We start from the raw sequence: 57,671 nt of genomic DNA on the forward strand, positions 1-57,671 counted from the left end.
GACCAACCCCCGCAAACCCCAGCCCCTACTGCCCCATACCTACTCCACCAACACTTTATCCACAGCCACACCCACAGCAATTGTGGGCAACCCTTGTGGAAAACTTCCGCCCAGCGCCCTTCAATCCACAGCGTGCAATAGATCAAAAAGTGATCAAACCTCTGTAAGCCTTTGAATACGTGCCCCCCAGCACTGCACGAACACCTTATCCACAAAGCCGCCAACAGACTTTGTGTGCAAGTATCCCTCTTTGCAAAACCCATGTGGATAAACCGCCGAAACCCCCGATTTTCGCTGCCGCGTGAGTATTTCGCGGTGGATTGACGAGGTTTTGTGCGTTTTTTGATCAAATAGCTGAACACCTTTAACCACGTGGCCTGCAGCCATGTCCGAACAGATTATCCACAGAGCCGCCAACAAGGATTGTGAGCAAAACTGCCGTCTCGCTGAACGACGGGCATGAAAAAACCGCGAAAAATTCGCGGCGTGTATTGATCACTATTTGAACAATAGCCTGCAGGCCACGTATTACGTGGCCTGCAGCCATAGGCAAACACTTTATCCACAGAACCGCCAACAGACTTTGTGCACAACCCTTCAGCGCAGCACACCCTCCTCCACCAACAGCTTCAGGATCGCCTCGGCGCCTTCGCTCGGGGTCACGCCCTTGAGTACCTGTCCACCGCCGCCACTGGCCTTCGCCGTGGCGGCTTTCATGCGGTCGGCACCGCTCTTGGCCTTGATTACCTTGAGGCGTTTGGGCCGGGGTCTGGCCGGCTGCAATACAGCATCTGTGAATAACTCGTCCTCCACCACCGCCACCTCATGGGCCGCCAACAGCCCGCGTTGCGCCGGCCCATAGGCGCTCTGGCGCGGCACCGGCGCGGCGTTATCCACAGTGGCGAGCATCGGCAGGCGCACGCTCAGGCGACGCCGCTGCCCCCGTGGCAGGGCCTGCAGCACCTGGGCCACGCCATTGTGGATGGATTCCACCTGCGCTAGCCCCACCACCAGCGGCCAACCCAGGCGCTCGGCCAGCAGAAACGGCAGCATGCCCGAGCCTTCGCCGGTTTCGGCCTGGCTGCCGCTCAGCACCAACTGCGCCCCCGCCTCGCGCAGGTAGTCACCGAGCACGCCCAGCACATCGGCGCCTGCGGGCTGCTGCAACACGTCCAGCTGCGCCAGCCCCATGCCCAGGTACGCGCGCAGCGCAGGCTCGTGCGGGTCGCCGGCATGCAGCACCTGCAGGTTATCCCCAGCCAGTTGCAACCCCAGTTCCACAGCCCGCGCATCCTGTTCGGCGCGGCGCATGCGCCCCGAGGTGGGGTGGGCGCCGATCGAGACCAGGCTGATGACCTTGGTGTTCATGAATGCCCCCTCAGGCCGCATCGCGCCGGGCGCTGTTGCGATAGTTGTCCACAGCCTCGATCAGCGCCTGCAAAATCGCCGCGCTGTCGCCGATGACCGCCAGGTCGGCACGCTTGATCATGTCGCAGCCGGGGTCCAGGTTGATCGCCACCACCTTGTCGCAGGCACCGATGCCCTGCAGATGCTGGATCGCCCCGGAGATACCCACAGCCACATACACCCGCGCCGTGACCCAGGTACCGGTGGCCCCCACCTGGCGATTGCGCGGCATGAAGCCATCGTCCACCGCCACCCGCGAGGCCCCTTCGGTGGCCCCCAGCGCGGCGGTGGCCCTGTGGAAAAGTGCCCAGTCCTTGACCCCGTTGCCGCCCGACAGGATGAATTCGGCCTCGGCCATGGCGATGGTGGCCGGGTCCACCGGCACCGGGCCGAGGTCTTCGATACGCGCCAGGCTGCGCGCCGCGCCTGTGGACAACTCCACCGGCAGGGCTTCATGGCGGGTTTCGCTGACCGGCTCCGCACATTCGGCCGCCGCCAGGATCAGGCGCGCCAGCCCGCGTACCAGGTCCTGCTGGCCAGCCCCGGCGCGCCCGCTGCACAGCCCGTCCTTGACCTGCCACACTCGCGTGGCCGGGCGCTCGCCCAGCGCCGCGGCAAGGCGCCGGCCCAGCTCGCCGCCACCGCTGCGGCTGTCGGGCAGCAGCCAGTGGCGCGGGTTGAACTGGTTATCCACAGCCCGCAGGCCTTGCACCCGCTGCTCCGGTGCATAACCTGCGAACGCGTCACCGTCGATCTGCAGCAGGCGGTCGACGCCGAACGTGCCGAAGGCGGTTTCCTTGTGCTCGCCAAACACCACTGCCAGCACCGCGCCGTCGCTGCCGGCCAGGCCGTGGGCCAGCCCGAGCACATCCCGGTCGTGGCTGCTCAGGCGCCCGCCGACCATGTCCGGCACCACCACGATGTAGAACGCCGGCAACGGCACCTGATGCAGCGGCACCAGCACCTCGGCGGCGGCGCTGCGCTTGCTCGTAGCGCCCTGGCTGGCGCCGCTGCGATCGATGCGCTTGATCCCATTGGGGCCGATGAAACCCACCGCATGCGGGTTCTTGCGCAGCACGCCATTGGGCCCCATCCACTGCGTCTGTTGGGCCTGCATGGCTGCGTGCAGCGGGTGCAGACGGTTGCGTGCAATCCACTCGGCACGCGGGTCACGCCGGATGATGTCGCTCATGGGTCCACCTGCGCAGGTTCTGGTTGGCTTGCTACCGGCGTGCTGGCAACCGTCGCTTCACGCAGCGCGTCGGCCACCAGCTCGGCCAGGTCCTTGATCTGCGGGCGTGGTTCGACCACGCCTTCGAGCATCGCGGTGCACTGCGGGCAGCCCACGGCCACCACCTCGGCGGCGGTCTCGCGGATGTCCTGCATGCGCATGTCGGGAATGCGCTGCTTGCCCGGAATGTCGGTGATCGGCGCACCGCCGCCGCCGCCGCAGCAACGCGAGCGAAAGCCGGAGCGCGCCATCTCGCGCACCTCGATGCCCAGCGCGCGCAGCACCTGGCGCGGCGCCTCGTACTCGCCGTTGTAGCGGCCCAGGTAGCACGGGTCGTGATAGGTCACGCTGGCGCCCTTGTGCGGCGCCAGGTCAAGGCGGCCGGCGGCGATCAACTCGGCGATGAAGCTGCTGTGATGCTGCACCTGGTAGTGCCCGCCCAGCCCGCCGTATTCGTTCTTCAGTACATGGAAGCTGTGCGGGTCGCAGGTGACGATGCGCGTGAAGCGGTACTGCGCCAGGGTCCGGATATTGCGCCGGGCCAGTTGCTGGAAGGTGGCCTCGTCGCCCAGCCGGCGGGCCACGTCACCGCTGTCGCGTTCCTCCAGGCCAAGCACGGCAAAGCCTACATTGGCCGCCCTGAGCACCTTGACGAAGGCGCGCAGGGTGCGCTGGTTGCGCATGTCGAAGGCGCCGTCACCCACCCACAACAGCACGTCGGTGCCGTGCACCTCGCCCAGCACCTCGAGGTCGAGGTCGGCGGCCCAGTTCATGCGCCCGCCCGGGGCGAAGCCGCCGGGGTTGTCGGTGGCGATCAGGTTGTCCAGCACCTCGGCGCCCTTGTTCGGCGTGGCGCCTTTTTCCAGGGTCAGGTGGCGACGCATGTCGACGATCGCATCCACGTGCTCGATCATCATCGGGCACTCTTCCACGCACGCCCGACAGGTGGTGCACGACCACAGCGTGTCGGCATCCACCAGGCCGTCGACGATCGGCTGGTGCGGGTTGCCGCCGTGCTCGCCGAGCGGTTTGCCGGGGTACGGGCTGCCGGCAAACTTCGCATCGGTGCCACCCGCCAGGCCCACCACCATGTCCTGGATGAGTTTTTTCGGGTTCAGTGGCTGGCCGGCGGCGAACGCCGGGCACGCGGCCTCGCATTTGCCGCATTGCACGCAGGCGTCGAAGCCAAGCAACTGGTTCCAGGTGAAGTCCCTGGGTTTTTCCACACCCAGCGGTGCGCTCGGGTCTTGCAGATCCAGCGGCTTGAGCCCGGTGGAGCGCCCGCCGCCGAAGCGTTCGGCGCGCCGGTGCCAGGCCAGGTGCAGGGCACCGGCGAAGGCGTGCTTCATCGGCCCGCCCCAGGTCATGCCGAAGAACAGCTCGCTCACACCCCACAGCACGCCCAGCCCGAGCAAGGCCACCAGCACCCATCCACCGGTACCTTCGGGCAGGATGCCGGCTACCGGCAGGGTGGCGATGAAGAAGCTGGCGGAAAACACCAGCAGGCTTTTCGGCAGGCGCATCCACGGGCCTCTGGACAGGCGCGCGGGCGGGTTCAGCCGGCGCCTGTAGACGAACAGCGCACCGCCGAACATCAAGGCGGTGGCCACCAGCAGGGCGTAGCCGAGGAGGCGGTTGTGCAGGCCGAAACCGTGCACCAGGATCGCCAGTACGGCGGCCAGCACGAAGCCGCCGGCGGTGGCGACGTGGGTGTTGGCCATGTACCTGTCGCGGGCGACCACGTGGTGCAGGTCGACCATGTACCGGCGTGGCATGGCCAGCAGGCCCTTGAGCAGCTCGACCCGCGATGGCCGGCCTTGGCGCCACATCCGCACGCGCCGCAGCGCGCCGAGCACGGCCAGGCCGAGGGCGGCGAACAGCAGCAGGGGTAGCAGGGTGTTCAACATGGGAAGCTCCCGACTGGGCACATCGCACATCTGCCTGTAGGAGCCGGCGTTGCCGGCGAATGCAACGACACAGTGTCATGTCGATTGCGCGGTGGCCGCTTCGCCAGCAAGGCTGGCTCCTACAGAAAGAAAGGGCAGTGAACGATCAGAAATCCTTGCACAGGCGCAAGGCGTCGTAGATCGCCGCATGGGTGTTGCGCTGCGCCACGCAATCGCCGATCCGGTACAGCAGGTACCCCTCCCCCGGCTGGCTCAATATCGGCTGCGGCTCAATCGCGAACAGCGCCTCCACATCGATCTGGCCCTTGTTGCGCGAGCCCTCCTTGAGTGCGTAGTACAGGGTCTCGTCGGGGCGCACACCGTTCTCGATCACCACCTGGTCGACCACCCGCTCCTCCCGTGCCCCGGTGTATTCGTTCTCCAGCACTGCCACCAACTTGTCGCCCTCGCGGTAGACCTTCTCCAGCATCAGGTCGCCGGTCATGATCACTTCCTTGGGGTACATGCTGCGGTAGTAGGTGGGGAACGAGGTGCCGCCAATCGCCACCCCCGGCTTGATGTCGTCGGTGACGATCTCCACCTGGCTGCCCTTGTCGGCCAGAAAATCCGCCACCGACATGCCGGTGAATTCGCAGATGGTGTCGTACACCAGCGCGGTCTTGCCCGGCGCCACCGTGCCGTCGAGCACGTCCCAGCTGCTGACCACCAGGCCCTCGGCCGCGCCCCAGTGCTCGTTCTGCTCGATGAACGGGTGCCCGCCCACCGCCAGCACCACCACGTCGGGGCGCAGGTCCATGAGGGTGTCGACGTCCGCCGCCGTACCCAGGCGCAGGTCGACCTTCAGCCGCGCCAGCTCCAGCTGGTACCAGCGCGTGATGCCGGCGATCTGGTCGCGTTGCGGAGCCTTGGCGGCGATGCTGATCTGCCCGCCGATCGCCTCCTTCTTCTCGAACAGGGTCACGTCATGCCCGCGCTCGGCCGCCACCCGCGCCGCCTCCATGCCGGCCGGGCCGGCACCGACCACCACCACCTTGCGTCTGGGGCCGGTGGATTTCTCGATGATGTGCGGCACGCCCATGTATTCCCGCGAAGTGGCGGCGTTCTGGATGCACAGCACGTCCAGGCCCTGGTACTGGCGGTCGATGCAGTAGTTGGCGCCCACGCACTGCTTGATCTGGTCGATCTGGCCCATCTTGATCTTGGCGATCAGGTGCGGGTCGGCGATGTGCGCGCGAGTCATGCCGACCATGTCCACGTAGCCGCCCTCCAGAATGCGCGTGGCCTGGTTGGGGTCCTTGATGTTCTGCGCGTGCATCACCGGCACGCTCACCACCTCCTTGATGCCCGCCGCCAGGTGCAGGAACGGCTCGGGCGGGAAGCTCATGTTGGGGATCACGTTGGCCAGGGTGTTGTGGGTGTCGCAGCCCGAGCCGATCACGCCGAAGAAGTCCAGCATGCCGGTGGCGTCGTAGTACCTGGCGATCTCCTTCATGTCCTCGTGGCTGAGGCCGTCGGGGTGGAACTCGTCGCCGCAGATGCGCATGCCCACGCAGAAGTCGGGGCCGACTTCCTCGCGCACCGCCTTGAGCACTTCCAGGCCGAAGCGCATGCGGTTCTCGAAGCTGCCGCCCCATTCATCGGTGCGCTTGTTGACCCGCGGGCTCCAGAACTGGTCGATCATGTGCTGGTGCACTGCCGACAGTTCCACCCCGTCCAGCCCGCCTTCCTTGGCGCGGCGCGCGGCCTGCGCGTAGTTGCCGATCACGCGCCAGATCTCCTCCGGCTCGATGGTCTTGCAGGTGGCGCGGTGCACCGGTTCGCGGATGCCCGAGGGCGACATCAGGGTCGGCCAGTGATAGCCGTCCCAGCGCGAGCGCCGGCCCATGTGGGTAATCTGGATCATGATCTTGGCGCCGTGCTTGTGCATGGCGTCGGCCAGGTTCTTGAAGTGCGGGATGATGCGGTCGGTGGCCAGGTTGACCGAGGCCCACCACTGCTGCGGGCTGTCGATGGCCACTACCGACGAACCACCGCAGATGGCCAGGCCGATACCGCCTTTGGCCTTCTCTTCGTAGTACTTCACGTAGCGCTCGGTGGTCATGCCGCCGTCGGTGGCGTACACCTCGGCGTGTGCGGTGCTCAGTACCCGGTTGCGGATGGTCAGCTTGCCGATCTGCAGCGGCTGGAACATTGCTTCGAAAGCCATGGCGGGTTCCTCGACTTACAGGGGCTTGACGATGAACAGGCCGTCGTCGTGGCCGTGTTCCGAACCGCCGTAGACCTGCTCGGCGACCGTGCGAAGGGGGCTGCCGCGGGCCGCCAGGATCTGGTCCATGGCGCCGGCGAACCAGCCGGTGAACATGTAGTCGACCTTGCGCCCGACCTTGCCGTACACATAGACGAAGGCCGAGTGTTCGAGCCTGACGCTGGCGGTACCCCTGTCGAGGTCGATGTCCTGGATCGTGAACAGCCCCCAGCCGCGTTGCGACAGGCGCTTCATGTAGTGCTCGAACACCGCCACGCCTTGCAGGCCGTGGCATTCGGCCTCCTTCTCGCACCAGTGCCAGGCCGACTTGTAGCCGGCCTTGTACAGAATCTCGGCGTAGGCGTCGGCGCCCAGCACCTCTTCGATGCCCATGTGGTTGTTGACGAAGAAATGCCGCGGCACGTACAGCATCGGCAGCGCGTCGCTGGTCCACACACCGGTTTCGCTGTCGACTTCGATGGGCAATTGCGGGGCGATCTTGGCCATGGAAACTGAACTCCATAAAAGAAAAAGGATGCGGCTGGGTGAGGCGTGGGGTTACTCGCCCCAGACGTCTTTCAGGACATTGACCCAGTTCTCGCCCATGATCTTGCGCACCACCCGCTCGGGGTGGCCGCGCTTGAGCAGGGTTTCGGTGAGGTTGGGAAATTCACCAACGGTGCGGATGCCCAGCGGGTTGATGATCTTGCCGAAGCTGGTGAGGCGGCGCGCATAGCCCTTGTCGTGGGTCAGGTACTCGAAGAAGTCCTGGCCGTGGCCCTGGGTGAAGTCGGTGCCGATGCCGATGGCGTCTTCACCCACCAGGTTCATGGTGTATTCGATGGCCTCGGCGTAGTCGTCGATGGTCGCGTCGATACCCTTGGCCAGAAACGGCGCGAACATGGTCACGCCGACAAAGCCGCCATGGTCGGCGATGAACTTCAACTCGGCATCGGACTTGTTGCGCGGGTGCTCCTTGAGCCCGGAGGGCAGGCAGTGGGAATAGCACACCGGTTTTTTCGATTCGAGGATGACTTCCTCGCTGGTTCGGGAGCCGACGTGGGACAGGTCGCACATGACCCCCACGCGGTTCATCTCGGCGACGATTTCGCGACCGAAGCCGGACAACCCGCCGTCGCGCTCATAGCAGCCGGTACCCACCAGGTTCTGGGTGTTGTAGCACATCTGCACGATGCCCACGCCCAGCTGCTTGAAGATCTCCACGTAGCCGAGCTGGTCCTCGAAGGCATGGGCGTTCTGAAAGCCGAAGAGGATGCCGGTCTTGCCCTGCTCCTTGGCCTTGCGGATGTCGGCGGTGGTGCGTACCGGCAGTACCAGGTCGCTGTTTTCGCGAATCAGCTTCTGGCTGGCGACGATGCTGTTGATGGTGGCCTGAAAGCCCTCCCACACCGAGACAGTGCAGTTGGCGGCGGTGAGGCCGCCCTTGCGCATGTCCTCGAACAGCTCGCGGTTCCACTTGGCGATGATCAGCCCGTCGATAACGATGCTGTCTGCGTGCAATTCGGCCGGGCTCATCAGGCTGTCCCCTTGTATGACGTTGCGGCGCCGAATCGTCTGCCGGCGCTTTGGGGCCAGCATATGCCTAGGCGCCAGGTCGCCAGGATGCAAAAACGACAGGGGAATTGCCGAAAACGTCAAGGTGCGACAAAGGCCGGCATGGCCATTGGCCGTTGGCCGCTTTCGCGACGCGCAAGAATCGGCTCAAATAGCGGTTTGCCCGACGCCCGCCCGGCGTCGTGTTCAGACAAGGAATGCCAGACCATGCTGACGTCGATCGAACAGGACGGCCACGTCCTTCACCTGCGCACGCGGGAAAGCTTCAACCTGTTCGACATTGATTCGGTGTCGCTGATCATCGGGCCCAACGGGTCGGGCAAGAGCCGCTTTCTGCAGCGCACGGTAGAGCAGTTCGCCAGCCGCAGGCTGCCGGATTTCGGCAGTGACTGCCAACTGGTGTTCAACTATGTCGATCAGCGCAAGCCTCAGGACTGGGGCGTTGTGTATTACACGCCGGTGCAGAACCGGATCGCCTTTCGCGCGCAGAAGCACTTTGTGGATGCATCACAGCGTCGGGAGCAGGATCTGCTTCAACTGTATGAACACCGCGAAATCATCGAGAGCTTCGGGCTGAAGATAAACCTGCTGGTCAAATTGCGTGCAGATGAAAAAAAGGTCGGTGATTTTCTGGCCTTGGCACTGGTGGAGGATGAAAAGGGCCGCTATGCCAGCAAGCGCCACCAGCCGCAGCTGCGATCGATACGCGATCTGAAGGCGCGCCTGGAGCGGTTTTCCGACTTCAACGGCGATCAGCGCGAGCTGACGTACCTGCAGAATCAGTACAAGCGTGAACTTAGCCTTCTGAGTGGCTATGTGCTGGACGACCTGCGCACGAGGGAGCCCGCGGCATCAAACGTCCTGACGGCACTCTGCGCCACGTTCCACCACATGCAGAAACAGAACTACGACATTCTGAGCTACATCGCGCTGATCGACGAACACTTGCCCTCAAGCTACTTCCAGCACATTGACCCTGGCACCTTGCAACAAAAGAAACACGTGGGAAGCCGCCGCCTGTTCAGGTACATCCTCGAACGCCTGGACAACTTCGCATTCGAAAAAGGCCCACGTGGCGTGTACCAGTACGCCTTGACCAATGAGCAGGAGCGCCTGCATTTTGCCTCGGATCGGGAAGGACCGTTCGAAATGGTCCTGCCTGGCATGAGCTCCGGCCAATGGGCGATCTTCAACCAGATCATTTCCCTGTACGAAGCGATCAAGCGCCTGGCCGCGCCGCCAGCCGGCAACCGCGCCTCCCCGCGCGAGCCGATCACCAAACTGCTGGTGCTGATCGATGAAGGCGACGCCTTTTTGCACCTGGCGTGGCAACGCAAGTACATCTGGCAAATGAACAAATTTCTCAGCGAGTGCAAGCACACCTTCGGACTGACCCTCCTGCAATTGATCATCGCCTCCCATTCCCCGCTGCTGGCTTCCGATGTGCCCGGCGAATTTGTGTGCCAGTTGAACCTGGAGGACCACGCGCAAAACAAAGGCCGGGCCGCGAGCAACGATGACTTCATCGAGCCCGACACCACCTCGCCCTCCTTTGCCGCACCGCTGCACGCCATCCTCAACCGCTCCTTCGGCGCTGTCACTATCGGCGAATTCGCCGTGCGCCGGATCAATGCCGCGATTGCCGCGCTGAAAGCCGGCACATATGGCCCTCAGGAGAAGTACCTGATATCGGTGGTGGACGACCCGATCATCCAGCGCGAACTGCAGCGCCTGGTGCCGCACACAGAGCACCAAAGCCAATGATCATTTCCATGCCCGACAACTGGCGTGCGGCAAGGCCGCGGCATACGCAGTACCTGCAGGAACGGATTACGGCGTTCGTCAACAACGATCGTCCCAAGGCAAAGAACTGGTACAGCCGCACCTTTGTGGCTGATGTCGAAAAGGCCATCCTCTCGGACAGCCGCGCGCAAATGGAATGGTCCATTCATGAGTTGCTGGACTGTCGGCAGTTCATGACGGATGAGGTCTACGCCGATCTGCTCAGCGACCTCACGCGCGTGTTCAATTACGACACGTTCAGTGCCAAACCCCGAAAGCCCATGCCTGACCACTGGGACGCCTACGCCTTGTGTGCCAGCTCGCAACTCGCCACCTGCCCGTACTGCAACTACAACTATGCGCACACCCTGTTCAGGGACGGCAAGGGGGCGATGCGTCCAACGCTCGACCACTTTTATCCCAAGGCGCTTTACCCGCACCTGGGCCTGACCCTCGCCAATCTCATCCCCAGTTGCTACGCGTGCAACTCGTCGCTCAAAGGCGAAGCGGACTTCTTCCTCCACAAGCACTTGCACCCTTATTTCGACCAGGAGTCCGTCAACTTCGAGTGCTACCACCCGGAACACGACTTTGTTTCGGTGCTCATGGCGTTTGATGCCATCCAGGGCTCGCTGTGCGTAGAACTGCAGCCCCGTGCCGATTGTGACCTGACCCGCAACAGCGTCTCGCTGTTTGCCCTGCGCCAGCGTTATGCCCGGTTCAGCAAGGAAGGCATCAATTTCATCGCCGCCCAATTCGCTATCGAGGCCCTGTTGAGCAACCTGAACACGGCCAGCCGCTGGGACCCGGGCGAACACCTGGACCTGGAGCAGGTAACGCTGCGTACCCGCCTGTTGCGTTTCGAGCGCTCGGAGTACAGGGAGTACCCCTTGGGCAAGATGTACGCCGATCTTTTCGACCAGTTTCATCGAGGCTGGGAGGACCTGAATGAAACCGCTTAGCGTCGGGCGACGGGTCTCTGTCATTTAGCCTGGCACTGAGCGAGAATCGACCCCCACCTTCCACACACCGGTTGCGAGGATGTCGCTGATGAAATCGATGGTATGGCTGCTGCTGGCGCCGTTGGCCTTTGCCGTGCACGCCGAGGAAAGTGACGCTCCCACCCCGTGCGACAACGTCGAGACGGCCCAGCAGAACTACGCCTGCGCCGCCTACAGCCGTACGGTCGCCGAACGCGAGCTGAACGCCGCCTTCGGCGACCTGCTCGAACGCATCAAGGAACAGTATGCCGGCCAGGGTGCGAAGATCACCGAACTGAGCAACCGCCTGAACGCCGCCCAGAACCTGTGGAAGCAAGTACGCGACGCCGACTGCAAGGTCGAGACCTTCGACAGCACACCGGGCAAGGAGTACGACGCCGCACTGAACACCTGCCTGGCGCAACGCAGCGACGACCGCTCCGAATACCTGCAGTCCCTTGGCCTGCAAAACTCCGATTGAGGCACCCCATGAAAATCTGCGGCATCGAAATCAAGGGCAGCGAAGCCCTGCTGGCCGTGGCCAGCCTGGACGCCGGCCAGCCCGTGCACGTTGGCGTGGCCACCAAGAAGATCGGCCTGGAGGATGACGAGGATGCCGCCCAGGTAAAGGCATTCGCCACACAGGTCAGAGCCTTTGTCAGCGAGCATGGCATCGGGCAACTGGCGATCAAGAAGCGCAGCAAGAAAGGCGACTTTGCCGGCGGCCCGACCACCTTCAAGATCGAGGGCGTGCTGCAGTTGCTGGACAACTGCACGGTGGAGCTGGTGTCGCCGCAGACCGTCAGCGCCCAGGCCAAGAAGCACAATCTCGAGTTGCCGGGAACGCTGAACAAGTATCAGCATGAGGCCTACAAGAGCGCCTGTGCGGCGCTGCTCAAGCGCGGCTGAGGGCGCCTGCGCACGTCACTGATCTAGCCAAAAACGACCTGTTCATAGGTATGCCGGCCATGCCCCTTGTCGCCACCGCGCAGCGCTCCCAGAATCGGGGCACCCTTCGCCTCGAACAAGGACAACCGCCATGATGCACGCCGATTTGATCGATCAGGACGACCTGCTGGGCCAACTGCGCGCCCTGGGCTTCGAGATGCCTGCCGGCGCTAGCGCCGAGCAGGCCTGCGAATGTGCGGTACGCGGCTTGAGCGCAGAACGCGCCCGGGCCCTGCGCGGCCTGGTGGAGCAGTTGTACACCGGCAGCGCGACGATCCTCCCGGCGGTGCGCCAGGCGATCGACAAGCAGTTGCTGCCGGCGCTGCCGAACCACAAAAGCCTTCACGGTTGACCGTATCGCGGGCCAAGCCCGCTCCCACAGGCGCTTCACTGCCCTTCAGAGCAGCGATGTACCGGTGGGAGCGGGCTTGACCCGCGATGCGGTCGGCCTGGTCTACAGCCTCACACTGGCAAACGTCGACTCATTGCGCGCCTGACTCAGCGCCGACATCGGCCCGGCCAGCGGCGACAGCACCAGCGCCTGCGGCAGCGGCATCATCGCCACCTGCTGGGCCGTGTTCGAGCCTACCCGCTCATCACGCGGCGGTATCCCGAAGTATTCCCGGTAGCACTTGGAAAAGTGCGGCGTGGACACGAACCCGCACACCGATGCCACCTCGATGATCGACATCGGCGTCTGCTTGAGCAGCTGGCGCGCACGAATCAGCCGCAGCTTCAGGTAGTAGCGCGACGGCGAACAATGCAGGTACTTCTGGAACAACCGCTCCAGCTGGCGCCGCGACACCGCCACGTACACCGCCAGTTCGTCCAGGTCGATCGGCTCTTCGAGGTTGGCCTCCATCAGCGCCACGATTTCCTGCAGCTTGGGCTGGTTGGTACCGAGCATGTGCTTGAGCGGCACGCGCTGGTGGTCCTGCTCGTTGCGGATACGCTCGTACACGAACATCTCCGAGATCGCCGCCGACAGCTCGCGGCCATGATCGCGGCTGATCAGGTGCAGCATCATGTCCAGCGGCGCGGTGCCGCCCGAGCTGGTGAAGCGGTTGCGGTCCAGGGTAAACAGGCGCGTGCTCATGCTCACCCGCGGGAAGGCCTCCTGCATCGCGGCCAGGCACTCCCAGTGCACGCTGCAATCGAAGCCATCGAGCAGCCCCGCACAGGCCAGCGCCCAGCTGCCGGTACACACCGCCCCCAGCCGACGCGACGGGCGGGCCTGGCTCTGCAGCCAGGTCACGTGTTCACGGGTCACGGTGCGCTGGATGCCGATGCCGCCACACACGATCACGGTGTCCATCGCCGGCGCCGCGTGCATCGCCGAATCAGGAGTGATCTGCAGGCCGTCGCTGGCCCACACCTGACCGCCATCCACGCTCAGGGTGCTCCAGCGATACAGCTCGCGACCCGACAACTGGTTGGCCATGCGCAGCGGCTCGACCGCAGAGGCCAGGGAGATCAGCGTGAAGTTGTCCAGCAGCAGGAAACCGATGGATTGGGGGGTGCGGTTCTGGTTTGGGGTTGCGGAGTTGTACGACGTCATCGCGATCTCTCCTCACACAATGCAGGGTGTGCCTCAGGCTCGGGCTTTTTGTCATGGCCCCGGTTCGATTGCAGGGGCTTTGCCAAACCCAACGCAAATGCCATGCCCAAACTTGAATACGCATTCAACAACACCTGAAAACGACATCGCGATGTGTCTAGTTCGCCCACCCCCGCAGGGTCGCTTTTAAACGCAAAAGGCCGGGCCAAAGCCTGTCTGTAGTCCCGTTGTGAAATTGGGTAGCACTTGTGGGAAGGATGCCCAGAAACGACAACGCGCGGTGTCACCGCGCGTGCTGGAAGGGGTGGCGTGGCCAGTGAATCGCCATCGGCCGGGGCGCGCCAAAACGCAGCGCACGCTCAAAGCGATGGTCCAAAACGGCGCAGCCACGCCTCAGCATTCGATGGCGTTCACCGCCAGCCCGCCGCGAGAGGTTTCCTTGTACTTGTCGTGCATGTCGGCGCCGGTGTCGCGCATGGTGCGGATCACCCGGTCGAGGGAGATGAAGTGCTCGCCGTCACCGCGCAAGGCCATCTGCGCGGCGTTGATCGCCTTGACCGCGGCAATCGCGTTGCGCTCGATGCACGGCACCTGCACCAGCCCGCCAACCGGATCGCAGGTCAGCCCCAGGTTGTGTTCCAGACCGATCTCGGCGGCGTTCTCCAGTTGCGCCGGGGTGGCCCCGAGCACTTCGGCCAGGCCCGCCGCCGCCATTGCGCAGGCCGAGCCGACCTCGCCCTGGCAGCCGACTTCGGCGCCGGAGATCGACGCGTTCTTCTTGCACAGGATGCCCACCGCCGCCGCGCCCAGAAAGAAGTCCACCACGCTGGCTTCGCTGACCTCGTCGCTGAAGCGCATGTAGTAGTGCAGCACCGCCGGGATGATGCCTGCCGCGCCGTTGGTGGGGGCGGTGACCATGCGCCCGCCTGCGGCGTTTTCCTCGTTGACCGCCAGCGCATACAGGTTGACCCACTCCATGGCACTGAGGGTGGAGCCGATCACGTTGGGCTTGCCCAGCTCCTGCAGGCTGCGGTGCAGGCGTGCCGCGCGGCGGCGCACATTGAGCCCGCCCGGCAGGATGCCCTCGTGGCGCAGGCCGTTTTCGACACAGGCCTGCATGGCCCGCCACAGGGTCATGAGCCCGGCACGGATTTCAGCCTCGCTGCGCCACACCTTTTCGTTCTCCAGCATCAGTTGCGACACGCGCAGGTCGTGCTGCCGGCACAAATCCAGCAGTTCCACGGCACTGTTGAAGTCGTAGGGCAGCACGGTGGTGTCGGCGTCCAGCACACCGCTGGCCGCCTGCGCCGCGTCCACCACGAAGCCGCCGCCCACCGAGTAGTAGGTATCGCGGTGCAGCTCGCCCTGCTCGCCCTCGGCGATCAGGGTCAGGGCATTGGGGTGGTACGGCAGGTTCTCGTCCAGCAGGCGCATGTCGCGGGCCCAGACGAAGCCGACCGGCCAGCGTCCGTCCAGCAGCAGGCTGTCGGTTTCGCGCAGCGTGGCGATGCGCGGGGCGATCTGCGCCGGGTCGATGGCGTCCGGCCATTCGCCCATCAGGCCCATGATCACCGCGTTGTCACTGCCGTGACCGATGCCGGTGGCCGACAGCGAGCCGTACAGGCGCACCTCGATACGCCGCACTCGGGCCAGCAGGTTGCGCTCGCGCAGCCCCTGCACGAACAGCGCTGCGGCGCGCATCGGGCCGACGGTGTGCGAGCTTGAAGGGCCGACACCGATCTTGAACAGGTCGAACACACTGATGGCCATGCCGCGTACCTCTGGCTGCTACGCTGAAAAGGCGGCAATCCGCCGGTTTCGCGCATCATCAGGCTTTTGTCAGCGACCACGACGTCTGCAACCGACGCGCTCTTGTCCAGCAGCGCCGCCCGTTGCCAGGGCAGGACCTGCGCCGTTTTTTTGCGGTGCACATGCGCCAGAACCGCGTTTTTCGAGGCCGACGACACTGTAAGCGACCTCATTGGCACTGGATGCGACCCTGCCTGTACTGGATACGACGCACCCGGTAGGCGTTTGATTTTCGCTGTTAGATGATCGGTACCGACTCGATTGCACGGCCCCTGTCCCGTGGGACATCCGAAAAAAACCAGGAGTCCACCATGAAAGGTTCACCCCCGCTGTTGCTGGCCGCGCTGCTGAGCCTGCCGGCGCTGGCCCAGGCCGTGGAGCCCGAGCAGTGCCACACCGTCAACTTCTCCGACGTCGGCTGGACCGACATCACCGTGACCACTGCAGTCACCAGTGCGGTGCTCCAAGCGCTTGGCTACAAGACCCGCACCACCATGATCTCGGTACCGGTGACCTACAAGTCGCTGGCCGACGGCAAGAACATGGACGTGTTCCTCGGCAACTGGATGCCGACCATGGAAAACGACATCAAGCCGTACCGCGATGCCGGCACCGTCGAGACCGTGCGTGCCAACCTGGAGAATGCCAAGTACACCCTGGCCGTGCCCCAGGCGCTGTATGACAAGGGCCTGAAGAACTTCGCCGACATCGCGAAATTCAAGAAGGAGCTGGACGGCAAGATCTACGGCATCGAGCCGGGCAACGATGGCAACCGCACCATCCAGAGCATGATCGACAAGAATGCCTTCGGCTTGAAGGACGCCGGCTTCAAGGTGGTGGAGTCGAGCGAGGCCGGCATGCTCGCGCAAGTCGACCGTGCCCAGCGCCGTGGCACCGACGTGGTGTTCCTCGGCTGGGAACCGCACCCGATGAACACGCGCTTCAAGATGAAGTACCTCGAAGGCGGCGACGACTTCTTCGGCCCCGACTACGGCAAGGCCACCGTGCTCACCAACACGCGCAAGGGCTACAGCCAGGAGTGCAGCAACGTCGGCCAGTTGCTCAAGAACCTCTCCTTCACCCTGGACATGGAAAGCACCCTGATGGGCAAGGTGCTCGACGACAAGGTCAAGCCCGACGCCGCCGCCAAGGCCTGGCTCAAGCAGAACCCGCAGGTGCTCGACACCTGGCTGGCCGGCGTGACCACCGTGGATGGCAAACCGGGCCTGGAGGCGGCCAAGACCAAGCTGACGCAGTAAGCACGCCCCGCGCCGGGGGGCGATTGCCCGGCGCGGGTTGTTTCCAATCCCTTGCAGGTGGACGCTCGCTATCATGCTGATCGATCAAAAAATACCCCTGGGCCAGCACATCGCGGCCTTCGTCGAGTGGTTGACGCAACACGGCGCCAACTACTTCGACGCCTTCGCCGAGGCGCTGGAGTTCATGATTCACGGGGTGACCGGGGCGCTGACCTGGTTCAACCCATTCGTCCTGATTGCCCTGGTGGCCCTGATCGCTCACCTGATCCAGCGCAAATGGGCGCTCACCGTGTTCTGCGCGCTGTCGTTCCTGCTGATTCTCAACCTCGGCTACTGGCAGGAAACCATGGAAACCCTGGCCCAGGTGCTGTTCGCCACCTTCGTGTGCGTGGCCATCGGCGTGCCGCTGGGCATCCTGGCGGCGCACAAGCCGATGTTCTACACCGCCATGCGCCCGGTACTCGACCTGATGCAGACGGTGCCCACGTTCGTGTACCTGATCCCGACCCTGACCCTGTTCGGCCTGGGCGTGGTGCCGGGGCTGATCTCGACGGTGGTGTTCGCGATTGCCGCGCCCATCCGCCTGACCTACCTGGGCATCCGCGACGTGCCGCAGGAACTGCTGGATGCCGGCAAGGCGTTCGGCTGCTCGCGGCGCCAGCTGCTCTCGCGCATCGAGCTGCCGCATGCCATGCCCAGCATCGCGGCGGGGGTCACCCAGTGCATCATGCTGTCGCTGTCGATGGTGGTGATCGCCGCGCTGGTGGGCGCCGACGGTCTGGGCAAGCCGGTGGTCAACGCACTCAACACCGCCGATATCGCGCTGGGCTTCGAGGCGGGGCTGGCGATCGTGCTGCTGGCGATCATGCTCGACCGTATCTGCAAGCAACCGGACGCACCGGCAAGGAGTGAAGCATGAACATCATTCGCTTCGAAGAGGTCGACGTGATCTTCTCGCGCCACCCGCGTGAGGCGCTCAGCCTGCTGGACCAGGGCCTCACGCGTGAACAGATCCTGAAGAAGACCGGCCTGGTGGTCGGCGTCGAGAAAGCCAGCCTGGACATCAACAAGGGCGAGATCTGCGTGCTGATGGGCCTGTCGGGTTCAGGCAAGTCGAGCCTGCTGCGCTGCATCAACGGCCTGAACACGGTGAGCCGCGGCAAGCTGTTCGTCGAGCATGAAGGCGCACAGATCGACATTGCCCACTGCACCCCGGCCGAGCTGAAGATGATGCGCACCCAGCGTATCGCCATGGTGTTCCAGAAGTTCGCCCTGATGCCCTGGCTGACGGTACGCGAGAACATCAGTTTCGGCCTGGAGATGCAGGGCCGGCCCGAGAAGGAGCGGCGCAAGCTGGTGGATGAGAAGCTCGAGCTGGTGGGCCTGACCCAGTGGCGCAACAAGAAGCCCGACGAGCTGTCGGGCGGCATGCAGCAGCGCGTGGGCCTGGCCCGGGCGCTGGCGATGGACGCCGACATCCTGCTGATGGACGAACCGTTCTCGGCGCTCGACCCGCTGATCCGCCAGGGCCTGCAGGACGAGCTGCTTGAGCTGCAACGCAAGCTGGCCAAGACCATCGTGTTCGTCAGCCATGACCTGGACGAGGCCCTCAAGCTCGGCAGCCGCATCGCGATCATGAAGGACGGGCGCATCATCCAGTACAGCAAGCCCGAGGAGATCGTGCTCAACCCGGCGGACGAGTATGTGCGTACCTTCGTCGCGCATACCAACCCGCTCAACGTGCTGTGCGGGCGCAGCCTGATGCGCACACTGGACAAGTGCAAGCGCATCAACGGTTCGGTATGCCTGGACCCGGGTGGTGATTCTTGGCTGGACCTGGCCGAGGGCAACACCATCAGGGGCGCGCGCCAGGGCGTCAACGGCATGGCCTTGCAGAACTGGGCGCCCGGCGAGGCGGTGGAGGGGCTGGAGCGCAAGCCGACGCTGGTGAATGCCAATATCGGCATGCGCGAGGCGTTGCAGATTCGGTATCAGACGGGGAACAAGCTGGTGCTGCAGGAGGGGAATCAAGTGGTGGGGATATTGGGCGACAGCGAGCTGTATCACGCGTTGTTGGGCAAGAATCTGGGGTGAAGCGGATGGCTTCTTCGCCGGCAAGGTCAGCGCATGACTTGCCAGCGAGGGGGCCGTGAGGGCAAGACGTCGATATGAATTCTTTTTCTGGCAAGTTTGAACTGTGGGGCAGGTTTTTTAAGTTTGAAAGTAAAAACTGTCTATTCTCATGCTGACAGCCGCTTATGGTGGGGCGGTCATGGGGGGCGTAATTCTCGTATTGACGCTGTGGGGGCGTAGTAAAGGGTACGATTTCCCAATTAATGACAATTCAATACTTAGCCCGCTTCCGAAAACACTGCTTCCATAAAAACAGAGCTTATACACAAGACTCACACTTCTATTTTTATAGGGGCATATTAAAACCTCCTGCTATTTTTGCACAAAAAGCCAACTAACCTTGAAAATGCATAAGGATATTTACTTACCTCACGCCTACTGATAGCACAATCCAGCTCAAACAAATTCATGTATTTTTTTACGCTTCTTACTGAAACACCAGGAACACTACCAACTCTATCCAGACCACTTTCCACATTATCAATCAAGTATGCACCCCTGTTCTGGCGAAAACCAAATCTGACCACTATGTTTTCCTCAAACACAACAGCGCCCTCATCATTACCATCCCAGAAATAAAAACTTATATTATCGAGCGATCCGCCCCGTAAGTCTCGATAATCCCAATACGCTTTCAGCAGCGTGGTTAATCTAACCTTCGGCTCAACACCCAATCCAGTGCCGACAGATTCATCTGCAAAAAAATACAACTTGTGCATCAGACTAAGCCCAGTATTTCTATGAGGCACAATAATTTCTTTTTCGTAAGCGTGACAGTCTGACTTATCACCCACCAATTCATACCCGTAGTCCTCTAGGGTGGAGCGCTCCATATCAGGCAGCCCAAGAATCTCTAAATCCTCAAATGTTAATTTATCCAAAAAAATATTAAATATTTCGAAAAATGTAGCTCTCAACATTGTTTTCACCAAGAATTTAATAACAGGGTTCGTTCCAGCGGAGTGATGCCACGGCCCGGCGCGAAGAGGTAGAACTTTATTCACTGCCATACCGGTCATTCAGCATGGGCTGTCAGCTTGGAGCATAAGTACACGTCTCTGGCATCCGAAGGGGCCTTCTTGTAGAGGCCTAAACGCATACAATTACTTTAGAGCCAAAAAACACTTTATTTAAGTGCAACTTTAATTATCGACTTTAAAGTGCCTGTCCAACTTCAAAAATTGCCCACCCCCTCATTATTTGAAGCCCTTTTATTTTTAGTTTAATTTCCGACCCCTCTGATTTGACGCAGAAACCTAGCAAGGCGATTTTTTCTTCTATTTCGTCTACATGACTAAACAGCATAGCATTTGCCGCACTTTCAAGCTCTTTGAACAAATTCCGGTACCTCGAGAACTCTTTGACTGGAGAGAACCTTCCTTGCTTTTTGGGGTTGTCAACAACCTGCAATATGATCTGTCCCAAGCACTTATCATCTTCATCAAATAAGTAAAACAGCTCTTCAGTTATTGACATCTCGTTTCATCCCCCAGCGCATTTGATAGACCGACTAAATTTTAGTCACTAAATCCATCCCTTCCATCCAGATGAATAATTCTCGCATGATTGGGAAATTTATTCGTCGGATCACTGATTACATCGAATCCTGCAACCCTAATACTTTCTGCTGTTCCCAGTGCGACTGTACCCGCTGCACGTTTTAACCCGCTGGCCTTGGGAAAGGCAAAACCCGAAAAAGTGCGCAACTTCTTGCGCAGCACTGTGCAAGAAGTTGCGCAGTTGTTAAAAGTCGAGAATCGACTTTTTCGTGCTTCCTTGGTCGCCAGCCAGCAAACCTTTTAATTTATTTATCCTTCGTCAGCGCTGTAGAACGCCAACGCATCGCCAGCAAAAAAAAGGCCCTGCCGTCACCGGCAGGGCCCTTCTTCATTCAGCTATCTGCCATCAGCTGTACACACGCCCCAGCAACTGGCGATGACTCTCGAACTGATCCAGCACGTCGCGGGTGATCTGCTCGACGGTAAAGCCCATCAGGTCGTACTCCTGGCTGCCGTTGTGCAGGTACACCTCGGCCCGGTAGTAACGCTGGCGCACGTCGCCTTCACCCTGCGCCGGCGCTTCGCTCGGCGCCGCCAGGTAGCCGTCCAGGCTCACTTCGTAGACGAACGGGTTGCCCTCCTCCATCTCGATGCGCAAGCCCATCGCCTCGCGCGACTGGCCGACGCGGCTCTGCACCTGCAGGCCCATGCCCTGCAACTGCACCGCCGCCTCTTTCAGCGCCGGGCTCACCTGCTTGTCCATGAAGCGCTGCACCATCGCCTGGGTCGGCTGCAGGTCCAGCTGGGTGAGGCGCTCGCTGAAGCCGCGACGGCCACGCGCCGCCAGTTCGGCCTGCTCCTGCTCGACCTGGGTGTCCTGTTTCATGGCCTTGAACAGGCCGAACATGAACACCACCAGCACCACCGAGAACGGCAGCCCGGCCAGTACCACCATGGTCTGCATGGCCTGGAAGTTGCCCACCAGCAACAGCCCGATGGTCACCAGGGTAATGATCGCCGACCACAGGATACGCAGCCAGTGCGGCGCATCCTCGTCCACGTCGCCGCCCTTGCACGACAGGTTGGCCATCATCACCGCGCCCGAGTCAGCCGGAGTGAGGAACAGCACGAAGCCGACGAACACCGCCACACCAACCACGATCTTGGCCGCCGGGAAGTGCTCCAGCAGCTGGTAGATCGACATCGCCGGTTGTTCCACCGCCGTGCGCCCAAGCTCCACCGCACCGTGGTTGATCACCAGGTCCAGCGCGGTGTTGCCGAAGATCGACAGCCACGCCAGGGTAAAGCCCAACGGAATCAGCAGCACGCCGGCCACCAGCTCGCGCACGGTGCGGCCACGGGAGATACGCGCGATGAACATGCCCACGAACGGGGCCCAGGAAATCCACCAGGCCCAGTAGAACAGGGTCCACAGGCCCAGCCAGCCTTCGGACCTGGCGTTGTTGCCTTCGTACACGTAGAGGTCGAAGGTCTTGAGGATCACGCCGTTGAGGTAGTCGCCGATGTTCTGCACGAAACCGTTGAGCAGGTGCAGGGTGTCACCGAACAGCAGCACGAACAGCAGCAGGCCGCTGAACAGCAGGATGTTCAGGTTGGACAGGCGGCGAATGCCGTTCTCCACGCCCGACACCGCCGCGATCGTGGCCACGGTGCTCATCACCAGGATCACCATCAGCAGGTTGGTGTTGCTGTGCTGCATGCCGAACAGGTACTCCCGTCCCGAGGACACCTGCATCGCACCGATGCCCAGGTTGGTCACCAGGCCCAGCAGGGTCACGAACATGCCGAAGATGTCCACGGTGTGCCCGGCAGCCCCCTTGACCCAGCGCTCACCCACCAGCGGGTACAGCGCCGAACGCAAGGCCAGTGGCTGGTTGTGGCGATAGGCGAAGTAGGCCACGGCCAGGCCCACCAGCGCATAGATCGCCCAGCCGTGCAGGCCCCAGTGCAGGAAGGTCAGCTGCATGCCCTGGCGTGCGGCCTCCAGGCTGGCCGGCGCACCGGCAGGCGGGTTGAAGTAGTGGTCCAGCGGTTCGGACGCGCCAAAGTACAGCAGCGAGATACCGATACCGGAGGAGAACAGCATGCCGGCCCAGGCACCGTAGCTGAAGTCGGGCTTGTCGTCCTTGCCGCCAAGCTTGAGCTTGCCGTAGGAGGAAAACGCCAGCCCGATGACGAACAGCAGGTAGCCGCCGATCACCAGCATGTAGTACCAGCCGAAGCTGCGCGACAGCCAGGCTTGGGCCTGGCCGAGAATTTGACCGGCCGTGTCCGGGGCGGCGATCAGCAAGGCAGTCAACAACAGGATCAGCAGCGCGGTGGTGTAGAACACCACGCTGTTGACCCGGACCCTCTCGGCAGGGGTCTTTATCAGGGAGGCAGAACTCATTGCACAGATGCTCCAGGCAGTGCGAGAGAAAACACGAAACGACCCGTCACCCGCGCAATTGGTGCAATAGCCCCACTGCGTCAGGTGTTATAAAAGCACCTTGAAAAACCGTGATCCCAAACCGATTGCGTTGAAAAAAACAGAAAAAGGGTCCCGATCCGAGGGCCCGCCGAACGGTGCGACACCGCTGGGCAATTCTGATCAACGTTTCGTTTAAACCCGTGCACGCCTTGCATTACGGGGGTTACACGTCTTTTTAGGGTGCCAATCGGCGTCAGTGACGGGCCACAAAAACCTGTCAATGGCGCGAATTGTCGCAGAGCTTATTCTTTGTTGATTGAACGTTCAATCAAAACAAAATAGACTGGTCTTCGCCGAGTCAGCCGCCTGTCGTCTGCCCGAAGGCCTGAGGAGATTTGCCAGATGCCCAAGGTCGGTATGCAACCCATTCGCCGCCAGCAGTTGATCGAAGCCACGTTGATGGCGGTAGACCAGGTCGGCATGGGGGACGCCAGCATTGCGCTGATCGCCCGTTTGGCCGGTGTGTCGAACGGCATCATCAGTCACTACTTCCAGGACAAGAACGGCCTGATCGCAGCGACCATGCGGTACTTGATGAACGTGCTGATCGACAACGTCGCGGCACGTCGCCAGGCGCTCACGGAGGACACCCCGCGCGCCCACCTGAAGGTGATCGTCGAGGGCAACTTCGACGCCAGTCAGGTCAACGGCCCGGCAATGAAAACCTGGTTGGCCTTCTGGGCCGCCAGCATGCACCAGCCGTCTTTGCACCGGTTGCAGCGGATCAACGATCACCGCTTGTATTCCAACCTGTGCTGCCAGTTCCGCCGTGTGTTGCCGCTGCCCGAAGCCCGCAGCGCGGCCCGCGGGCTGGCTGCCCTGATCGACGGGCTGTGGCTGCGCGGCGCGCTGTCGGGAGATGCCTTCGATACCGACCAGGCGCAGCAGATCGCTTACGAATACATGGATTCACAACTGGCTAAACAGAGCAGCCCGGCTCTACAGGACCCGGCCTCTGAACCACTGCGCGTCGCGAGTGCCAAACAAGCAGGAGCACAGCGCGGATAGCCGACACACACTGCACTTGCGAGGACACTATGGCCCGTTTCGAAACGCAAAAACTCTACATTGACGGTGGTTATGTCGACGCTTCCAGCGGCGCCACCTTCGACGCCATCAACCCGGCCAACGGCGAAGTCCTCGCCCAGGTGCAACGTGCCAACCAGGCCGACGTGGAGCGCGCAGTGGAAAGCGCCGAGCGTGGCCAGAAAGTCTGGGCGGCCATGACCGCCATGCAGCGTTCGCGCATCCTGCGCCGCGCCGTCGACATCCTGCGCGAGCGCAACGACGAGCTGGCTGCACTGGAAACCCTGGACACCGGCAAGTCCTACTCCGAAACCCGCTACGTCGACATCGTCACCGGTGCCGACGTGCTCGAATACTACGCAGGCCTGGTGCCGGCCATCGAAGGCGAGCAGATCCCGCTGCGCGACAGCTCGTTCGTGTACACCCGTCGCGAGCCGCTGGGCGTGACCGTGGGTATCGGCGCCTGGAACTACCCGATCCAGATCGCCCTGTGGAAATCCGCCCCGGCCCTGGCCGCCGGCAACGCGATGATCTTCAAGCCCTCGGAAGTCACCTCGCTGACCACCCTGAAACTGGCCGAGATCTACACCGAGGCCGGCCTGCCGGACGGCGTGTTCAACGTACTGACCGGCAGCGGCCGCGACGTCGGCACCTACCTCACCGAACACCCGCGCATCGAGAAGGTCTCGTTCACCGGCGGCACCGCCACCGGCAAGAAGGTCATGGCCAGCGCCTCGAGCTCCTCGCTCAAGGAAGTCACCATGGAGCTGGGCGGCAAGTCGCCGCTGATCATCTGTGAAGACGCCGACCTGGACCGCGCCGCCGACATCGCGATGATGGCCAACTTCTACAGCTCGGGCCAGGTGTGCACCAACGGCACCCGCGTGTTCATCCCGGCCTCGCTCAAAGCCGCCTTCGAAGCCAAGATCGCCGAGCGCGTGGCGCGCATCCGCATCGGCAACCCGCAGGACGAGAACACCAACTTCGGCCCGCTGGTCAGCTTCGCCCACATGGAAAGCGTGCTGGGCTACATCGCCAAGGGCAAGCAAGAAGGTGCCCGCGTGCTGTGTGGCGGCGAGCGCCTGACCGACGGCGAGTTCGCCAAGGGCGCCTTCGTGGCCCCGACCGTCTTCACCGACTGCCGTGACGACATGACCATCGTCAAGGAAGAGATCTTCGGCCCGGTGATGAGCATCCTCTCCTACGAGACCGAAGAAGAAGTCATCCGTCGCGCCAACGACACCGACTACGGCCTGGCCGCCGGTGTCTGCACCAACGACATCAGCCGCGCGCACCGCATCATCCATCAGCTGGAAGCGGGCATCTGCTGGATCAACGCCTGGGGCGAATCGCCGGCCGAGATGCCGGTCGGTGGCTACAAGCAATCCGGTGTCGGCCGTGAAAACGGTGTCAGCTCGCTGGCCCAGTACACGCGGATCAAGTCGGTACAGGTCGAGCTGGGCAACTACGCCTCGGTGTTCTAAGCACCCGTGTAGCCGCGCCCGGGCCGCCAGGTCCGGGCGCCTCCCCCGCTCCCCTGCTCACTGCCTATGAGGGTACGCAACATGTCCCACGTTTTTGACTACATCATCGTCGGGGCCGGCTCGGCCGGTAACACCCTGGCGACCCGCCTGACCGAAGACGAAGGCGTCACCGTATTGCTGCTGGAAGCCGGCGGCCCGGACTACCGCTTCGACTTCCGCACCCAGATGCCGGCCGCACTGGCCTTCCCGTTGCAGGGCCGACGCTACAACTGGGCCTACGAGACCGACCCGGAGCCGCACATGGACGGCCGCCGCATGGAATGTGGCCGCGGCAAGGGCCTGGGCGGCTCCTCGCTGATCAACGGCATGTGCTACATCCGCGGCAACGCCATGGACTACGACGGCTGGGCCAAGCTGCCAGGCCTGGAAGACTGGTCTTACCTAGACTGCCTGCCGTACTTCCGCAAGGCCGAAACCCGTGACATCGGCCCCAACGACTACCATGGCGGCGAAGGCCCGGTGAGCGTCACCACGCCAAAAGCCGGCAACAACCCCCTGTTCCACGCCATGGTCGAAGCCGGCGTGCAGGCCGGTTACCCGCGCACCGAAGACCTGAACGGCTACCAGCAGGAAGGCTTCGGCCCGATGGACCGCACCGTGACGCCCAAGGGCCGTCGCGCCAGCACCGCCCGCGGCTACCTGGACACCGCCAAGAAACGCTCGACCCTGACCATCGTCACCCATGCCCTGAGCGACCGCGTGCTGTTCGAAGGCAAGCGCGCCGTGGGCGTGACCTACCTGGTGGGCGCCAGCGAAGAGCGCGTCGAAGCCCGTGCCCGCAAGGAAGTCATCGTGTGCAGCGGCGCCATCGCCTCGCCACAGTTGCTGCAGCGCTCCGGCGTGGGCCCGGCGGCCCTGCTCGAAAGCCTGAACATCCCTGTGGTGCACGACCTGCCGGGCGTGGGCGAGAACCTGCAGGATCACCTCGAACTGTACCTGCAGTACGCCTGCACCCAGCCGGTGTCGCTGTACCCGTCGCTGCTCTGGTACAACCAGCCGGCCATCGGTGCACAGTGGCTGTTCGCGGGCACCGGCATCGGCGCCAGCAACCAGTTCGAGGCCGGCGGCTTCATCCGCTCGCGCCCGGAATTCGAATGGCCGAACATCCAGTACCACTTCCTGCCGGTGGCGATCAATTACAACGGCAGCAACGGCGTGCAGGAACACGGCTTCCAGGCGCACATGGGCTCGATGCGTTCGCCTAGCCGCGGGCGTATCCAGCTCAAGTCCAAGGACCCGCGCCAGCACCCGAGCATCCTGTTCAACTACATGGCCACCGAGCAGGACTGGCAGGAGTTCCGTGACGGTATCCGCCTGACCCGCGAGATCATGGCGCAGCCGGCGCTGGACGCCTACCGTGGCCGCGAGATCAGCCCCGGTGCCGACGTGCAGACCGACGAGCAGCTGGACACATTCATCCGCGAGCACGCCGAGACCGCGTTCCACCCATCGTGCTCGTGCAAGATGGGCATCGACGAGATGGCGGTGGTCGACGGCCAGGGCCGCGTGCATGGCATGCAGGGCCTGCGCGTGGTGGATGCCTCGATCATGCCGATCATCACCACCGGCAACCTGAACGCGCCGACGATCATGATGGCCGAGAAGATCGCCGACAAGATCCGTGGCCGCCAGCCATTGCCGCGTAGCACGGCCAAGTACTATGTGGCCAATGGTGCACCGGTGAAGGGCAAGCCGATGCGTGAGGTGCCGCAGGCTTAAGACCCTGCTACCCCCATCGCGGGTCAAGCCCGCTCCCACAGAGACCAATGTGATCCTTGTGGGAGCGGGCTTGACCCGCGATGGGGACGGCACATTCACAGCAGATCAAGCACCCCTGCGGTGCTTTTTTTGTGCCCGCGATAATCGCTTTACAGCCCGCCAACCTCACAGGTTAGAATCCTTGGCACGCGACCTGCTAGCTGAAGTCAGGCAAAAAGCAAGTCGCGCCTCTTTCTGCAATCCCCCCTGGAGTACTGCCTTTGGATGCGTCCACCATCAATAGCCTGTTCTTGATCGGCGCATTGCTGGTAGGTGCAAGTATCCTGGTCAGTTCACTCTCCTCGCGCCTGGGCATCCCGATCCTGGTGATCATCCTGGCAGTGGGCATGGTTGCCGGCGTCGACGGCGGCGGCATCATCTTCAACAACTACCCGACCGCCTACCTGGTGGGCAACCTGGCACTGGCCGTGATCCTGCTCGACGGCGGCCTGCGCACCCGCGTCTCGAGTTTCCGCGTGGCCCTGTGGCCGGCGCTGTCGCTGGCCACGGTGGGGGTGATGATCACCACCGGCCTCACCGGCCTGGCCGCCGCCTGGCTGTTCGACCTGAGCTTGATGCAGGGCCTGCTGATCGGCGCCATCGTCGGCTCCACCGACGCCGCCGCGGTGTTCTCGCTGCTGGGCGGCAAGGGCCTCAACGAGCGGGTGACGGCAACCCTGGAAATCGAGTCGGGCAGCAACGACCCGATGGCGGTGTTCCTCACCGTGACCCTGATCGAGATGATCGCCAGCGGCCAGAACGGCCTGCACTGGGGCCTGCTCGGCCACCTGGTGCGCGAATTCGGCATCGGCAGCCTGCTGGGCCTGGGCGGCGGCTGGCTGATGCTGCAGCTGGTCAACCGCATGAACCTGGCCGGCGGCCTGTACCCGATCCTGGTGATCAGCGGCGGCCTGGTGGTGTTCGCGCTCACCAACGCCCTGCACGGCAGCGGTTTCCTGGCCGTGTACCTGTGCGGCCTGGTGCTGGGCAACCGGCCGATCCGCAGCCGCCACGGCATCCTGCACATGCTCGACGGCATGGCCTGGCTGGCCCAGATCGGCATGTTCCTGGTGCTGGGCCTGCTGGTCACGCCCCACGACCTGCTACCCATCGCGCTGCCGGCCCTGGGCCTGGCGCTGTGGATGATCCTGTTCGCGCGGCCGCTGTCGGTGATGATCGGCCTGCTGCCATTCAAGGCCTTCCATGGCCGCGAAAAGGTGTTCATCTCGTGGGTCGGCCTGCGCGGCGCGGTGCCGATCATCCTTGCGGTGTTCCCGCTGATGGCCGGGCTGCCGCATGCCCAGCTGTACTTCAACCTGGCCTTCTTCATCGTACTGGTGTCGCTGCTGGTGCAGGGCACCAGCCTGCCGTGGGTGGCGCGCCTGCTCAAGGTGACCGTGCCGCCCGACCCGGCGCCGATCTCGCGCTCGGCCCTGGAAGTGCACATCACCAGTGAGTGGGAGCTGTTCGTGTATCGCCTGGGTGCGGAGAAGTGGTGCATCGGTGCCGCCCTGCGCGAGCTGAAAATGCCCGAAGGCACGCGTATCGCTGCCCTGTTTCGCGGCCAGCAACTGCTCCATCCGTCGGGAAGTACCACCCTCGAAGTCGGCGACCTGCTGTGCGTGATCGGCCACGAACACAACCTGCCGGCGCTGGGCAAGCTGTTCAGCCAGGCGCCGCAACGCGGCCTGGACCTGCGTTTCTTCGGCGACTTCGTGCTCGAAGGTGACGCAGAACTGGGGGCTGTAGCGGCGTTGTACGGTTTGCAGCTCGACGGCCAGGACCCGCACCAGCCGCTGGCGCACTTCATCGAGCAGAAGGTCGGCGGTGCACCGGTGGTGGGCGACCAGATCGAATGGAACAACACCCTGTGGACCGTTGCGCTGATGGAAGGGAACAAGATCCTCAAAGTGGGTATCAAATTCCCCGAAGGTTCTCGACCCGGCCCCGGGTTGTTCCTTTAAACTTCGATTCTCTGCCCGGTTCTACGACGTCTGCCTATGTCCCTGCGCACTGTTGTTAGCGCAGCCCTGCTCGGGCTGTGCCTGTCCCTCTCCTTCGCCCAGGCGGCGGAACCCCCCACCACGGCAAGCGTCCAGCACAGCCTGGACAAGATCGCCGAGCGCAAGCTGCCGGAGGCCGACCAGAAGGCCCTGCAGCAAGTGCTGGAGCAGACCCTTGGCCTGCTGGCCTCGCGCGACGACTACGACAAGCGCCTGGCCGCGCTCAAGCAGCAACTGGCCGACGCCCCGCGCCAGACCAGCGAAAACCAGCGCGAGCTGACCCGGCTCAAGGACACCAAGACCCTGCCCGTGGCGCAGCGCTACGCCAGCATGGGCGTGCCGCAGCTGGAGCAGTTGCTGTCCGAGCGCACCACCCAGCAGGGCGAGCTGCAGAAAGCGCTGTCCGAAGCCAACAGCCTGATCATCAACTCCCAGACCCGCCCCGAGCGCGCCCAGGCCGAGATCAGCAGCAACCAGACCCGCACCCAGCAGATCAACAGCATCCTCAAGCTGGGCAAGGACAACGGCAAGAGCCTCTCGGCCGACCAGCGCAACCAGCTCAATGCCGAACTCGCCTCGCTCAACGCGCTGACCCTGCTGCGCCGCCAGGAACTGGCCGGCAACAGCCTGCTGCAAGACCTGGGCAACAGCCAGCACGACCTGCTGATCGAGCGCGCCACACGCCTTGAGCAGGAGATCCAGGACCTGCAGACGCTGATCAACCAGAAGCGCCTGGCGCAGTCGCAGCAGACCGTCACCGAACAGTCCATCGAGGCACAGAAGGCCGGCGGCAGCAGCGTGCTGGCCACCGAAAGCGCCACCAACCTGAAGCTGTCCGACTACCTGCTGCGCAGCACCGACCGCCTCAACGAGCTGACCCAGCAGAACCTGCAGACCAAGCAGCAGCTCGACAGCCTGACCCAGGCCGACCAGGCACTGGACGAACAGATCAGCGTGCTCAAGGGCAGCCTGTTGCTGTCCAAGATCCTCTACAAGCAGAAGCAGGCCCTGCCGCACCTGAAGGTCGATCGCGACCTGGCCGACCAGATTGCCGACATTCGCCTGTACCAGTTCGAGGTCAACCAGCAGCGCGAGCAGATCAGCAGCCCCAGCAGCTACGTCGACAAGCTGCTGGCCACCCAGCCGCCCGACAGCGTCACCCCACAGTTGCGCAAGGCCCTGCTGGAGGTGGCAATCACCCGCAGCGATTTGCTGGAGCGGCTCAACCGCGAGCTGAGCGCCCTGCTCAACGAATCCATCACCCTGCAACTGAACCAGAAGCAGCTGCTGAGCACCGCACAGAACCTGCGCGGCACCCTCGACGAACAGATGTTCTGGATCCCCAGCAACAAGCCGCTGGACTTCGAGTGGCTGCGCAGCGTGCCCGAACGCCTGCAAAAGCAGGTGGTGAGCCTGCCGTGGGGGTCGGGCATCAACGAACTGGCCGACGGCCTGACGCAGCGCCCGCTGCTGTTCCTGCCGCTGCTGTTGCTGATCGGCGCCCTGCTGTGGCGGCGCAAGTACCTGTATGCGCGGCTGAACAAGGTTCACCAGGATGTGGGCCACTTCAAGCGTGACAGCCAGTGGCACACGCCCCAGGCCATTCTGATCAATATCCTGCTGGCGATGCCGCTGAGCCTGGGCCTGGCGCTGTGCGGCTATGCGCTGCAGATCGACGCCCGCGGCCAGAACGCCAACCTGGGCGCCGCGCTGTGGCAGATCGCCCAGGCCTGGCTGGTGTTCTACACCGCCTACCGGATTCTGGCGCCCGGCGGCGTGGCCGAGCTGCACTTTCGCTGGGAGAAGGCCCAGGTCGAGTTCCTGCGCGGCTGGATCCGCCGCCTGGGCAGCGTGGTACTGGCGCTGGTCGGCGTGGTGGCGGTGGCCGAGCACCAGCCCTCGGCGCTGGCCGACGACGTGCTCGGCATCGGTGTGGTACTGACCTGTTACGCACTGATGGCCTGGCTGCTCAGCCGCCTGCTGCTGAGCAGCCCCGCGCACCGCAATACCTCGCTGTTTCGCAAGGCCGTGGGCGTGGCGTTCACGGCGCTTCCGGTGGCGCTGTTCATTGCCGTGTGCTTTGGCTACTACTACACCGCACTCAAGCTCACCGACCGCCTGATCGACACCCTGTACCTGCTGATGTTCTGGCTGGTGATCGAGGCAGCCTTCGTGCGCGGCCTGGCCGTGGCCGCCCGGCGCCTGGCCTACCAGCGCGCACTGAGCAAGCGCCAGGCCACCAAGGAAGGGCTCGATGGCGAGGTGATCGTCGAGGAGCCGACCCTGGACATCGAGCAGGTCAACCAGCAGTCGCTGCGCCTGATCCGTCTGGCCCTGCTGGGCGGCTTCATCGCCGCGCTGTACTGGGTGTGGGCCGACCTGATCAGCGTGTTCGCCTACCTCGACAACATCACCCTGTACGAGTACACCAGCGGCACCGGCGCGGCCATGAGCATGGTGCCGATCAGCCTGGGCGACCTGCTCGGGGCACTGGTGATCATCGGCATCACCTTCGCCCTGGCCGGCAACCTGCCGGGGCTGCTCGAGGTGCTTGTGCTGTCACGCCTGAACCTGGCCCAGGGCAGCGCGTATGCGACCACCACGTTGCTGTCGTACGTGATTGCCGGGGTGGGCTTCGTCACCACGCTGTCGACCCTCGGCGTCAGCTGGGACAAGCTGCAATGGCTGGTGGCGGCGCTGTCGGTGGGCCTGGGCTTCGGCATGCAGGAGATCTTCGCCAACTTCATCTCCGGCATCATGATCCTGTTCGAGCGCCCGGTGCGCATCGGCGACACCATCACCATCGGCAACCTGTCGGGCACGGTGAGCAAGATCCGCATCCGCGCCACCACCATCACCGACTTCGACCGCAAGGACATCATCGTCCCCAACAAGACCTTCATCACCGGCCAGTTGATCAACTGGTCGCTGACCGACACCATCACCCGCGTCACCCTCAAGCTGGGCGTGGACTACGGCTCGGACCTGGACCTGGTACGCACCCTGCTGCTGCAGGCAGCCAACGAGAACCCGCGGGTGCTCAAGGAGCCGGCACCGATCGTGTACTTCCTGAACTTCGGCGAGAGTACCCTGGACCACGAACTGCGCATGCACGTGCGTGACCTGGGCGACCGCAACCCGGTACTCGACGAGATCAACCGCTACATCAACAAGGAATTCAAGCGCCAGCACATCAACATCTCGTTCCGCCAGATGGAGGTGTACCTGAAGAACATGCAGGGCCAGGAGTACAAGATGGTACCGGTCGAAGCGCCGAACAAGACCGTGCTGCCCGAGCCCCCCACCGATGCGCCAGGAGATGGCCGTTGAAATCCCTCGACGAACTGACCTTCGACAACCGCTTCGCCCGCCTGGGCGATGCGTTCTCCACCCACGTGCTGCCCGAGCCGATTGCCGAGCCGCGCCTGGTCGTGGCCAGCGACGCGGCCATGGCACTGCTCGACCTGGACCCTACCGAGGCGCATTCCCCGGTGTTCGCCGAGCTGTTCAGCGGACACAAGCTGTGGGCCGAGGCCGAGCCGCGGGCGATGGTGTATTCGGGGCATCAGTTCGGTTCGTACAACCCGCGCCTGGGTGACGGTCGCGGGCTGTTGCTGGGCGAGGTGTACAACGATGCCGGCGAGCACTGGGACCTGCACCTCAAGGGTGCCGGGCAGACGCCGTATTCACGTATGGGCGATGGCCGTGCGGTGCTGCGCTCGTCGATCCGCGAGTTCCTCGCCTCCGAGGCCCTGCACGCGCTGGGCATCCCCAGCAGCCGCGCGCTGTGCGTGATCGGCTCGAGCACGCCGGTGTGGCGCGAAACCCAAGAGCGCGCGGCGATGGTGCTGCGCCTGGCGCCCAGCCATGTGCGCTTTGGCCACTTCGAATACTTCTACTACACCCGCCAACCCGAGCAGCAGCGCGAGCTGGCCGAGCACGTGCTCAACCTGCACTTTGCCGAGTGCCGCGAGCAGCCCGAGCCGTACCTGGCGATGTTCCGTACCATCGTCGAACGCAATGCCGAGCTGATTGCGCGCTGGCAGGCCTATGGTTTCTGCCACGGGGTGATGAACACCGACAACATGTCGATCCTGGGCATCACCTTCGACTTCGGGCCGTTTGCCTTCCTCGACGACTTCGATGCCGGCTTCATCTGCAACCATTCCGACGACCAGGGGCGCTACAGCTTCAGCAACCAGGTGCCGATCGCACACTGGAACCTGAGCGCGCTGGCCCAGGCGCTGACGCCGTTCATCAGCGTCGAGGCGCTGAAGGAAACGCTGGGGCTGTTCCTGCCGTTGTACCAGGCCCATTACCTGGACCTGATGCGTCGACGCCTGGGGCTGACCGAGGCGCGCGATGACGATTCGGCGCTGGTCGAGCGCTTGCTGGGGCTGATGAACAAGGGCGCTGTGGACTACACGCTGTTCTTCCGCAAGCTGGGTGATCAGCCGGCGGCGCAGGCCGTGCGGGTGGTGCGCGACGATTTCGTCGACCTGGCCGGGTTCGATGCCTGGGCAGTGGAGTACCTGGCGCGCCTGGACCAGGAGCCGGGCAATGCCGAAGGCCGGCGCGCGCGGATGCACGCGGTGAACCCGCTGTACATTCTGCGCAACTACCTGGCGCAGCGTGCCATCGAGGCGGCTGAAGGCGGGGATTACGAGGAAGTGCGACGCCTGCACCAGGTGCTGACACGGCCGTTCGAGGAACAGCCGGGGATGCAGGCCTATGCCGAACGCCCACCCGAGTGGGGCAAGCATCTGGAGATCAGTTGTTCATCCTGATGGGCCGGGGTTGACCGATTCGCCAGCAAGGCTGGCTCCTACAGGTTAGCGCCGTCCGTAGGAGCCAGCCTTGCTGGCGAAAAGACATCAGACCCACCAGTTCAGCAACGTCTCATCCTCGTCGTCATCGAGGTTCTGGTAGATGTTGGCGTAATACCACTGCACCCCCGTCGCCTCCCGAAACCGGTCGAACACCGGGCGAATCGCCTCGAACCCATTGCTCGCCGGCACTGCCAGCGTCAGGTTGCCTTTGTAGCGACCGTCCAGCGTGCCGCCCAGCAACGTCTGCACCTCGCTTTCCAGCGTATCGACGGCATCCTGGGGCAGCTCGTTGGCGTAGACATGGATGCAAAAATTGCCACCCCTGCGCACTACCTCGACATGCTGATCGGGGATGGCCGTGCAGATGATGTCGCCGCGCGCCATGTTCAGCGCCAGCCCCGGCGACGACAGCAGTTCATAGGTATGTTCGCCCACTTCGCGCACCGGCACGCTTTCGAACACCGGCTCGCCGTTCTTCTTTCTGTCGACGAATACGCGAATGTGCGGTGAATGCTGGCAATCCATCGGTCTGTCCCTGGCCTGTTCAGAAAGGCCGCATGCTAAACCATTACAGCCTCTTCGCCAGCATCGCTGGCTTATCTGGCAGGCTATGGCATCTTGCAATCCATCCTCATCACCTCCAGATACCCAACATCACCTGACGCATCCGGACTCCCACCATGACCGACCCCCTCCACATCCCCTGCCCCCACTGCAACGGCCTCAACCGCATCCCCGCCGCACGCCTGAGGGACGCACCCAAGTGCGGGCGCTGCAAGGGTGAGGTGCTGTTGCACAAGCCATTCGAATTGAAACAGGGCGACTACGCCAGCCAGATCAAGGGCGACCTGCCATTGCTGATCGATGTGTGGGCCGACTGGTGCGGGCCCTGCAAGGCGTTCGGCCCGGTCTTCGAACAGGCCGCCGGCCAACTGGCCGGACGCTGCCGCCTGGCCAAGCTCGACAGCGAAGCCAATCAGCAACTGGCCGGGCAACTGGGCATACGCTCCATTCCCAGCCTGATCCTGTTCAAGAACGGCCGCGAAGTGGCGCGCCAGAGCGGCGCCTTCCCACTCCAGCAACTGCTGGAATGGCTGCGCAGCCAGGGGGTCTAGGCGTTTTCCAGCAGCGTATGCAGTTCGACGAACTGCTGGGTCAGCTTGTGCCGCGGTTCCAGGTGAATCAGCGGCAGGCTGGCCTGGTGGGACTCACGCATCTTCACCGAGCTGTTGAGGTACACCGGCAGCACCGGCAAGCCTTCGGCAATCAGTTCGTCGAGCATCTGCTGCGGCAGGCTGGCGCGCGCCTGGAACTGGTTGACCACGATGCCCTCGACTTCCAGGCCCTCGTTGTGGTCTTCCTTGAGCTCTTCGATCTCGGCCAGCAGGCCGTACAGCGCCTGACGCGAGAAGCTGTCGCAGTCGAAGGGGATCAATACGCGATCAGCGGCGATCAACGCTGAAACCGCATAGAAGTTCAGCGCAGGCGGGGTGTCCAGGTAGATGCGGTCGTAATCGTCGGAGAGCTCGTCCAGCAGCTTTCGCAGTTTGTTGATCTTGTGCTTGGCCTCGAGCTTGGGCTGCAGGTCGGCCAGCTCTGCCGTGGCGGTCACCACATGCAGGTTGTCGAACGGGGTTTCATAGATGTCGACCTTGTTCTTCTTGGCGAAGGGCCCCGAGGACAGGGTCTGCTTGAAGAAGTCGGCAATGCCCATGGGAATGTCCTCGCCGGTCAGGCCGGTGAGGTACTGGGTCGAGTTGGCCTGGGCGTCCAGGTCGATCAACAGGGTTCGATAGCCTTCGTTGGCACTGACGGCCGCCAGGTTGCAGGCAATGCTCGACTTGCCCACGCCACCTTTCTGATTGAACACCACGCGCCGCATGAACAGACCTCCATGTGAAAGGAACTACCGAGTATGTGAGGGTTGCGCCGGTTTAGCCAGTGCCTTTCAGCCCTGCGTCTGGGCCTGGCGGATCAACAGTTCGGTGAACGCCCGGGCCATCGCCGACACGTCCTCGCGCCGCTGCGCCAGCCATACCGCTGTCACCGCGTCGGCGTCGAGCAAGGTGCGGTACACCACCCCGTCGATGCGCATGCGCTTGAACGACGCCGGCAGCACCGACACCCCAAGCCCCGCCGATACCAGGCCGATGATGGTCATGGCCTCGCCTGCCTCCTGGGCAAAGTGCGGGCTGAAGCCGGCCGAGCGCGCCAGGCTGAGCAACTGCGCGTGCAGGCCGCTGCCGTAGCTGCGCGGGAAGAACACGAACGGCTCCTGGGCCAGGGCCGCCAGCGGCAGGCCCTGCTCGTTGCCCTGGGCCAGCGGGTGCGCGGCGTTGAGCACCGCCACCAGCGGCTCACGGAACAGTTCGGTGATCACCACGCCATCGGGCACGCTCATCGGGCGCATCAGGCCGACCTCGATGGACTCGTCGAGCAAGGCATCCACCACATCGCGGCTGCTCATTTCCTTGAGGTTCAGGTGCACCGCCGGGAAGCGCTGGCGAAACGCATTGATGGCCTTGGGGATGCTGGAGTTGAACGGCGCCGAGGAGGTGAAGCCGATCTTCATCTCACCCAGCTCGCCGAGCTGGGCACGCCGCGCCACGTCGGCGGCCTTGTCGACCTGCGCCAGCACCTGGCGCGCCTCGTCGAGAAACAGCCGGCCGGCTTCGCTGAGTGCCACCCGTCGGTTGGTACGCTCGAACAGGCGTGCACCCAGCTCCTGCTCCAGGGCCTGGATCTGCTGGCTCAGCGGCGGTTGAGAGATGCCCAGTTGCTGTGCGGCACGGCCAAAATGCAGCTCTTCGGCCACGGCGATGAAGTAGCGAAGGTGGCGCAGTTCCATGGCAACTCCAATAGGTCGTAAAACCTCTTAAACAGGTCGAACAATATATTGGAAAAGATCAATAGCCAGCTATATGCTTTTTTCACTGCCTGCGAGGCCGTGCCCCTTTCGAGGTCCCCGTGAAAACTGCTGTTGCCCATGAGCTGCCCCCTGCCCCGGCGAACACCGCCGCCCCCCTGAACGAAAGCTGGATCGAGAAAGGCACCCCTGCGTTCATGCGCACGGTGCTGGCATTGTTCTGTGGCGGCTTTGCCACCTTCGCCCTGCTGTACTGCGTGCAGCCGATGATGCCGCTGCTGTCCCACGAGTTCTCCATCAATGCCGCCCAGAGCAGCCTGGTGCTGTCGGTGTCGACCGGCCTGCTGGCGTTCGGGCTGCTGGTGACCGGGCCGATTTCCGACCGCGTCGGGCGCAAGCCGGTGATGGTGTTCGCCCTGTTCTGCGCCGCGCTGTGCACCATCGCCAGCGCATTGATGCCCAGCTGGCACGGCGTGCTGGCCATGCGTGCCCTGGTGGGCCTGTCGCTGAGCGGGCTGGCGGCGGTGGCCATGACCTACCTGAGCGAAGAGATTCATCCGCAGCACATCGGCCTGGCCATGGGGCTGTACATCGGCGGCAACGCCATCGGCGGCATGAGCGGGCGCCTGATCACCGGGGTACTGATCGACTTCGTCAGCTGGCACACCGCGATGCTGGTGATCGGCGGCCTGGCACTGGTCGCGGCGGCGGTGTTCTGGAGGATCCTGCCCGAGTCGCGCAACTTCAGTGCACGCTCGATGAACCCGCGCAGCCTGCTGAACGGCTTCACCCAGCACTTTCGCGACGCCGGGCTGCCGTGGCTGTTTCTGGAAGCGTTTCTGCTGATGGGCGCCTTCGTCACGCTGTTCAACTACATCGGCTACCGGCTGCTCGCCGAGCCGTACCACATGAGCCAGGCGCTGGTGGGGCTGCTGTCGGTGGTGTACCTGGCCGGCATCTACAGCTCGGCGCAGATCGGCGCACTGTCGGACAAGCTGGGGCGGCGCAAGGTGTTCTGGATGAGCATCCTGCTGATGTTCGGTGGGTTGCTGCTGACGCTGTTCTCGCCCCTGGTGCTGGTGATCGTCGGCATGCTGGTGTTCACCTTCGGCTTCTTTGGCGCGCATTCGGTGGCCAGCAGCTGGATCGGCCGGCGTGCGCTCACGGCCAAGGGGCAGGCCTCTTCGCTGTACCTTTTCAGCTACTACGCGGGGTCGAGCGTGGCGGGCACGGCAGGCGGGGTGTTCTGGCATTACGGTGGGTGGAACGGCATCGGGCTGTTCATCGGCAGCCTGCTGGTGATCGCACTGCTGGTGGCGTTGCACCTGAGCAAGCTGCCGGCGCTGCCGGGGAATGTGAAGGGCTGATACCCCTCGCCGGCAAGGCCGGCGAAGCTGTTCAGTTGATGATTTCGACCAGGTCGACATCGATCTCGCGGGACATCAGGTTCTTCTCGACCTCACCGGTCAGCTTGACCTTGGTCTTGTCGTTGAAGGCCACCGCCGGCAAGTCTTCGTTGTCGATCTCGACGGTGATGGTGCCGCTGGCATCCTTGAATTCGTACTTGTCGTCGTTGTTGAGCTTCTTGACCACAAAGCCCTGCAGTACCACCGGAGTGTCGTCGGCGGCGTCGTTGGCTGCCGCGACCGTGGTGACCGGCTGGGCGCCAGGGCCGGTGTAGCCGGCGGCCATCGCGCCAGTGGTGAACAGCGGGGCAAGCAGCAGAGCCAGGTAACGAGTTTTCATGGTGGGCATTCCGTTTCAAGTGGGGATGCGCTCAGGTTAATCCCCACGCCTGAACTGAAGCTTAATGCGCGATGGTGGGAAACCCGATCAGGCCAGCAACGCGGTGAGGCTCAGAATCGGCATAAGGATGGCCAGCCCGATGAACAGCATCACACCGCCCGTCATCGCCAGCATCAATGGCTCAAACAGGCCCAGGGCTCGTTCAACCCTTACGCCCGACAGCAAACCGTGCCACCTCAGGCGACGCCGCAGTGCATGCAACGCGAGCCGTGCGAACACGCCGGCGACGACCAGCACACCGGCAAACGGCAGCGCGAAGCGCTGCCCGCTCTCGTTCATCGCCATCGAAACGCGGATCGTGGCCGGCAACGCTTGCTGGTGATGGGCGAATATCTGCACGATATCAGGGATCACGACACCCAGCAGGAACGCGAAGATGGCCAGCACGGCGCACATCAGTATCGCCGGATACAGCAACGCCAGGCGGATGCCCTGACGCGTCAGTTGCTGGTTGTCACCGTACTCGGCAAGCCGTTGGCAGGTTGCCGCCAGCAGGGGATGCTGTACTGCGCAGGTATCCTTGGGCACGGGTTCCTTCCTTGAATGGCACGGCTGTGCATCGAGGTCGGAATGGTAAGGGAGGGGGCTTGGACGGGCAGTAGGACGGATCGGCGGGGGAGCGTGAAAAGTCAGTGGCGGGGCCGCGATACGCGGCACCCGCCAGGCAGTTGCCCGTTACTGGTGGTACTGCGCCGACAGTTCGTGCACGGCGTGGATGAAGGCACCGGCATGTTCCGGATCGACTTCCGGGGTGATGCCATGGCCCAGGTTGAACACGTGGCCGGTACCGTGGCCATAGCTGGCCAGGATACGCCCGACTTCGGCGCGGATGGCCTCGGGCTTGGCGTAGAGCACGGTCGGGTCCATGTTGCCCTGCAGGGCCACCTTGCTGCCCACGCGCTGGCGCGCCTCACCGATGTCGCAGGTCCAGTCCAGGCCCAGGGCGTCGGCGCCGGCATCAGCAATGCTTTCCAGCCACAGGCCGCCGTTCTTGGTGAACAGGATCACCGGCACCTTGCGCCCTTCGTGCTCGCGGATCAGGCCGCTGACGATCTTGCGCATGTAGGCCAGGGAGAACTCCTGGTACGCCGCCGCCGACAGGTTGCCACCCCAGGTGTCGAAGATCTGCACGGCCTGTGCGCCGGCCAGGATCTGCCCGTTGAGGTAGCTGACCACCGACTGGGCGAGCTTGTCGAGCAGCAGGTGCATGGCCTGCGGGTTGTCGTAGAGCATGGCCTTGGTCTTGCGAAAGTCCTTGGACGAGCCGCCTTCGACCATGTAGGTGGCCAGGGTCCACGGGCTGCCGGAGAAGCCGATCAGCGGCACACGGCCGTTGAGCTCGCGGCGGATGGTGCTGACCGCATCCATCACGTAGCCCAGGTCCTTTTGCGGGTCGGGGATCGGCAGCGCCTCGATGTCGGCCAGGGTGCTGATGACTTTCTTGAAGCGCGGGCCTTCGCCGGTTTCGAAATACAGGCCCTGGCCCATGGCATCAGGGATGGTCAGGATGTCCGAGAACAGGATCGCGGCGTCCAGCGGGTAGCGGTCCAGCGGCTGCATCGTGACCTCGCAGGCGAACTGCGGGTTCATGCACAGGCTCATGAAGTCACCGGCCTTGGCGCGGCTGGCGCGGTACTCCGGCAGGTAGCGGCCGGCCTGGCGCATCATCCACACCGGGGTGACGTCTACGGGTTGCTTGAGCAGGGCGCGCAGAAAACGATCGTTCTTCAAGGCAGTCATGTCGGCATCCGGAAAAAAAGTGGGGGCATTTTCTCAGACACCAACGTAAAAGGCACGGTATGAACCGTGCCTTTTGTCTATCGACCTGTGGTAGGTCAATAGATTTAGTTAAAAGCTTCGCCGGCAAGGCCGGCTCCTACAGGTTTGGCAGGAGCCAGCCTTGCTGGCGAAGAGGCCCGATCAGACCTCCAGATAGTCCAGGATCCCCTCGGCGGCATTGCGCCCCTCGAAGATAGCCGTCACCACCAGGTCCGAACCGCGCACCATGTCGCCACCGGCAAACACCTTGGGGTTGCTGGTCTGGTGCTTGAAGCGGTTCTGCTCCGGCGCCACCACACGGCCCTGGCTGTCGGTCTGGATGCTGAACTGCTCGAACCACGGCGCAGGGCTGGGGCGGAAACCGAAGGCGATGACCACAGCGTCCGCCGGGATGATTTCTTCGGAACCCGGAATCGGCTCGGGGCTGCGACGGCCACGGGCATCCGGCTCGCCGAGACGGGTCTCGACCACCTTCACGCCCTCGACCTTGTCTTCACCCACGATCGCGATCGGCTGGCGGTTGTAGAGGAACTTCACGCCCTCCTCCTTGGCGTTCTTCACCTCCTTGCGCGAGCCGGGCATGTTCGCCTCGTCACGCCGGTAGGCACAGGTCACGGCCTTGGCGCCCTGGCGGATGGAGGTGCGGTTGCAGTCCATCGCGGTGTCGCCACCGCCCAGCACCACGACCTTCTTGTCCTTCATGTCGACGAAGTCTTGCGGGGACTTTTCAAAGCCCAGGTTGCGGTTGACGTTGGCGATCAGAAAATCCAGCGCGTCGTGCACACCCGGCAGGTCCTCGCCAGGGAAGCCACCCTTCATGTAGGTGTAGGTGCCCATGCCCATGAACACCGCATCGAATTCCTCGAGCAACTGGTCCATGGTGACGTCCTTGCCCACCTCGGTGTTCAGGCGGAACTCGATGCCCATGCCGGTGAAGACTTCGCGGCGGTTGCTGAGCACGGTCTTTTCCAGCTTGAACTCGGGGATGCCGAAGGTCAGCAGGCCGCCGATCTCGGGGTTCTTGTCGAACACCACCGGGGTTACCCCGCCGCGCACCAGCACGTCGGCACAACCCAGGCCCGCAGGGCCGGCACCGATCACCGCGACGCGCTTGCCGGTGGGCACCACCTTGGACATATCCGGGCGCCAGCCCATGGCGAAGGCGGTGTCGGTGATGTACTTCTCCACCGAGCCGATGGTCACCGCGCCGAAGCCGTCGTTGAGGGTACAGGCACCCTCGCACAGGCGGTCCTGCGGGCACACCCGGCCGCACACTTCGGGCAGGGTGTTGGTCTGGTGCGACAGTTCCGCAGCGGCGAGGATGTTGCCCTCCGACACCAGCTTGAGCCAGTTGGGAATGAAGTTGTGCACCGGGCACTTCCATTCGCAGTACGGGTTGCCACAGCCCAGGCAGCGGTGGGCCTGTTCGGCCGACTGCTGGGGTTTGAAGGGCTCGTAGATTTCCACGAACTCTTTCTTGCGTTGACGCAACAGTTTCTTCTTCGGATCCTTGCGCCCGACCTCGATGAACTGGAAGTCATTACTCAGACGTTCAGCCATGTTCAAAACCTCATCAAACTCTTCAGGCGCATATCACTGCGGGTTGGCACGGGTGCTGGACAGCAGGTTCTTCAGGTTGGCCGCCTTCGGCTTGACCAGCCAGAAGCGACGCACGTAGTCATCCAGGTTTTCCCAGAGCTCACGACCCCATTCGCTGTTGGTTTCTTCGACGTATTCACCCAGCACGCGCTGCAGGTGGCTGCGATAAGCCTCCATCGCCTCGCCGCTGATACGCTGGATCTCCACCAGTTCGTGGTTGACCTTGTCGACGAAGCTGTTGTCCTGGTCGAGCACGTAGGCAAAACCACCGGTCATCCCGGAACCGAAGTTGTAACCGGTCTTGCCCAATACGCAGACAAAGCCCCCGGTCATGTATTCACAGCAGTGATCGCCCGTGCCCTCGACGATGGCGTGGGCACCGGAGTTGCGCACCGCGAAGCGCTCACCCGCGGTACCGGCGGCGAACAGCTTGCCGCCCGTGGCGCCGTACAGACAGGTGTTGCCGACGATGGCGCTGTGCTGGGTTTCGAACGGGCTGCCCGCTGGCGGCACGATCACCAGTTTGCCGCCGGTCATGCCCTTGCCGACATAGTCGTTGGCATCACCTTCGAGGTACATGTTCAGGCCACCGGCGTTCCACACCCCGAAGCTCTGCCCGGCAGTGCCCTTGAAGCGGAAGGTCAGCGGCGCCTTGGCCATGCCCTGGTTGCCGTGCAGGCGGGCAATTTCACCGGAGATCCGCGCGCCGATGGAGCGGTCGCAGTTGCAGATATCCAGCTCGAATTCGCCGCCGGCCAGGTCACGGATCGCCGGCAGGGCCATCTGCACCATCTTCTCGGCCAGCACGCCCTTGTCGAACGGCGGGTTGCGGTCCACTTCGCAGAACTGCGGCTTGTCGGCCGGAACGTGCGGGCTGCCCAGCAACGGGCTGAGGTCCAGGTGCTTCTGCTTCTCGGTTTCACCGGGGAGCATTTCCAGCAGGTCGGTACGCCCGATCAGCTCGCCCAGGCTGCGCACGCCCAGCCTGGCCAGCCATTCACGGGTTTCCTCGGCCACGTAGGTGAAGAAGTTGACCACCATGTCGACGGTGCCGATGTAGTGGTCCTTGCGCAGTTTTTCGTTCTGCGTGGCCACGCCGGTGGCGCAGTTGTTCAGGTGGCAGATGCGCAGGTACTTGCAGCCCAGGGCGATCATCGGTGCGGTGCCGAAGCCGAAGCTCTCGGCGCCGAGGATCGCGGCCTTGACCACGTCCAGGCCGGTTTTCAGGCCGCCATCGGTCTGTACCCGCACCTTGCCGCGCAGGTCGTTGCCGCGCAGGGTCTGGTGGGTTTCGGCCAGGCCCAGTTCCCACGGGGCGCCGGCATACTTGATGGAGGTCAGCGGCGAGGCGCCGGTACCACCGTCGTAGCCGGAGATGGTGATCAGGTCGGCATAGGCCTTGGCCACGCCGGCGGCGATGGTGCCTACCCCGGCTTCGGCCACCAGCTTGACCGAGACCAGCGCCTGCGGGTTGACCTGCTTCAGGTCGAAGATCAGCTGCGAGAGGTCTTCGATCGAGTAGATGTCATGGTGCGGCGGTGGCGAGATCAGGGTCACGCCCGGCACCGCATAGCGCAGCCTGGCGATCAGGCCGTTGACCTTGCCGCCCGGCAGCTGGCCACCCTCGCCCGGCTTGGCGCCCTGGGCCACCTTGATCTGCAGCACTTCGGCGTTGACCAGGTATTCGGGGGTGACGCCGAAGCGGCCGGTGGCCACCTGCTTGATCTTGGAACTGCGGATGGTGCCGTAGCGGGCCGGGTCTTCGCCGCCCTCACCGGAGTTGGAGCGCGCACCCAGGCGGTTCATCGCCTCGGCCAGGGCTTCGTGGGCCTCAGGCGACAGCGCGCCCAGGGAAATACCCGCCGAGTCGAAGCGCTTGAGGATGGCCTCCAGCGGCTCGACTTCGCTCAGGTCCAGCGGCTGCTCCAGGGTTTTCACCTTGAGCAGGTCGCGGATCATCGACACCGGACGCTTGTCGACCAGTGCGGTGTATTCCTTGAACTTGGCGTAGTCGCCCTGCTGCACGGCGGCTTGCAGGGTATTGACCACGTCCGGGTTGTAGGCGTGGTATTCACCACCGTGCACGAACTTGAGCAGGCCGCCCTGCTGGATCGGCTTGCGCGGGCTCCAGGCTTCGGCGGCCAGCAGCTTCTGCTCGTTCTCGATGTCGACGAAGCGCGCGCCCTTGAGGCGGCTGGCCACGCCACGGAAGCTGAGGTTGACCACTTCCTCGGACAGGCCCACGGCTTCGAACAGCTGCGCGCCCCGGTAGGAACCGATGGTCGAGATGCCCATCTTGGAGAGGATCTTGAGCAGCCCCTTGGAGATGCCCTTGCGGTAGTACTTGAACACTTCGTCCAGGTCACCGAGCACTTCGCCGGTGCGGATCAGGTCGGCCAGCACTTCGTAGGCAAGATACGGGTACACCGCCGAGGCGCCAAACCCGATCAGCACCGCGTAGTGGTGTGGATCGCGGGCGGTGGCGGTCTCGACCAGGATGTTGCTGTCGCAGCGCAGGCCCAGTTCGGTCAGGCGATGGTGCACGGCGCCCACGGCCAGCGACGCATGCACCGGCAGCTTGCCGGGTGCGATATGACGGTCGCTCAGTACCAGCTGGGTCTTGCCGCTGCGCACGGCTTCTTCGGCCTGTTCGGTGATGTTGCGCACGGCCGCTTCCAGGCCGATGCTTTCCTCGTAGTTGAGGTCGATCACCTGGCGTTCGAAGCCCGGGCGGTCGAGGTTCATCAGCGAGCGCCACTTGGCCGGCGAAATCACCGGCGAGCTGAGAATCACCCGCGAGGCGTGTTCGGGGGACTCCTGGAAGATGTTGCGCTCGGCACCCAGGCAGATCTCCAGCGACATCACGATGGCTTCGCGCAGCGGGTCGATCGGCGGGTTGGTGACCTGCGCGAACTGCTGGCGGAAGTAGTCGTAGGTGGAACGCACGCGTTGCGACAGGATCGCCATCGGCGTGTCGTCGCCCATCGAGCCCACGGCTTCCTGGCCCTGCTCACCCAACGGGCGCAGCACCTGGTCACGCTCCTCGAAGGTGACCTGGAACATCTTCATGTACTGCTTGAGCTGGTCGCCGTCGTAGCTGGCCACGCCCTGGTCGTCGCTCAGGTCGGCCTGGATGCGCAGGGCATTCTGGCGCAACCAGCGCTTGTACGGGTGGCGCGACTTGAGGCGGTTGTCGATCGCATCGGTGTCGAGGATCTGGCCGGTCTCGGTGTCGACCGCGAAGATCTGCCCCGGGCCCACGCGGCCCTTGGCGATGACGTCTTCGGGCTTGTAGTCCCACACGCCGATTTCCGACGCCAGGGTGATATAGCCGTTCTTGGTGGTGACCCAGCGCGCCGGGCGCAGGCCGTTGCGGTCGAGCAGGCACACGGCATGGCGGCCTTCGGTGAGCACGATGCCCGCCGGGCCGTCCCAGGCTTCCATGTGCATGGAGTTGTATTCATAGAACGCGCGCAGGTCGGGGTCCATGGTCTCGACGTTCTGCCAGGCCGGCGGTACCAGCATGCGCACGCCACGGAACAGATCGATGCCACCGGTGACCATCAGCTCGAGCATGTTGTCCATCGACGAGGAGTCGGAGCCCACGCGGTTAACCAGCGGGCCGAGCTCTTCCAGATCCGGGATCAGGTCGTTGGCGAACTTGGTACGCCGCGCCTGGGCCCAGTTGCGGTTGCCGGTGATGGTGTTGATCTCGCCGTTGTGGGCGAGGAAGCGAAATGGCTGGGCCAGCGGCCATTTGGGCAGGGTATTGGTGGAGAAGCGCTGGTGGAACACGCAGATCGCCGTCTGCAGGCGCTCGTCGCTCAGGTCCGGATAGAAGGCGGTGAGGTCCGCCGGCATCATCAGGCCTTTGTAGATGATGGTCTTGTGCGAAAAGCTGCAGATGTAGTGTTCGGCATCGGCGGCGTTGGCCACCGACGAGCGACGCCGGGCGCTGAACAGCTTGATCGCGAACTCTTGATCGCTCAGGCCTTCGCCACCGACGAACACCTGCTCGATCTGCGGCAGGCGCTCCAGCGCCAGGCGACCGAGCACGCTGGTGTCGATCGGCACCTTGCGCCAGCCCACCAGGCTCAGGCCGGCAGCGAGGATCTCGCGGTTCATGTTGTCGCGTGCGGCTTCGGCCTTGGCGGTGTCCTGGTTGAAGAACACCATGCCGACCGCGTACTGGCGGGGCAGCTCGCTGCCGAACTGTTCCAGGGCCACGGCCCGCAGGAACCGATCGGGCTTCTGCATCAGCAGCCCGCAGCCGTCGCCGGTCTTGCCGTCGGCGTTGATCCCACCACGGTGGGTCATGCAGGTCAGGGCCTGGATAGCCGTTTGCAAAAGGTGGTGGCTGGGTTCGCCCGTCATATGGGCGATCAGGCCGAAACCACAGTTATCCTTGAATTCTTCGGGATGGTACAGACCTGTTTTCATAGACACTTTCTCACCAGGTTCGCCTCTCACCAAGGCAAATCTCTTTTTAATACAACCACTTACCATCCACGCCGAACGAACGTCAGCTTTGCGGGGGCAATACGGATGCCATTGTTGCACAGCGACAGTGAAGCCCACAAATTTACTGACGCATCAGTGAAAATCCATGTCGCATTTTTGAATGTTTTTATACAAGAATCCGTGGTAACGGAATTGCTTGAGTCTGAAGCGTTTCAGCCTGGACTGCAACAGGGGCTTGTGGCCGGCAGTCTGGGACAGAAAAGCCTGCCGCGTGTTACGCAGCAGGCTAGACCGGGGTTCAGGAGTCGCTCAGCAGGTGGCGGGGGTAGTGCCACCCGACCATGTATCAGCGGGTCGCAGCCAGTTCTTGTTGGACGCTGGCAACGGTACGAGGCCAAGGTTTACCAGCCTGGACCTTGGCTGGCAAGGTTTTGATTGCAGCGACGGCTGCATCGCGGCTGGAGAAGTTGCCGTAGGTGATCACGTACAGGGGTTTGCCCTGCAGGGTTTTCTTGAAGTAGCGATAGTCGCCACCCTCGGCCTTGACGAACGCCTGGGCCGATGCCTCGGAACTGGTGCCCAGGATCTGCACCACGTAGTTGCCTGGCGCCTGGCCGCTGTACCAGCTACCGCCCGCAGCGGGCTTGGCAGCTGGTTTTTCCGCAGGCTTGGGTGCCGGCTTGGCCGTGGCCACCTGCACGGGCGCAGGGGCGGGCTTGGCGGCAGGTGCAACCGGCTTGCTGGCCACTGGCGCGGCAGGCTGCTGCGCCGGTACAACCGGCTGGGCCATCGTAGGCGCCGGGCCTGCAGTGACACCGGCGGGCGGTGCAGTGGTGGTAACGGTAGGCGGCTGCAGTGCAGTGTCGCCAGCCGGGCCGGATTCCTCGCCATCACCCATGCCGGCCGCCTCGGCCAGCGGGCCGCGCATCACCGGCTGGGACTGACCCACCAGTGGCAGCGGCATCGGCTGCGAAGAACCGGCGAACTCGATGGCCGGGCCACCGTTGTTCGACTGGGCATTGCCCGGCTTGCCCTGGCCCAGGGGCAGTTGCGCCTGCTCGGCAGGCGCAGTGGCCGGCGCCTGGTCGCCCTTCTTGGGCATCAGCACGGCTGCCGCCACGGCAACCACTACCACGGCAGACAACGCCAGCACGTGTTTCTTCGGCATATTGAACCCCATTGATGGTCGCTTCACCGGCGAGCGGGTGGCGAGCATGGCTTCGATCATGGTATCGCGGGCCACCTGGTTGATTGCTCCAGGCCAGCCGTCCGAGTTTTCGTGAATCTCGGCGATCTGCTCGCTGGTGAACACCTCGATGCCACGCCCGGCACCTTCCAGACGCTGCTCCAGGTATTCCCGGGTTTCGTCCTCGGTGTAGGGCTGCAACTCGATGACGTGGAAACGCTCCTGCTCGGCATTGAGTTCATCCAGGGCTGCGATCAGTGACGGCTCGCCGAACAGGAACACGTGCGGGCGACCTTCCGGTGTGCCCGCCGCCAGTTCCAGCAAGGCTTGGAGTGCCGACTCGCCAAGTTGTTCCGCATCGTCCACCAGCAAGTAGACTTCCTGACCGGTCAGCGCCAGCTGCACGATCTGGGCGAGGATCTCGGTGACTTGCGCCTTGGCCACGTTCAGCGACTGCGCTACCTGGGCCAGCAGGCCGGCTGCATCGCCGGCGCCACGCGCCGAAACCACCACGCTGAGCACCGACTGCTTGTTGGTGCTGGCCACCAGGGCCTGGCGCAGCAGGGTCTTGCCGCTGCCCAGAGGGCCTGTGACCACCAGCAGCAACTGGCTGTAGCGGGCCAGGTGATGCAACTGGCCCAGCACCGGCTTGCGCTGGGCAGGGAAGAACTTGAAGCCAGGCACCCGCGCAGCGAAGGGGTCATGGTTCAACTGGTAATGGCCGAGAAAGGCCTCGTCGGCATGCAAACTAGTCATCGAACTCTCGTCAACCTCAAAGCTGGGCCACGATTGCGCGGTAATCCGCCGCCAGCGTGGCCTGAAGAATCTCTTGCGGATAGTCGTCGGTCACCACGGCTTCGCCCATATGGCGCAGCAGGACCAGGCGCAGACGACCGTCGAGCACCTTTTTATCGACCGCCATGTGTTCCATGAAATGGGCCGGGGTCATTTCGGCCGGAGGCACCACCGGCAGGCCGGCGCGCTGGAACAGGCGAATGCCGCGGTCGCGCTGCGCCTGGCTGATCCAGCCCAGGCGCATGGACATTTCCAGGGCCATTACCGTGCCAGCCGCCACGGCTTCACCGTGCAGCCACACACCATAGCCCATGTGGGTTTCGATGGCGTGGCCAAAGGTGTGACCGAGATTGAGCGTGGCACGCACGCCCGACTCGCGCTCGTCAGCCCCCACCACGGCCGCCTTGGCCTCGCAGGAGCGCTGGATGGCGCGGGTCAGTGCAGCCTGGTCGAGCGCACGCAGCGCATCGACATTGTCTTCGAGCCAGCCCAGAAACGGCTCGTCGCAGATCAGGCCGTACTTGATCACCTCGGCCAGGCCCGCCGACAGCTCGCGCGGCGGCAGGCTCTTGAGGCTGGCGGTATCGATCAGCACCGCGTTGGGCTGATAGAAGGCACCGACCATGTTCTTGCCCAGCGGGTGGTTGATGCCGGTCTTGCCGCCCACCGACGAGTCCACCTGGGACAGCAGCGTGGTGGGCACCTGGATGAAGTCCACGCCGCGCTGGTAGCAGGCGGCGGCAAAGCCGGCCATGTCGCCGATCACCCCGCCGCCCAGGGCGATCACGGTGGTGCGACGGTCGTGGCGCGCCGTCAGCAGGGCGTCGAAGATCAGTTGCAGGGTTTCCCAGTTCTTGAAGGCCTCGCCATCGGGCAGCACCACCGGCAGTACCGAATAGGCCCCCAGGCTGTGGGTGAGGCGTTGCAGGTAAAGGGGCGCGACAGTCTCGTTGGATACGATGGCGACCTGCTTGCCGGCAATGTGCGGCGCCAGCAGTTCAGGCTGATCCAGCAGGCCTTCGCCGATGTAGATCGGGTAGCTGCGTTCGCCCAGTTCGACCTTAAGTGTCTGCATGTGTCCCCACAAAGAACAAAGGCGCGGCATCGAAGACCCGACCCGCGCAATAACGAAGTGCCCTGCCAGGGCATGACTGGCCGCCGAGGATAGTCAAGCCTTAACGGGGCGGCAACTTCTGCAAGCGCTCCAGAATATCCAGAACCACCATGCGCGGCGGCCGCTCGTCGGTTTCCACCACCAGGTCGGCGATTTCCCGATAAAGCGGGTCGCGCAACTCGAGCAAGGCACGCAGCGTGGCCTCCGGGTTGGCCGTGCGCAGCAGCGGCCGGTTGCGGTCACGGGCCGTACGCCCCACCTGCTGCTCCACCGAGGCGTGCAGGTAGATCACGCGCCCCCCGGCATGCAGCGCCGCACGGTTGGCATCGCGCATCACCGCGCCGCCGCCGGTGGCCAGCACCACACCGTCGGCCTCGCACAGCTCGGCGATCATCGCCTGCTCGCGATCACGAAAGCCGGGCTCGCCTTCCTTGTCGAAGATCCACGGGATGTTGGCGCCCGTGCGCAGCTCAATTTCCTTGTCGGAATCCTTGAACGGCAGGCGCAGCTCTTTGGCCAGCAAGCGACCGATGGTGCTCTTACCGGCACCCATCGGCCCTACAAGTATCAAATTTCGCACAGAATCAACGACTCACAGCAATCGCCCGGTCACTCATGATACGCGGAGTCAGGAAGACCAGCAGCTCGGATTTTTTCTCTTGGATGACAGCGCGACGAAACAGCCGCCCAACATACGGCACATCGCCGAAAAATGGCACCTTGTCGACAACATTACTTTGCACGGTGGCATACACCCCGCCGATCACGATGGTCTCGCCATCCCCCACCTGAACCTTGGCATTCACCTCGTTCTTGCGGATCGGCGGCACGCTGTTGAGGGCATTGAGGTAGTCCGGCTCGTCCTTGGTGACCTTGACCGTCATGATCACCCGGTTGTCGGCCGTGATCTGCGGGGTCACCTCCAGCGACAGCGAGGCCTCGCGAAAGGTGGTGGACGTAGTGCCGTTGGCGCCCGACTCCTGATACGGCACCTCGGTACCCTTGAGAATGCGCGCGGTTTCCTTGTCGGCGGTGACCACCTTGGGCTGGGAGATGATTTCGCCATTGCCGGTCTTTTCCATCGCGCTGAGCTCCAGGTCGAGCAGCACACTGTCGCGCACCAACCCCAGGCCGATACCCGAGGTGGCCCGTTCCACCCCCAGGTCGACGAACGGCAGCCCGTCGGCGGCCAACCCGCCTGCGCGCAGGCCGCCGCCCAGTTGCACCGCCCCGCCCCAGCGCACCCCCAGGCTTTTTTCGTAATCGACATTGGCCTCGACGATGCGCGCCTCGATCATCACCTGGCGAACCGGTACATCGAGCTGCGCGAGCAGCCGCCGCAGGTCGGCCAGGCGTGCCGACGGCTGGCTGGCAATGATGGTGTTGGTGCGCTCGTCGACCGTGATCGCGCCGGGGTCGTCGTCCTCGACCATGGCCTGGAACATCTGCACGATGTCCCCGGCCCGCGCATGGCTGACCGTGAGCAGTTCGCGCACCAGCGTTGGCGGGGCCTGCGCCGCACGGGCCTGGGTATCGTGCCCGGCCAGTTCGGCCAAAGGCGCCACCAGCAGCACGTTGCCCTCCTGACGCCGACCCAGGCCCTTGCTGCGCAGCACCAGGTCCAGTGCCTGTTCCCAGGGCACCTCGTGCAGGCGCAGGGTCACCTTGCCCTGCACTGCATCACTGGCCACCAGGTTGACCCCGGTGAAGTCGGCCAGCACCTTGAGCACCGAACGCACCTCGACATCCTGGAAACTCAACGACAGCGGCTCGCCGCCATACCCTGCCCCCTCGGCCCCAAGGCCTGCACCTGCTACCGGCAGCGCCACCATCAGTACCGCACACAGGCTGAACATCCTGTTCATCCACGACCTCCCTGGTCAGTTGACGACGTGTCGAGCCACCCCATTGGCTTCGATCACCTGCGAGCGCTCCACCCAGCCGGCGCCCTCGACCCATACCTGCTCCTCGAGCTCGACCTGCTGCGCATCGATGCGCACCACCCGCCCCTTGTCCGGCCCCAGCCGGTCACCTTCGCGCAACGGGTACAGCGCCCCCGCAACACGGATCAACGCCACCCCGCCGCGACGGTCGGCCAGGTGCCCGACCAGTTCCATCTGTTCCAGCGGCACGTGTTCCAGCGCAAATTCGAGCGCTGCGGGCGGCGGCGCGGCAAAGGGATCGCGCGCCTCCGCCAGCACCGGCGCCGGCTGCGCCACGGGGTCGACCGGCAGGCCGGACGCATAGGCCTTGAGGTGCATCTGCAGACGCAGTTGCCCACGCCCCGCCAGCGGCGCCAGGTGAAGGTCATGCAGGGTCACGCGCTCAGGCAGCGTGGCCAGGGCGTCGACAAAACCGGCCAGCGCGGCGAAGTCGCCCACCACCTGCAGGTGCACCGGCATTTCGGCATGCAGGGCCTGCGGCTGCGCCGGCAACACTTTCACCTGCTCGAACACCAGGCCCCGCCCGGCCCGGGCGACAGCCTGCAGCAGGCCGGGCATGCCGCCCGCTGGCAGCAGCCGGGCCTGGGCCTCCCGCAGGCGTTGCTCCAGGCCGAGCAAGCGGGCCTGCTGCTCGTCCAGCCGGGCGACCTGCTCTGCCTGCGCCTGCCAGGCCTGCTGCAACTCGGCTCCACGCGCCAGCGCCCGCTCAAGCGAAGCGTTCGCCCCGCGCAGGTGCAGCCCATAACCGCTACCGAGCGCCAGCAGCAGGCAAGCCGCCAGCAACAGCGCCTTGTACCGCCGAGGCCACGCTGCCATCAGGTACCAGTCGAGAGCCGAGCTCATGGCTGCACCTGCGCACGGAGGTGGAACACCTCGCCGGCGGCGCTGGCCTTGATCTCCTGCAACTGCACCTCGCCCAGGCCAGGGGCCTGATCCAGATTGCGCAGCAGTTGAGTGACCGACGCCCGCCCCTGTGCCACCCCCTCCAGGCGCAGCGCGCTGCCCTCGAGCGCCAGTGCAGTCAGTTGCAGCCCTTGCGGTACCCGCGTGGCCAGCGGTGCAAGTACCTGCCCACCTGGGGACGCGGCGCGCAGCACGGCATCCAGCCCCTGGATGCGCTCCTGCAGCGCATCGCCCCGGGCGGTCAGGTCGGCCAGTTCTGCCAGCGGGCCCTCAAGCCGTGCGATGGCATCGCGCAGGGCCGCATTGGCCTGCCCCTGCTGCGCCAGGCGATAGGCGCCATGCCGGTCCAGCAGCACCACGATGGCGAGCCCCAGCAGCAGAGCCACCAGCATCAACCCCTGCAACTGCCGCACACTGCGCTGGCGTTGCCAGGCCCGCCACGGCAGCAGGTTGATATCGCGCCTCACGGGGCACGCCTCATCGCCAGCCCATAGGCCAGCGCCAGGGCGGGTTCGGCGGCATCGAACACCGTGGTTTCGATACCCAGCCGACGCTGCACTTCCAGCGCCTGGGCCGAATCGGCAGCCGCCCCGGTCAGTACCAGCCGCGCCGGTGCCGGGCCCTCCAGGGCCTGCAACCAGCGTTCGATGCAGGCAGCCAACGCCTGCGGCACATCGGCCGCTGCACCCGCGTCGGCACGCCATGCCTGGTGCTGTGCATGCAGCGCCCAGTGCCCTGGCTCGACCCGCACCACGGCGACCGCGTGATCGTCCGCCCCGACCGCGCGCAACAACGCCAGGCTGTCGGTCTCGACCACCCGCGCACGCAGGCCTGCCAGCTCCAGTGCCGCCTCCAGCCCGTCGAGCCAGCCCTGATGACAGGCATACACCCCCACCGCCTCGTAGCACGGGTCGTGCGCGACCGAGCCGCGGCACTCGAAATCAATGGCCGCCTCGTCCAGGGCAAAGGGTATGAAAGGTTCGGCCTCATGGCACAGGCGGGCAATCAGGGCATCCTCTGCCAGCCCCGCCGGCACCTGCACGGTCTTGCTCAGCACGGCCGTGGCCGGAATCGCCAGCGCCGCCTCGCGCAAGGTGGCACCGCTGCGGGCCAGGGCATCGCCCAGCACCTGCGCCAACTGTGCCGGGTCGGCCACCCGGCCGTCCTGCAGCACGCCCGCCGCCAGCGTCTGCACGGCCTGCGCACGCACCTCGAAGGCCCCTGCCACCTGCCGCAGCTGCAGCAATCGCACCGCGCAACATGAAATATCGATACCCAGCAGTGAACCGGCATCCTTGCCGAAACGTCCAAACATTGGCTTTCCCTGGCATCCGCCTGCTTCGACCGGCCCCCAGACAGGGCACCGGTCAGCCCGTGCACCGCGCAACCCACGCGGCACAGTGAAAATTGCTTATAATGCCCAGCGTTTTTTCTCGTCGATCAGCCCTGCGCTCAATCCATATTTCAAACTGGACACCCCAAAGCCTTGATACGCCTGCTGAAGTTCTTCTGGTGGTCTTTCGTCGCAGTCATCTGTGCCGTCGTGCTCGGTCTGAGCGGCGCGTTTCTGTATCTTAGCCCCAGCCTGCCCTCGGTAGAGGCCCTGAGAAGCATCCAGTTGCAGATCCCTTTGCGGGTATACAGCAGCGATGGAAAGCTGATTGCCGAGTTCGGCGAGATGCGGCGTTCTCCCATCCGTTTCGCCGACATTCCCCCGCATTTCATCCAGGCTTTGCTGTCCGCCGAAGACGACAACTTCGCCAATCACTATGGGGTCGACCCCAGCAGCCTGATGCGCGCTGCAACACAATTGCTCAAGTCCGGACACATCCAGACCGGCGGCAGCACCATCACCATGCAGGTGGCGAAGAACTTCTTCCTCAGCAGCGAACGCAGCTTCTCGCGCAAGACCAACGAGATCCTGCTGGCCCTGCAGATCGAGCGCGAGCTGACCAAGGACGAGATCCTCGAGCTGTACGTGAACAAGATCTACCTGGGCAACCGTGCCTACGGCATCGAAGCCGCAGCGCAGGTGTACTACGGCAAGTCGATCCGTGACGTGAGCCTGGCGCAGATGGCGATGATCGCCGGCCTGCCCAAGGCACCGTCGCGCTTCAACCCGCTGGCCAACCCGACGCGCGCCAAGGAACGCCGCGACTGGATCCTGGGGCGCATGTACAAGCTGGGCAAGATCGACGAAGCCAGCTACCAGGCCGCCCTGGCCGAACCGATCAACGCCAGCTACCACGTGCCGACGCCCGAGGTGAATGCCCCGTACATCGCCGAGATGGCCCGCGCCGAGATGGTCGGCCGCTACGGCAGCGACGCCTACACCGAAGGTTTCCGCGTGACCACCACGGTGCCGAGCGACCTGCAGGAAATGGCCAACAGCGCCGTGCTCGATGGCCTCAGTGCCTACGACCACCGCCACGGCTACCGCGGCCCCGAGTCGCGCCTGCCGGGCAAGACCCAGGCCGCCTGGCTGCAGGAACTGACCAAGCTGCGCCCACTGGGCGGGCTGGAACCGGCCATCGTCACCCAGGTCGACAAGACCGGCCTGCAGGTGCTGACCAAGTCGGGCCAGACCCAGACCGTGGCCTGGGACACCATGAAATGGGCCCGCCCATTCCTCAACACCAATAGCCAGGGCCGCGCCCCGCAGCAGCCGGGCGATGTGGCCCAGGTCGGCGACGTGATCCGCGTGCAACGCACCAGCGAAGGCGAACTGAAGTTCAGCCAGGTGCCGGGCGCCCAGAGCGCACTGGTGACCCTGGACCCGAACAACGGCGCCATCCGCGCTCTGGTGGGCGGCTTCTCGTTCGAGCAGAGCAACTACAACCGCGCCATGCAGGCCAAGCGCCAGCCGGGCTCGAGCTTCAAGCCGTTCGTCTACAGCGCGGCGCTGGACAACGGCTACACCGCCGCCAGCCTGGTCAACGACGCCCCCATCGTGTTCGTCGACGAGTACCTGGACAAGGTGTGGCGACCCAAGAACGACACCAACACCTTCCTTGGCCCGATCCGCATGCGCGAGGCGCTGTACAAGTCGCGCAACCTGGTATCGATCCGCTTGCTGCAGGCCATGGGCGTGGACAAGACCATCGACTACATCGCCCGTTTCGGCTTCAACAAGCAGGACCTGCCGCGCAACCTGTCGCTGGCGCTGGGCACCGCGACCCTCACGCCGATGGAGATCGCCACCGGCTGGAGCGCGTTTGCCAACGGCGGCTACAAGATCACCCCGTACCTGATCGACCGCATCGAAAGCCGCAATGGCGAGACGCTGTTCACCGCCAACCCGCCCAGCGTGCCTCGGGGGCATCAGGACGAGGCCGGGATTGGCGCCGCCGAAACGCCGATCGTCACCGATGCGGCACTGGGCGCCGACGTGAGTGCGGTGGCGCCGCAAGTGCCGGCGGTGGCCGAGCAGATCATCGACGGGCGTACCAGCTACATCCTCACCAGCATGCTGCAGGACGTGATCAAGCGTGGCACCGGGCGACGCGCCCTGGCGCTGGGGCGCACCGACCTGGCGGGCAAGACCGGTACCACCAACGAGTCCAAGGATGCGTGGTTCTCCGGCTACAACGCCGACTACGTGACCACCGTATGGAGCGGCTTCGACCAGCCCGAGACCCTGGGCCGTCGCGAGTATGGCGGTACCGTGGCGCTGCCGATCTGGATGAGCTTCATGGGCGCCGCGCTCAAGGACAAGCCGATGCACACGCTGCCGCAGCCTGAAGGCATCCTCAGCCTGCGGGTGGACCCGGTGAGCGGCCGTGCGGCCACGCCGAGCACGCCTGATGCGTACTTCGAGCTGTTCAAGGCCGAAGACACCCCGCCGTCGGTCAACGAGCTGGGTGGCAGTGCGCCAGGCAGCCCGCTGCCGGCGGACGAGTCGGCGCCGATCGATCTGTTCTGATGGGGTAACCCGGGGGCTGCCCTGCAGCCCATTGGCCAGCACAATTACCAGCCCCAAACAAAAAGCCCCGACTCTCGCGAGCCGGGGCTTTTTGCTGCAACGCTACAACGGCTCAGCCGTTGAACACGTCATCCACGCTCTTGAGCGGGTAGTTCTTCGGATACGGCAGGGTCGCCACACCGCTTTCGATCGCAGCCTTGGCCACGGCATCGGAAACCACGGTGATCAGGCGTGCGTCCATCGGCTTCGGAATGATGTACTCACGACCGAATTCCAGCGCGTCGACGCCGTAGGCAGCGCAGACTTCCTTGGGCACCGGCAGCTTGGCCAGGTCTTTCAGGGCGTTGGCGGCAGCGATCTTCATCTCTTCGTTGATGCGCTTGGCGCGAACGTCCAGGGCACCACGGAAGATGAACGGGAAGCCCAGCACGTTGTTGACCTGGTTCGGGTAGTCGGAACGACCGGTGGCCATGATCACGTCGCTGCGGGTGGCGTGGGCCAGCTCCGGCGAGATTTCCGGGTCCGGGTTCGAGCAGGCGAACACGATCGGGTTCGGTGCCATCGACTTGAGGCCTTCAGGGCTCAGCAGGTTCGGACCGGACAGGCCGACGAACACGTCAGCGCCTTCCAGGGCATCGGCCAGGCTGCGCTTGTCGGTAGCGTGGGCGAACACCGCCTTGTACTGGTTCAGGTCGTCACGGCCAGCGTGGATCACGCCGGTACGGTCGACCATGAAGATGTTTTCGATCTTCGCGCCCATGCTCACCAGCAGCTTCATGCAGGAGATGGCCGCAGCACCGGCGCCCAGGCAGACGATCTTGACATCGGCGAGGGTCTTGCCCGCGATTTCCAGGGCGTTGATCATGCCGGCCGCGGTCACGATCGCGGTGCCGTGCTGGTCATCGTGGAACACCGGGATGTCGCACTGCTCGATCAGCGCGCGCTCGATCTCGAAGCACTCGGGTGCCTTGATGTCTTCCAGGTTGATGCCGCCGAAGGTGATCGAGATGCGCTTGACGGTGTCGATGAAGGCCTGCGGGCTTTCGGCATCGACTTCGATGTCGAACACGTCGATACCGGCGAAACGCTTGAACAGAACACCCTTGCCTTCCATCACCGGCTTGGACGCCAGTGGGCCCAGGTTGCCCAGGCCGAGGATGGCGGTGCCGTCGGAAATGACTGCTACCAGGTTGCCCTTGCCGGTGTACTGGTAGGCCAGCTCCGGGTCACGGGCGATTTCACGTACTGGCTCAGCAACACCCGGGCTGTAGGCCAGCGCCAGGTCGCGAGCAGTCGCGGTCGGTTTGGTGAGC

At 64.0% G+C, this 57,671-nt stretch carries 44 protein-coding genes (1 of these 44 running past the window's edge); 17 read left to right on the forward strand and 27 right to left on the reverse strand.

Annotation, left to right across the window (positions count from 1 at the left end):
• Window positions 1-597: 597 nt before the first annotated feature.
• The 6 genes from etfB to MF6396_RS23450 all read right to left on the reverse strand — a co-directional run bounded on the left by etfB (window position 598) and on the right by MF6396_RS23450 (window position 8,326).
• The gene (gene etfB / locus MF6396_RS23425; RefSeq protein WP_043860354.1) at window positions 598-1,368 is read right to left on the reverse strand and encodes an electron transfer flavoprotein subunit beta; all 771 of its coding nucleotides are present in this window, start codon (window positions 1,366-1,368) and stop codon (window positions 598-600) included.
• 10 nt (window positions 1,369-1,378) lie between these two features.
• Window positions 1,379-2,599: an electron transfer flavoprotein subunit alpha gene (gene etfA, locus MF6396_RS23430; protein WP_043860355.1), complete on the reverse strand. Its 1,221-nt coding sequence runs from the start codon at window positions 2,597-2,599 to the stop codon at window positions 1,379-1,381.
• Window positions 2,596-4,545, reverse strand: coding sequence for a dimethylglycine demethylation protein DgcB (dgcB, locus tag MF6396_RS23435; RefSeq protein WP_078481673.1), 1,950 nt, complete (start codon window positions 4,543-4,545; stop codon window positions 2,596-2,598). Before dgcB ends, etfA begins: the two co-directional genes overlap by 4 nt.
• A gap of 145 nt (window positions 4,546-4,690) precedes the next feature.
• Entirely contained in the window at window positions 4,691-6,751 is a 2,061-nt protein-coding gene (gene dgcA / locus MF6396_RS23440; RefSeq protein WP_054916692.1) for a dimethylglycine demethylation protein DgcA, read from the reverse strand.
• A gap of 15 nt (window positions 6,752-6,766) precedes the next feature.
• Window positions 6,767-7,297, reverse strand: a complete 531-nt coding sequence (locus MF6396_RS23445; protein ID WP_054916693.1) for a 4-vinyl reductase — start codon at window positions 7,295-7,297, stop codon at window positions 6,767-6,769.
• Between the two features lie 51 nt (window positions 7,298-7,348).
• Entirely contained in the window at window positions 7,349-8,326 is a 978-nt protein-coding gene (locus tag MF6396_RS23450) for a dipeptidase (protein WP_043860376.1), read from the reverse strand.
• A 246-nt stretch (window positions 8,327-8,572) separates the two neighbouring features.
• On the opposite strand from MF6396_RS23450, the gene MF6396_RS23455 reads away from it, so the two are divergent.
• The 5 genes from MF6396_RS23455 (at window position 8,573) to MF6396_RS23475 (ending at window position 12,427) form a co-directional block, all read left to right on the forward strand.
• Window positions 8,573-10,129 (forward strand): AAA family ATPase, encoded by a 1,557-nt coding sequence (locus MF6396_RS23455; RefSeq protein ID WP_054916694.1) that lies wholly within the window; start codon window positions 8,573-8,575, stop codon window positions 10,127-10,129.
• An 8-nt stretch (window positions 10,130-10,137) separates the two neighbouring features.
• Complete coding sequence (locus tag MF6396_RS23460) at window positions 10,138-11,109, forward strand: hypothetical protein (protein WP_078481675.1); 972 nt, start codon at window positions 10,138-10,140, stop codon at window positions 11,107-11,109.
• Between the two features lie 88 nt (window positions 11,110-11,197).
• Window positions 11,198-11,608, forward strand: a complete 411-nt coding sequence (locus tag MF6396_RS23465; protein WP_054916696.1) for a lysozyme inhibitor LprI family protein — start codon at window positions 11,198-11,200, stop codon at window positions 11,606-11,608.
• Window positions 11,609-11,616: 8 nt separating this feature from the next.
• Window positions 11,617-12,036, forward strand: a complete 420-nt coding sequence (locus MF6396_RS23470) for a DUF3010 family protein (RefSeq protein WP_078481676.1) — start codon at window positions 11,617-11,619, stop codon at window positions 12,034-12,036.
• Between the two features lie 130 nt (window positions 12,037-12,166).
• The gene (locus tag MF6396_RS23475) at window positions 12,167-12,427 is read left to right on the forward strand and encodes a hypothetical protein (protein WP_078481677.1); all 261 of its coding nucleotides are present in this window, start codon (window positions 12,167-12,169) and stop codon (window positions 12,425-12,427) included.
• 102 nt (window positions 12,428-12,529) lie between these two features.
• Here MF6396_RS23475 and MF6396_RS23480 read toward each other — a convergent pair whose 3' ends face one another.
• Both MF6396_RS23480 and MF6396_RS23485 read right to left on the reverse strand, forming a co-directional pair.
• Window positions 12,530-13,633: a GlxA family transcriptional regulator gene (locus MF6396_RS23480; RefSeq protein ID WP_078481678.1), complete on the reverse strand. Its 1,104-nt coding sequence runs from the start codon at window positions 13,631-13,633 to the stop codon at window positions 12,530-12,532.
• Window positions 13,634-14,026: 393 nt separating this feature from the next.
• Window positions 14,027-15,403: an L-serine ammonia-lyase gene (locus tag MF6396_RS23485; protein WP_054916697.1), complete on the reverse strand. Its 1,377-nt coding sequence runs from the start codon at window positions 15,401-15,403 to the stop codon at window positions 14,027-14,029.
• Window positions 15,404-15,753: 350 nt separating this feature from the next.
• Between MF6396_RS23485 and MF6396_RS23490 the strand changes: the two genes are divergently transcribed.
• From MF6396_RS23490 to choV, 3 genes are all read left to right on the forward strand, one after another.
• On the forward strand, window positions 15,754-16,701 hold the full coding sequence (locus tag MF6396_RS23490; protein ID WP_078481679.1) for a choline ABC transporter substrate-binding protein: 948 nt from the start codon (window positions 15,754-15,756) through the stop codon (window positions 16,699-16,701).
• A 70-nt stretch (window positions 16,702-16,771) separates the two neighbouring features.
• The gene (choW, locus tag MF6396_RS23495) at window positions 16,772-17,620 is read left to right on the forward strand and encodes a choline ABC transporter permease subunit (RefSeq protein ID WP_173925098.1); all 849 of its coding nucleotides are present in this window, start codon (window positions 16,772-16,774) and stop codon (window positions 17,618-17,620) included.
• The gene (gene choV, locus MF6396_RS23500; RefSeq protein WP_078481680.1) at window positions 17,617-18,795 is read left to right on the forward strand and encodes a choline ABC transporter ATP-binding protein; all 1,179 of its coding nucleotides are present in this window, start codon (window positions 17,617-17,619) and stop codon (window positions 18,793-18,795) included. Before choW ends, choV begins: the two co-directional genes overlap by 4 nt.
• A gap of 338 nt (window positions 18,796-19,133) precedes the next feature.
• Here the strand turns inward: choV and MF6396_RS28515 are convergent, their stop codons facing one another.
• The 3 genes from MF6396_RS28515 to betT all read right to left on the reverse strand — a co-directional run bounded on the left by MF6396_RS28515 (window position 19,134) and on the right by betT (window position 22,743).
• Window positions 19,134-19,844, reverse strand: coding sequence for a hypothetical protein (locus MF6396_RS28515; RefSeq protein WP_153046112.1), 711 nt, complete (start codon window positions 19,842-19,844; stop codon window positions 19,134-19,136).
• Between the two features lie 145 nt (window positions 19,845-19,989).
• The gene (locus tag MF6396_RS23505; protein WP_078481681.1) at window positions 19,990-20,310 is read right to left on the reverse strand and encodes a hypothetical protein; all 321 of its coding nucleotides are present in this window, start codon (window positions 20,308-20,310) and stop codon (window positions 19,990-19,992) included.
• 429 nt (window positions 20,311-20,739) lie between these two features.
• Window positions 20,740-22,743, reverse strand: a complete 2,004-nt coding sequence (gene betT / locus MF6396_RS23510) for a choline BCCT transporter BetT (protein ID WP_078481682.1) — start codon at window positions 22,741-22,743, stop codon at window positions 20,740-20,742.
• Window positions 22,744-23,166: 423 nt separating this feature from the next.
• On the opposite strand from betT, the gene betI reads away from it, so the two are divergent.
• The 6 genes from betI (at window position 23,167) to selO (ending at window position 33,942) form a co-directional block, all read left to right on the forward strand.
• A complete protein-coding gene (gene betI / locus MF6396_RS23515) occupies window positions 23,167-23,832 on the forward strand; it encodes a transcriptional regulator BetI (RefSeq protein WP_043860369.1) in 666 nt (221 codons plus the stop codon).
• Between the two features lie 29 nt (window positions 23,833-23,861).
• On the forward strand, window positions 23,862-25,334 hold the full coding sequence (gene betB, locus MF6396_RS23520) for a betaine-aldehyde dehydrogenase (protein WP_043860370.1): 1,473 nt from the start codon (window positions 23,862-23,864) through the stop codon (window positions 25,332-25,334).
• 81 nt (window positions 25,335-25,415) lie between these two features.
• The gene (betA, locus tag MF6396_RS23525) at window positions 25,416-27,113 is read left to right on the forward strand and encodes a choline dehydrogenase (RefSeq protein WP_043860371.1); all 1,698 of its coding nucleotides are present in this window, start codon (window positions 25,416-25,418) and stop codon (window positions 27,111-27,113) included.
• 260 nt (window positions 27,114-27,373) lie between these two features.
• Complete coding sequence (locus MF6396_RS23530; protein WP_043860372.1) at window positions 27,374-29,116, forward strand: potassium/proton antiporter; 1,743 nt, start codon at window positions 27,374-27,376, stop codon at window positions 29,114-29,116.
• Between the two features lie 36 nt (window positions 29,117-29,152).
• On the forward strand, window positions 29,153-32,485 hold the full coding sequence (mscK, locus tag MF6396_RS23535) for a mechanosensitive channel MscK (protein ID WP_043860373.1): 3,333 nt from the start codon (window positions 29,153-29,155) through the stop codon (window positions 32,483-32,485).
• Complete coding sequence (gene selO, locus MF6396_RS23540; RefSeq protein WP_078481683.1) at window positions 32,482-33,942, forward strand: protein adenylyltransferase SelO; 1,461 nt, start codon at window positions 32,482-32,484, stop codon at window positions 33,940-33,942. Before mscK ends, selO begins: the two co-directional genes overlap by 4 nt.
• Window positions 33,943-34,029: 87 nt before the next feature.
• Here the strand turns inward: selO and MF6396_RS23545 are convergent, their stop codons facing one another.
• Entirely contained in the window at window positions 34,030-34,509 is a 480-nt protein-coding gene (locus tag MF6396_RS23545; protein WP_078481684.1) for a DUF4265 domain-containing protein, read from the reverse strand.
• 155 nt (window positions 34,510-34,664) lie between these two features.
• Between MF6396_RS23545 and trxC the strand changes: the two genes are divergently transcribed.
• Window positions 34,665-35,099, forward strand: coding sequence for a thioredoxin TrxC (gene trxC / locus MF6396_RS23550; RefSeq protein ID WP_054915555.1), 435 nt, complete (start codon window positions 34,665-34,667; stop codon window positions 35,097-35,099).
• Here trxC and MF6396_RS23555 read toward each other — a convergent pair.
• Both MF6396_RS23555 and MF6396_RS23560 read right to left on the reverse strand, forming a co-directional pair.
• Window positions 35,096-35,866 carry a ParA family protein gene (locus MF6396_RS23555; RefSeq protein WP_043859929.1) on the reverse strand — a complete coding sequence of 257 codons (771 nt, stop codon included), beginning with the start codon at window positions 35,864-35,866 and terminating at the stop codon, window positions 35,096-35,098. The two genes, trxC and MF6396_RS23555, sit on opposite strands and share 4 nt — an antisense overlap.
• 66 nt (window positions 35,867-35,932) lie before the next feature.
• Window positions 35,933-36,832, reverse strand: a complete 900-nt coding sequence (locus MF6396_RS23560; RefSeq protein WP_054915554.1) for a LysR family transcriptional regulator — start codon at window positions 36,830-36,832, stop codon at window positions 35,933-35,935.
• A gap of 143 nt (window positions 36,833-36,975) precedes the next feature.
• Between MF6396_RS23560 and MF6396_RS23565 the strand changes: the two genes are divergently transcribed.
• Window positions 36,976-38,217 (forward strand): MFS transporter, encoded by a 1,242-nt coding sequence (locus MF6396_RS23565; RefSeq protein ID WP_420831976.1) that lies wholly within the window; start codon window positions 36,976-36,978, stop codon window positions 38,215-38,217.
• 31 nt (window positions 38,218-38,248) lie between these two features.
• On the opposite strand, the gene MF6396_RS23570 is transcribed toward MF6396_RS23565, so the two are convergent.
• The 12 genes from MF6396_RS23570 to pilM all read right to left on the reverse strand — a co-directional run bounded on the left by MF6396_RS23570 (window position 38,249) and on the right by pilM (window position 53,751).
• Window positions 38,249-38,596, reverse strand: coding sequence for a YgiW/YdeI family stress tolerance OB fold protein (locus tag MF6396_RS23570; RefSeq protein ID WP_043859932.1), 348 nt, complete (start codon window positions 38,594-38,596; stop codon window positions 38,249-38,251).
• Between the two features lie 87 nt (window positions 38,597-38,683).
• Window positions 38,684-39,184 (reverse strand): type II secretion system F family protein, encoded by a 501-nt coding sequence (locus MF6396_RS23575; RefSeq protein WP_078481686.1) that lies wholly within the window; start codon window positions 39,182-39,184, stop codon window positions 38,684-38,686.
• Window positions 39,185-39,331: 147 nt separating this feature from the next.
• Window positions 39,332-40,396 (reverse strand): uroporphyrinogen decarboxylase, encoded by a 1,065-nt coding sequence (gene hemE, locus MF6396_RS23580; RefSeq protein ID WP_043859934.1) that lies wholly within the window; start codon window positions 40,394-40,396, stop codon window positions 39,332-39,334.
• A gap of 180 nt (window positions 40,397-40,576) precedes the next feature.
• The gene (locus MF6396_RS23585) at window positions 40,577-41,995 is read right to left on the reverse strand and encodes an FAD-dependent oxidoreductase (RefSeq protein ID WP_043859935.1); all 1,419 of its coding nucleotides are present in this window, start codon (window positions 41,993-41,995) and stop codon (window positions 40,577-40,579) included.
• 33 nt (window positions 41,996-42,028) lie between these two features.
• Complete coding sequence (gltB, locus tag MF6396_RS23590) at window positions 42,029-46,474, reverse strand: glutamate synthase large subunit (RefSeq protein ID WP_078481687.1); 4,446 nt, start codon at window positions 46,472-46,474, stop codon at window positions 42,029-42,031.
• Between the two features lie 367 nt (window positions 46,475-46,841).
• Complete coding sequence (locus tag MF6396_RS23600) at window positions 46,842-48,437, reverse strand: AAA family ATPase (protein WP_043859937.1); 1,596 nt, start codon at window positions 48,435-48,437, stop codon at window positions 46,842-46,844.
• 16 nt (window positions 48,438-48,453) lie between these two features.
• The gene (gene aroB, locus MF6396_RS23605) at window positions 48,454-49,551 is read right to left on the reverse strand and encodes a 3-dehydroquinate synthase (protein WP_043859938.1); all 1,098 of its coding nucleotides are present in this window, start codon (window positions 49,549-49,551) and stop codon (window positions 48,454-48,456) included.
• 100 nt (window positions 49,552-49,651) lie between these two features.
• A complete protein-coding gene (gene aroK / locus MF6396_RS23610) occupies window positions 49,652-50,170 on the reverse strand; it encodes a shikimate kinase AroK (protein WP_043859939.1) in 519 nt (172 codons plus the stop codon).
• A gap of 4 nt (window positions 50,171-50,174) precedes the next feature.
• Window positions 50,175-51,446: a type IV pilus secretin PilQ gene (locus MF6396_RS23615; protein WP_078481697.1), complete on the reverse strand. Its 1,272-nt coding sequence runs from the start codon at window positions 51,444-51,446 to the stop codon at window positions 50,175-50,177.
• Between the two features lie 24 nt (window positions 51,447-51,470).
• Complete coding sequence (locus tag MF6396_RS23620) at window positions 51,471-52,376, reverse strand: pilus assembly protein PilP (protein WP_078481688.1); 906 nt, start codon at window positions 52,374-52,376, stop codon at window positions 51,471-51,473.
• Complete coding sequence (locus MF6396_RS23625; protein ID WP_078481689.1) at window positions 52,373-52,903, reverse strand: PilN domain-containing protein; 531 nt, start codon at window positions 52,901-52,903, stop codon at window positions 52,373-52,375. Before MF6396_RS23625 ends, MF6396_RS23620 begins: the two co-directional genes overlap by 4 nt.
• Window positions 52,900-53,751 (reverse strand): type IV pilus biogenesis protein PilM, encoded by an 852-nt coding sequence (gene pilM, locus MF6396_RS23630; RefSeq protein ID WP_078481690.1) that lies wholly within the window; start codon window positions 53,749-53,751, stop codon window positions 52,900-52,902. Before pilM ends, MF6396_RS23625 begins: the two co-directional genes overlap by 4 nt.
• Window positions 53,752-53,925: 174 nt before the next feature.
• On the opposite strand from pilM, the gene MF6396_RS23635 reads away from it, so the two are divergent.
• The gene (locus tag MF6396_RS23635; RefSeq protein WP_443217218.1) at window positions 53,926-56,358 is read left to right on the forward strand and encodes a penicillin-binding protein 1A; all 2,433 of its coding nucleotides are present in this window, start codon (window positions 53,926-53,928) and stop codon (window positions 56,356-56,358) included.
• A 112-nt stretch (window positions 56,359-56,470) separates the two neighbouring features.
• Here MF6396_RS23635 and MF6396_RS23640 read toward each other — a convergent pair whose 3' ends face one another.
• A protein-coding gene (locus MF6396_RS23640; protein ID WP_078481692.1) for a malic enzyme-like NAD(P)-binding protein crosses the window boundary here: on the reverse strand, window positions 56,471-57,671 show its 3' portion. 68 nt of this gene lie beyond the right edge of the window; 1,201 of the gene's 1,269 nt are visible here — the last part of the coding sequence; the start codon falls outside the window, past its right edge — the gene reads right to left on this strand; it ends in the stop codon at window positions 56,471-56,473.

The sequence above is a fragment of the Pseudomonas sp. MF6396 genome, from assembly GCF_002018915.1.
In the GTDB taxonomy this organism is placed as follows: domain Bacteria; phylum Pseudomonadota; class Gammaproteobacteria; order Pseudomonadales; family Pseudomonadaceae; genus Aquipseudomonas; species Aquipseudomonas palmensis.

Coding starts and splice junctions, on each gene's coding strand:
- MF6396_RS23455 (WP_054916694.1), top strand. CDS start 8,573: ATGCTGACGTCGATCGAACAGGACGGCCACGTCCTTCACCTGCGCACG.
- gltB (WP_078481687.1), bottom strand. CDS start 46,474: ATGAAAACAGGTCTGTACCATCCCGAAGAATTCAAGGATAACTGTGGT.
- pilM (WP_078481690.1), bottom strand. CDS start 53,751: ATGTTTGGACGTTTCGGCAAGGATGCCGGTTCACTGCTGGGTATCGAT.
- dgcB (WP_078481673.1), bottom strand. CDS start 4,545: ATGTTGAACACCCTGCTACCCCTGCTGCTGTTCGCCGCCCTCGGCCTG.
- MF6396_RS23485 (WP_054916697.1), bottom strand. CDS start 15,403: ATGGCCATCAGTGTGTTCGACCTGTTCAAGATCGGTGTCGGCCCTTCA.
- MF6396_RS23475 (WP_078481677.1), top strand. CDS start 12,167: ATGATGCACGCCGATTTGATCGATCAGGACGACCTGCTGGGCCAACTG.
- aroB (WP_043859938.1), bottom strand. CDS start 49,551: ATGCAGACACTTAAGGTCGAACTGGGCGAACGCAGCTACCCGATCTAC.
- betB (WP_043860370.1), top strand. CDS start 23,862: ATGGCCCGTTTCGAAACGCAAAAACTCTACATTGACGGTGGTTATGTC.
- dgcA (WP_054916692.1), bottom strand. CDS start 6,751: ATGGCTTTCGAAGCAATGTTCCAGCCGCTGCAGATCGGCAAGCTGACC.
- MF6396_RS28515 (WP_153046112.1), bottom strand. CDS start 19,844: ATGGCAGTGAATAAAGTTCTACCTCTTCGCGCCGGGCCGTGGCATCAC.
- MF6396_RS23445 (WP_054916693.1), bottom strand. CDS start 7,297: ATGGCCAAGATCGCCCCGCAATTGCCCATCGAAGTCGACAGCGAAACC.
- MF6396_RS23505 (WP_078481681.1), bottom strand. CDS start 20,310: ATGTCAATAACTGAAGAGCTGTTTTACTTATTTGATGAAGATGATAAG.
- MF6396_RS23560 (WP_054915554.1), bottom strand. CDS start 36,832: ATGGAACTGCGCCACCTTCGCTACTTCATCGCCGTGGCCGAAGAGCTG.
- MF6396_RS23545 (WP_078481684.1), bottom strand. CDS start 34,509: ATGGATTGCCAGCATTCACCGCACATTCGCGTATTCGTCGACAGAAAG.
- trxC (WP_054915555.1), top strand. CDS start 34,665: ATGACCGACCCCCTCCACATCCCCTGCCCCCACTGCAACGGCCTCAAC.
- MF6396_RS23450 (WP_043860376.1), bottom strand. CDS start 8,326: ATGAGCCCGGCCGAATTGCACGCAGACAGCATCGTTATCGACGGGCTG.
- hemE (WP_043859934.1), bottom strand. CDS start 40,396: ATGACTGCCTTGAAGAACGATCGTTTTCTGCGCGCCCTGCTCAAGCAA.
- MF6396_RS23600 (WP_043859937.1), bottom strand. CDS start 48,437: ATGACTAGTTTGCATGCCGACGAGGCCTTTCTCGGCCATTACCAGTTG.
- betI (WP_043860369.1), top strand. CDS start 23,167: ATGCCCAAGGTCGGTATGCAACCCATTCGCCGCCAGCAGTTGATCGAA.
- etfB (WP_043860354.1), bottom strand. CDS start 1,368: ATGAACACCAAGGTCATCAGCCTGGTCTCGATCGGCGCCCACCCCACC.
- MF6396_RS23480 (WP_078481678.1), bottom strand. CDS start 13,633: ATGACGTCGTACAACTCCGCAACCCCAAACCAGAACCGCACCCCCCAA.
- MF6396_RS23585 (WP_043859935.1), bottom strand. CDS start 41,995: ATGGCTGAACGTCTGAGTAATGACTTCCAGTTCATCGAGGTCGGGCGC.
- etfA (WP_043860355.1), bottom strand. CDS start 2,599: ATGAGCGACATCATCCGGCGTGACCCGCGTGCCGAGTGGATTGCACGC.
- betA (WP_043860371.1), top strand. CDS start 25,416: ATGTCCCACGTTTTTGACTACATCATCGTCGGGGCCGGCTCGGCCGGT.
- betT (WP_078481682.1), bottom strand. CDS start 22,743: ATGAGTTCTGCCTCCCTGATAAAGACCCCTGCCGAGAGGGTCCGGGTC.
- MF6396_RS23555 (WP_043859929.1), bottom strand. CDS start 35,866: ATGCGGCGCGTGGTGTTCAATCAGAAAGGTGGCGTGGGCAAGTCGAGC.
- MF6396_RS23490 (WP_078481679.1), top strand. CDS start 15,754: ATGAAAGGTTCACCCCCGCTGTTGCTGGCCGCGCTGCTGAGCCTGCCG.
- choV (WP_078481680.1), top strand. CDS start 17,617: ATGAACATCATTCGCTTCGAAGAGGTCGACGTGATCTTCTCGCGCCAC.
- MF6396_RS23460 (WP_078481675.1), top strand. CDS start 10,138: ATGCCCGACAACTGGCGTGCGGCAAGGCCGCGGCATACGCAGTACCTG.
- MF6396_RS23570 (WP_043859932.1), bottom strand. CDS start 38,596: ATGAAAACTCGTTACCTGGCTCTGCTGCTTGCCCCGCTGTTCACCACT.
- MF6396_RS23465 (WP_054916696.1), top strand. CDS start 11,198: ATGAAATCGATGGTATGGCTGCTGCTGGCGCCGTTGGCCTTTGCCGTG.
- MF6396_RS23470 (WP_078481676.1), top strand. CDS start 11,617: ATGAAAATCTGCGGCATCGAAATCAAGGGCAGCGAAGCCCTGCTGGCC.
- mscK (WP_043860373.1), top strand. CDS start 29,153: ATGTCCCTGCGCACTGTTGTTAGCGCAGCCCTGCTCGGGCTGTGCCTG.
- MF6396_RS23620 (WP_078481688.1), bottom strand. CDS start 52,376: ATGAGCTCGGCTCTCGACTGGTACCTGATGGCAGCGTGGCCTCGGCGG.
- MF6396_RS23615 (WP_078481697.1), bottom strand. CDS start 51,446: ATGTTCAGCCTGTGTGCGGTACTGATGGTGGCGCTGCCGGTAGCAGGT.